Consider the following 43,049-nt stretch of genomic DNA (forward strand, 5'->3'; position numbering starts at 1 on the left):
TCAGGGGCGGCGGCTGGCCCTGCCCGGCACGATCCTGGGCGTGGGGCTGGGCGGCTTCGTCGACGGCATCATGCTCCACCAGATCCTGCAGTGGCATCACATGCTCTCCAGCACCGACACCGACAACATCGGCGTGCGGTACTACCCGGTCGACACCATTCCCGGGCTGCGGATGAACACGCTGTGGGACGGGTTCTTCCATGCCTTGACCTGGCTGTGCGTGCTGGCCGGGCTCGCGCTGCTGTACTCGCGGGTCACCACCTCGCGCGGCCGGGTGTGGCGGTCGCGGGCGCTGTGGGGGTGGGCGCTGGTCGGCTGGGGGGCGTTCAACCTGGTCGAAGGGGTCATCGACCACCACATCCTGGGCATCCACCATGTGCACGGCGGGCCGTACCAGCTGTGGTGGGATCTCGCGTTCCTGGTGCTGGGCGCGGTGCTGGTGGCCGCCGGATTGCTCATGCGGCGCGGCGCGCCCGCCGTCGATCTGTGCCGCGAGGCCGCGGCCCGCTGATGCACGAGCACCATCACGCCGGGTCGTCCGCCTGGCTGCCGCTCGCGGTGCTCGCCCTGGTGGCGAGTGCCTATCTGCTGGCGGTGAGCCGTCAGGACCGGCCGTGGAACCGGTGGCGTACGGCGAGTTTCACCACCGGGCTGGTCCTGCTGGCCGTCGCGCTGACCGGGCCGGTCGCCACGCTGGCCGCCGCCGACTTCCGCGGGCACATGCTGCAACATCTGCTGATCGGCATGCTCGCCCCGCTGGCGCTCGTGCTGGGCGCGCCGGTCACCCTGCTCCTGCGTACGCTGCCGCCCGCCCAGGGACGCCGCGTCGGCGCGCTCCTCCGGAGCAGGGCCGTGCATCTGCTGGCCAACCCGTGGACCGCCCTGGCGCTCAGCGTCGGCGGCATGGTCGTGCTGTACTGCACGCCGCTCTACCGGGCCGCCTCCGGGAGCGCGCTCGCCCACCACGTGGTGCACGCGCATTTCCTGCTGTCCGGGTACCTGTTCGCCTGGGTGATCGCCGGCCCCGACCCGGCGCCGCGCCGCCCGTCCGTGCCGCTGCGCCTGGCGGTGATGGCGGTGGCGGTCGCCGTACACGCCACGCTGTCCCAGCTCATGTACGCCGGGCTGTTCGTCGACGTGCCGGTCCCCGGCGACCAGCTGCGTGGCGCGGCCGAGCTGATGTACTACGGCGGCGACATCGCCGAACTGCTGCTGGCCTTCGCCCTCGTCAGCGCGTGGCGGCCGGTCCGCCCGGCGATCCGGGCACACTGAGGGGCAGCAGCTCCGGGCGCTTGGCCGTACGGCCGTCGCCCGAGGAGCGGCCGCGCAGGCGGCGGCCGAGCCAGGGTCCCAGGAAGGTGGCCGCCCAGCGCACTTCGACGGCCGCCGCGCCCAACCCGGTGGGGGTGCGGACGGGCGGCAGGGGGTGGGTCCAGGAGTCGTCGCTGCCGGGCAGCTGGAGCGCGTGCGCGATGGCCGCCGCGATCCGGGCGTGGCCGAGCGGACTGGCGTGGAGCCGGTCGCTGCTCCACAGGCGGGGATCGGTGACCACGTCGTGGACGGAGGTCTCCGCGACGGCCACCCCGTGCCGGGCGGCGGCGGCCCGGATGCGGTCGTTGAGCGCGGTGACGCGGGCGCTGATCGGCCGGGCCAGCGGGGTGATCCTCGCCACGTCGGGAAAGGTGACGGTGGCCACCCGGGCGCCCTGGGCGGTGAGCGCGGCGAACATCGCCTCCAGATGGCCGGCCACCTCGTCGGCGTCGAACCGGCGGCGCAGCATGTCGTTGACCCCGGAGACGACCGTGGCCAGATCGGGGCGCAGAGCCAGGGCCGGTTCGAGCTGTCCCGCGTGGATCTGGGCGGAGGTCTGCCCCCGTACGGCCAGGTTGGCGTACTGGAGGGCGGGACTGGTCACGGCGAGCTGCTCGGCGAGCCGGTCGGCCCACCCGCGCAGGCCGGTGGCGTCGTCGCCGTCGCCGAGTCCTTCGGTCTGGCTGTCGCCCAAGGCGACGTAGCGCAGGTACTCACCGCCCGGCATGTGCCGTCCTCTCCGCAGTTCGGCCTGCCATTTTAGGGATCGATCAACGCCCGGGCCACGGGCGGGGCACCTCACGGGGCGCACCGACGAATATTTTTGTCTTGACATGTTCAGTTGTCGGTGGCTACGGTGAAGCCATGTTCGACGTGGAAGTCATCGAGAGAGCCGAGGCCGCGGAGGTGGCACTCGCACCGATCCGGGCGCGGCTGCTGGCCCTGCTGGCCGAGCCGCACTCGGCGACCAGCCTGGCGGCCGTCCTCGGCCTCCCCAGGCAGAAGGTCAACTACCACCTCAAGACCCTCGAGTCGCACGGCCTGGCCGAACTGGTCGGGGAGCGCCGCAAGGGCAACGTCACCGAGCGGGTGCTGCGGGCCACCGCCGCCTCGTTCGTGATCTCACCGGCGGCGCTGGCCGGCGTGCAGCCCGACCCGGAGCGCGCGCCCGACCGGCTCTCCGCCCGCTGGCTGCTGGCCGTTGCCGCGCGGCTGGTCAAGGAGGTCGGCCAGCTCGTCACCGCCGCCCGCGCCGGCAGGCCGGTCGCCACGTTCGCGCTCGACGGCACGGTGCGGTTCACCTCGGCCTCCGACCGGGCCGCCTTCGTGGCGGAGCTGACCGGCGCGGTCGGCGCGCTGGTGCGCCGCTACCACGACGAGAACGCCCCCGGCGGACGCGACCACCGCGTCGTCGTCGCCATCCATCCGAGCATCAAGCAGCCCGAGCACCCCGAGAACACTGAAACCAAGGAGTCCTGAAATGTCGCACGAATTTGAGCTGATCCACGACGTCGAGCTCGAGGCCACCCCCGACCAGGTCTGGGAGGCCATCGCCACCGGACCGGGCATCGACTCCTGGTTCATGGGCCGCAACGAGATCGAGCCCCGCGAGGGCGGCGCCACCCACATGACGATGCCCGGCTTCTCCGGCGGGTCCACGATCACCGCGTGGGAGCCCGGCCGCCGCTTCGCCCACCGCGCCGAACCGGCCGAGGACGGCTCCTTCATGGCCTTCGAGTACCTCATCGAGGGCCGCGGCGGCTCCGCGGCCACGCTGCGCATGGTCCACAGCGGCGTCCTGGCCGGTGACTGGGAGGCCCAGTACGACGCGCTCCGCAAGGGCAACCCCCTCTACCTGCGCTCCCTGGCCCAGTACCTCAAGCACTTCCCCGGCCGTACGGGCGTGCCGGTGACCGTGTTCGGCTCGCCGCAGCCCGACCAGGACACGGCCTGGACGGCGGTCACCCGCGCCGCCGGGCTGTCCAAGGACGTCCGCGAGGGCGACGAGGCGCACTTCACGGCCGGGGGCGAGCGGATCGACGGCGTGGTCGACACGGTGCTGGCGCCGACCTTCCTGGGCGTGCGCACCGAGGACGCGCTGCTGCGCTTCGTCGGCGGCGGCGGGATGATCCTTACCGGCCACCACCTCTTCGGCGACGTGGACGCGGAGACCGCCGAGCGCGTCTGGGGCGAGTGGCTCGCCGCGGCGCTGGCCGGGGACGGAGCGGACCGGTGAGGCATAACCCCTGGGCCGGCCGGCATCGTCACGCTCAGGGGTAGGCGGCGAGGAAGAGGAACGCCGCGCAGATGGACAGGTGCACGGTGGCCTGCAGGACGGTGGCGCGGCCGGGCATGACGGTCAGGACGCCGACGCCCGCGGTGAGCGCGAGCAGCACGATCTGGGTGGGGCCGAGGCCGAGCAGCAGCGGCCCTTCGAGCCAGATGGAGGCGATCGCGATGGCCGGGATGGTCAGGCCGATGCTGGCCATGGCCGAGCCGAGCGCCAGGTTGAGGCTGATCTGCACCCGGTCGCGGCGGGCGTTGCGGACCGCGGCCAGGGTCTCCGGCAGCAGGATCAGCAGGGCGATGGCGACGCCGACCACGGCCTGCGGCAGCCCGGCGCCGGTGACGACCGACTCGATGGTGCCGGACTCGACCTTGGCCAGCCCGACCACGGCGACCAGCGCGGCGACGAGCAGCAGCAGGCTGGACAGCGCGGCGCGCGGCGTGGGGGCGTCGGCGTGCTCGTCCGCGGACGCCTCCAGGTCGTCGGCCGTCGGCTCGTTGTCGGGGGCGTGCCTGCCCGTACGGGCGACGGGCAGGAAGTAGTCGCGGTGCCGCACGTTCTGCACCACCACGAACAGCGCGTAGAGCACCAGCGAGGCGACGGCGGCGAACACCAGCTGAGGGCCGGTGAGTTCGGGACCGGCCGCGCCGGTGGTGAAGGTGGGCAGGACCAGGCTCAGCGCCGCGAGGGTGATGACGGTGGCCAGGGCCGCGCCCGTGCCCTCGGGGTTGAACACGGCCACCCGCCGGCGCAGCGCCGTGACCAGCAGCGACAGCCCGGCGATGCCGTTACAGGTGATCATGACGGCGGCGAACACGGTGTCGCGCGCCAGCGACGCGGTGCCCGGGCCGCCCGACAGCATCAAGGTGATGATCAGGGCGACCTCGATGATCGTCACGGCGACGGCGAGGATCAGCGAGCCGAACGGCTCCCCGACCCGGTGCGCGACCACCTCCGCGTGGTGCACCGCGGCGAGCACGGAACCGGCCAGCAGCGCCACCACGACGATCTCGACCGGAGCGGGCAGCTCGCGCCCCCACACCGCGACCAGGGCCGCCAGGGCGAGCAGCGGCACGGCGATGGTGGAACGATGCGGCAACGGACCAGGCGAGGCGACTGGTGGCGGCGTCAAGGCGGGCCTTTCGGGTGCGGTGGACGACGCCCGGATTATCTCGTCACCCGGAGGCGCGGACGGGTGGCCTGACCGGCAAGGACTGATCGTCAAATGGCAATCACTTGTCTCGCCCCGCCGGGACGGCGGCGTGCTCGGCGCGGGCCGCGTACCGCTCCGCCCAGCGGATCAGGTCGGCTTTGAGCCGTACCTCGACGCGGGAGAACTCGATGACGGTGACCTCGACTCCCCACCGGCGGGTGCGTGCGCTGATCCTGGCCGACAGGCCGTCCAGGTCGTCCTCGGCCGGGCGGGTCAGCTCCGCCAGGTCGCGGGTGGCGACGTAGGCGCGGACCTCGGCCTCCGCCACGGCCAGGGTGGCCGCGCCCGTGGAGGCCGGATTGTCCGCGTACGCGATGGGGTCGGTCACCGAGGCCAGGCCGGTGCCGTTGACGGTCACCGCGACCTCGTCCCGGGTGACGGCGTCGAGCCAGAGCAGGTCGAGACGGGTGGCGCCCAGCGGGACCCGTACGTCGCGGTCGGCGCCCGGCAGCACGGCGGCCAGACCGGGGCCCTTCACGGCGACGGGACGCCCGAACCGGAACACCACCAGGCGCTGCCCCAGCGGCACGACCCGTACGGCGCCGGCCGCGAGCACGGCCAGGACCAGCCCGGCGACCAGGCCCCAGACCAGGGGAGTGCCGGTGGCTGCCGGCAGGACGTATCCGAACATCGTCATCTCCCTTCTCGGTCTGCTCCCAGTTTCGGCGAAACGGACAAAGGAAACCATTGGGTCCAGCACCCATCTGCGCGGGGCTGCGACATGCACATGGTCACAGTGGGTAGGGGTTTGTGACCGTCGCCGATCTGTCGGACTTGGGGGAAATATCCGGAAATATCGCCTGGTCATAACCCCCGGCGCGGCCCGTCGCGCGATCCTGGAGATTACGCCCGCGAGGACACCTGCGAGGACGGCATGTCTCACCATCTCGATTCACCCCTCGCCCGCCAGGACCCCCGCCTGGACATCACCGACCTGTACGTCTTCCGCGGCGAACGGGGCACGGTCTTCGTCACCGGCCACAGCCACTCGTTCGCCGGCCAGGACATCCCCCGGGGCCTGCACCCGGACGGACGGTACGAGATCAAGATCGATGGTGACGGCGACGCCGTCGAGGACCTGACCTACCGTTTCACCTTCGACGCCCACGACGAGCACGGCCACCAGGCCTTCCGGCTCCACCGCCTGACGGGCACGGAGGCCCGGGACGACTCGGCCGGTGGTGAGCTGATCGCCGAAGGCCGTACCGGGACGGTCTCCGAGGTGGACGGCGGCGGACGGGTGTGGGCCGGGGAGGCCGGGGACCCGTTCTGGATCGAGCCCCACGTCCTGCACGCCGTCGGCAGGGCCTTCCACACCGGGACCGCCATCGACCTGTCGGACTGGAACCCGGCCCAGGCGAAGAACCCGTTCGCCGGGCACACGATCTACGCCATCGTCCTGGAGATCGGCGACCGGGAACTGCTGCCGGTCGCCGGGCCCGGCCGCGAGGTCGGCGTGTGGGCGCTGACCAGCCTGGCCACCGACGACGGCGGCCTGCGCCCGGTCAACCGGGCCGGCCACCCGATGATCCACCCGCTCTTCACCCAGTTCGACGAGGACCTCGGCGACCGGCTCAACCTCAACGCGCCCGCCGAGGACCTGGCCCTCCACGGCAAGATCGTCGCCGACATGGTGGCGGGCGTCGTGGGCGCCTGCGGCACCGCCGAGGACGCTGGCTCGTACGCGCAGAGCGTCGTCAGCCGGATCTTCCCCAACGTCCTGCCCTACACCCTGGGCACCCACGCCGTGTACGGCTTCGCCGAGTGGAACGGCCGCTCACTGACCGACAACGCGCCGGACGTCATGTTCTCCTTCGCCGCCAACACACCCGTGACGATCGGCCTCACCAAGGAGTCGGTCACCTCGAAGCCCACCCACACCTTCCCGTACGTCCCGATGGTTCGCTGACCGCCGAAACGTCCGGCCATCCACGCCTCCCAGGCGGCCTGCTCCTCGCGGCCGGCGAAGTTCTGGTGGCCGAGCACGCCAAGCTCGAACGGGTGCGTCATCGGGTTCCCTGCACAAGGGGGATCTCAGGTGGCGGACTTCATGCTGGGGTGGACGGCGACGACGATCCGGTGGTCGCGGCCACGTTCCGCGGACTCGTCGTGGTACTTGGACACCAGCGCCGTGACCGTTCTCGTCAGCTCCTCGGCGAACGCGGCCCGGTCGGCCGCCGAGGCGAAGCGGATCTCGCCGTCGATCGCGAAGGTCGCCACTCGCTGGCGCGCCTTCGCGGCCCCGGAGATGAGCGCGCCCACGTCGCGGACCAGCCGGGCGGCCACCGCCAGCAGCCAGCTCGCCGACAGCTGGTCGGGGGAGCGGGCCGGGTCCGGCTCCAGTGAGCCCAGCGCGGTGGGGGAGATCACGTACGAGGCCGCGGTCGCCCGCATAATGCGCTCGTTGACGTTGCCCTTGCGCCGCTCCTCGACCATCTCCACCAGCCCGTGCGCCTCAAGCGTCTTCAGGTGGTAGTTGATCTTCTGCCGGGGCAGGCCGACCTTGGCGGCGAGCATGGTCGCGGAGCCGGGCTCGCTCAGCTCGGCCAGCAGCCGGGCCCGGATGGGAGCCAGCGAGACCTCGGCGGCGGCCGGGTCCTCGATCACGGCGATGTCCTGCATGACTGCAGGCTACATCCGACAAATAAATCTGTAGGTGGCTCGGTGGCCGGAAGCGTAGGCTGCCGTGGCACGACCCGACGCGCGCCGGAACCCGGCCTTCCGCGCGGCCGGGCGGCCGGTCGTGCACGTCGTCCGGCTGTACCACCCGGGCGGTGAGGACGCCGACCTGGTCCGTCGTACGCTGCTGGCCGAGGGGGCGCGGGTGGCCGCCCCCGGGAGCGAGGGCAGCGCCATCGCCGGGCCGCTCCTGCCGCCGGGAGCTCCGCGGCTGGACCCCGGCCTGCTGCTGTCCGGACGTCCGCAGCAGTTGGCCGAACGTGAATATGCGCTGTTCAAGCCGCGCTGGGGCGCGTTCTACCGCACCCGGCTCGACGAGCTCCTGCGGGGCTGGGACGTCGACACCCTCGTCGTGGCGGGCTGCAACTTCCCCAACTGCCCGCGGGCGACCCTGGTGGAGGCCAGCGAGCGGGACTACCGGCTGGTGCTGGCCGAGGACGCCACCTCCCGCCTGCACGACACCGGACGCGCGGAGATGGCGGGCATCGGCGTCAACCTGCTCTCCGTCAGCGCTGTCACGGGTGCGCTGGAGGGTCTTCCAGCGCTGCGGAACTGATGTACACCCAGGCTTCCAGGCCCGAGCGCAGAACCACCTGGACGCGGACGTAGTCATCCACCTCGTACTCGTCGGCGGCGGCCAGTTCGGCGGCGGAGACGCTGAACACGGTGCCCTCGACTCCGTCGCGGGGGTCGCCGGTGGGGCGGACGATCGGGTGCACGGCCATGCCGCTGACGGCGACCACGTCCGGGTCGGTGATCTCCACCATGGCCAGTTCGTGGCCGGGAAGGACGTCGGCCTGGCCGTCCAGCAGGCGGCCGAAGTTGGCCCGCTGCACGTTGGGGTCCCGCAGGGTGCCGTACGAGAAGAGCCGGAGAGGGTACGCCGCGTCGGTGTTCGCCATACTCCCATGATCCCGCACCTGGGTTGCGATGGATTCGGGCGGATTACCTGGCATATGCGATGGTTATGCGGTGTAATCCTTGGCTTGAGGTGTTGGTTGGTCAATGGGTGGGAAAGCAGGGGTAAGACCTCGAGGAGAGCCTGGTGGAGCCCACGACCATTCATGCCGGCCGGATGCGCCTGACGGGTGACGTGCGGGCCCCGGCCTCCCTGGCCGTGGCGGATCTGCGGGAGTTGCCGCAGCGGGAGACGGCGGTGAGCTTCGAATGCAGTACCTCCGGGTTGCGGAGGCATCGTTTCGCCGGGCCGCTGCTCATCGACGTCGTCCACGCGGCCCAGCCGTTGTTCGAGGCTGGCGAACGCAAGGACAGGCTCCGGTTCCTGGTCTCGGTCTTCGGCGCGGACGGTCACCATGCCGTGCTGTCCTGGGGAGAGATCGATCCGGAGTTCGGCAACACCCAGGTCCTGCTCGGGGTGTCCATGGACGGGCGGGCACTCGACGAGCAGGGTCCGCACCTGGTCGTGCCGGGCGACCGCTGCGGCGCCCGGAACATCAGCGGGATCGCCGAGATCCAGCTCGCGCGCCTCCGCGCGGCCAGGTTCCCGGGCTGACCTCAGAACGGCGCACGCCGCAGCCCGCTGCTCCATGAGTTCGCCGAGCTGGCGATGGCCCTACAGGGCGAGGTCTGAGGCGAACGGCTGCGGCAGATACCCGTGGCTCAGCAGGATCGGAACGGGCGCGGCCGTCTCCTTGGCCGCCACGGAGGCGGCGATCCGCCTCGCGAGGGGTGAGGGCGCCAGTTCGGCGACCTGGTCGGCCGTGCAGAAGCGCGTCTCGGTGATCTCGTTGTCGAGGAAGCGGATGCGGCCCAGTTCCTCGGGGCCGAGCGTGCCGCCGTCGAAGATGAAGGCGATCAGGGGACGCCGGTCCGGGGCGGCGGGCCGCTGGTCGATGCTGAGGAGCGGCCCGAGTTCGGCGTTCAATCCGAGTTCCTCGCCCACCTCGCGGCGGGCCGCCTGCAGTGCCGTCTCACCGCGATCCACTTCGATCATGCCGCCGGGGATGTCCCAGTCGTCCTTGTAGCTGGTGTGTACGAGCATCACGCGGCCGGATTCGTCGAAGAACAGCACTCCGGCGGCGGCGATGGTGGCCGGCAGTGCCGCGTACCAGGCCGGGAGGGTGTTCTCTTGATCGGTTCCCACGACAGGAAGGTACCCGAGGACCCCACCCCGGCAAAGGAAACGAATGGCGACGAAACCCCATAACCTGGGACTCTTGCGGCGGGTGCGTGACCGGTTCACGCTCCGCCGACCACCCACGGGGACAGATCGCATGCGGCACGACCACCATGACCATACGGACCGGCTCGTCGAGATCGCCTGCGACGAGTCCGGGTCGGAGGGGGAGAAGCTGATCGGCGGGAACACCGACGTGTTCGCGCACGCCAGCGTGTGCCTGCCCATGGAGTCGGCGGCGGCCTGCATCCAGGAGGCCCGCGAGAGAATCCGGTCCCCCGCCGAGGAGTACAAGGCCAACCATTTCCTCCGCGGGAAGCACCGCGCGGTCCTCACCTGGCTGCTCGCCCCCACCGGGCCGATCCACGGGAACGCCGGCGTCTTCCTGACCGACAAGACGTTCTTCGCCCTGAGCAAACTGACCGGCCTGCTCACCGACGACCCGGAGACCGCCCGCGACCTGGCCGTCACGCTCTACCACGAGGGCGAACCCGCCTTCGGCCGGGCCGGATGGGCCGGATTCCTGTGGTCGTTCAACGACCTCGTCCGAGCCAAGATCCCGGCCGGCCCCTTCTTCGACCTGGTCGAAACCCTCCGTACCGGCGCCGACGGCCCAGCCGCCGAGATCATGAAGTCGCTGCCGGCGGCCAGGCCGCGCATCACCGAATACCTCGACGGAGTTCACGAACCCCCGAGAACGCCGGTGCTGGACCCGCTGATCCCCGCCATCACCCAGGCGGTCCGCCACTGGGGCCGGGGCGGCAGGCTCGTCTCCATCGTCCACGACGAGCAGACCGCCCTGACCGAGGAGCGGATAGCCGAGCTCAGAACCCTGTTCGACCACCCGCCCCGCCCCTCGGGCACCCGCCTGATCGGCTTCCGCCTGGCCGACTCGCGTGACGACGCCCGCATCCAGGTCGCCGACTTCCTGGCGGGAATCGCCCGGAAGATCACCTCAGAGGTCCTGGCCGGCCGGGCCGACCGGGAACTGACCGAACTGATCCAGCCCTACATCGACGAATCCTCGATCTGGGGAAGCACCCGGACCCTCCCCATTCTGGGCCTGCCCGCCGGTGTCAGTCGCCGGCCGTCGGCCGGGCCGGGGTGAGGAAGGTGACGTGTTCGGCGCTTTCGATCATCTGCAGGGCGAAGTCGGCGGACGCCGCCCGTTCGCCCTGCTCCAGCGCGACGGGCGACGTGCGATCTGGCTCGGCTCTTGTCGGACCCTGCCTTTACGCTGGTGCCGACGCGAAGGGGGCGCGATGAGTTACGAGGCATTGGCGGGAATCGCCCTGGTGGCACTGGCCATGGTGCTCACTCCTGGACCCAACATGGTCTATCTGGTGTCACGGTCGATCACCCAGGGCCGCCGGGCCGGCCTCGTCTCACTCACCGGCGTGGTCGTGGGCTTCCTCGCGTACCTGACGGCCACCTGCCTGGGTCTCACCGCGGTGTTCGCCCTGGTCCCGGCCGCCTACACGGCGATCAAACTGGCCGGCGCCGGCTATCTGCTCTATCTCGCCTGGAAGACCCTGCGCCCAGGCGGCCTCTCGGTCTTCGAACCCGGCGACCTGCGCCCCGATTCGACGTCCCGGCTCTTCACCATGGGCTTGGTCACCAACCTGCTCAACCCGAAGGCGGCCGTGCTCTATCTTTCCCTGCTGCCCCAGTTCATCGAGCCGTCGGCAGGCCATGTGATGATGCAGAGCTTCATCCTGGGCACCGTGCAGATCACCGTGAGCATGGCCGTGAACCTGCTGATCGTCTTCACCGCGGGCGCGCTCGCCACCTTCCTCGGAGCCCGCCCATCCTGGCTCCGCGCGCAGCGCTACGTCACCGGCACCGTGCTCGGCGTCTTCGCGGTCAAACTGGCGACCGACCGTTCCCGCGCAGTCGTGGCCACCCCATGAGCCCGAGTTCGGGGTTCGCTTGCGCGAGATGAGACGTGCCCCGAACATCCGAAATGCCGTGCGTCTCGACCATGTGTACTGTCAGCCGTGATCGACCCGGGAGGTCTCGCGATGAAGCTGACGACGGAACAGGTGCTGTCCTGGCGAATGCGGCGGCAGTTTCTGGACCGTCCGCCCAGTGCCGAGACGACGACCATCATCAAACGACTCTGCGGCGTGCAAGCGCAGGTCGCCTCCAGCGCCCAGCACGCCGTCGCAGTCCGCCGGGGCACCCCCGACCCGACCGGCGTCGCCGACCGGCTCCACGACCGTACGATCGTGAAAACCTCCGCGATGCGCGGCACACTGCACCTCCTGACCACGGAGGACGCCCCGGCCTACCTGTCCCTCATGGCCGCTCCCCGCACCTGGGAACGAGGCTCCTGGCAACGCGTCTACGTCACCGTCGACCAACTCGCCGCGATCACCGACGCCGCCCGCGAGGTCCTCCCGGGCAACCTCCTCACCCGCGAGGAACTCACCGCCCAGATCATCGGCAAGACCGGCGACGAGCAGATCGCCGAACACCTGCGCTCCGGCTGGGGCACGGTCCTCAAGCCGTTGGCCTGGCAGGGCTACCTCGTCTACGGCCCCTCCGACGGCAACCGCGTCACCTTCACCAGCCCCGAGACCTACCTACCCGGCTGGACCGGCCTCCCGGCCCCCGAGGAAGCGGCCAGAACCGTCATCCCCACCTACCTGGGCGCCTTCGGCCCGGCCTCGATGGCGCTGTTCGACCAGTGGCTGACCCGGGGCATGTCGAAGAAGGCCCACCTGAAGTCCTGGTTCGCCGACCTGGAACAGTCCGGGACGCTCACCCACGTGGAAGTGGACGGCGAACCGGCGTACGCCCGGACGGAAGACCTGGACGACCTCGCCGCCGCCACCCCGACCACCGACGTCCGCCTGCTCCCCGCCTTCGACCAGTACGTCCTGGGCCCCGGAACCGCCAACACCCAGATCATCGCCGCCAACCGCCGCGCCGAGATCAGCAAAACCGCCGGCTGGATCTCCCCGGTGGTCCTCTCCGGCGGACGTGTCGCCGGCACCTGGACCACCGACAGCGGCACCCTCGACGTCGTCCTGTTCACGGAGGCCGGGCCGGTCTCCCGGCGGGCGATCGAGGAAGAGGCGGAACATCTGGGCGCCGTTCTCGGCACGAGCTTGCGCGTCGCCGTACAGACCGGATGACTCAGTGCCGGTGCCGGGGCGCGTAATGCCCGGACGCCGCGTGCGCGGGATGCCCCGCACCGACCTTCACCAGCCGCTCCGGCTCCGGCTCCGGCTCCGGCGCGGGTGCCTCCGAGGGCGCATCGAGGCTGGTCCGCAGCGGCGTCGGCCGCATGAACACGGCCGCCACAATGCCTACCACCGCGATGAGCGCCGAAATGAGGAAGATGTCACCGGTGGCATCCCCGTAGGCTTCGCGCACGATCGTCTGCATCGCCGCCGGCAGCGCGTTCAGGTTGAGCGTGCTGGACCCGCCCCCCGACGCGTGAACGCCGGTCGCGGCCAGGTGCTGGGTGATGAGGTCGGTGACCCGGTTCGCCAGCACCGCCCCCAGCACCGACACCCCGACGGTCCCCCCGAGCGACCGAAAGAACGCGATCGACGAACTGGCCGCCCCGATGTCGCGCAACGTCACCGTGTTCTGCACCGCCAGCACGAGATTCTGCATGGACATGCCCACCCCGGCCCCGACCAGCAGCATGAACCCGCTGACGAAGACCAGCGGCGTCTGATGGTCGATGGTCGCCAGCCCCGCGAACCCCGCGACCAGCACGATCGTCCCCGTCACGATGTACGGCTTGATGCGCCCCGTCCTGGTGATCAGCAGCCCTGACACGGTGGACGCCGCCATGACGCCGACCATCATGGGGATGGTGAGCAGGCCGGCCTCGGTCGGGGTGTAGCCGCGCCCGATCTGGAAGTACTGGCCGAGGAACACCGCCCCGCCGAACATGGCCATGCCGACGGCCAGACTGGCCACGATCGCCAGCGCCGTGGTGCGCTTCTTGACGATGGCCAGCGGCACCACCGGTTCGGCCGCCCGCGACTCCACCCACACCGCGAGCACGAGCACGACCACGGCCCCGCCGACCATGGCCGCCGTCTGCCACGACCCCCACGCGAACGACCCGCCCACGAACGACACCCAGATCAGCAGCACGCTGACTCCTGCGGCGATCAGCGCGGCGCCCAAATAATCGATCTTGACATTCTCCCGCCGTACGGTCCCGACGTGCAGGGTCTTCTGCAGCACGACCAGCGCGATGACGGCGAACGGCACCGCCACGAAGAAGCACCACCGCCAGCCCAGCCACGACGTGTCCACGATGAGCCCGCCCAGCAGCGGACCGGCGACCGTGGCCACGGCCATGACCCCGCCCAGGTAGCCGTTGTAGCGGCCCCGCTCCCGTGGCGGGATCATCGCCGCGATGACGACCTGCACCAGCGCCTGCAGGCCGCCGACCCCCAGGCCCTGGAAGGCGCGGGCCGCGATGAGCTGGCTGGTGTTCTGGGCGAAGCCGCTGACCAGCGACCCGACCAAGAAGACGACGATGGCGATCTGCACCAGCGCCTTCTTGTTGTACAGGTCGGCCAGCTTGCCCCAGATGGGCGTCGCCGCCGTCGCGGTGAGCAGGGTCGCGGTGACCACCCACGTGTACTGCCCCTGGGTGCCGTTGAGTGAGCCGATGATCCTCGGCAGGGCCGTGGACACGATGGTCGAGCTGATCAGGGCGATGAAGAGGACGAGCAGGAGGCCGCTGAGGGCTTCGAGTATCTGCCGGTGGCTCATCGGTCCGTCCGCGGACGGGGGGACTCTGGTCTTCCTGTGTGCGCTCATCCGGCGACGATCACCCTTCACGTAGTGCTGTGCGCGCACCAGTATTGGGCAATTCGTTCTCATTGGGCAAGTTTTCCCATTGGGAACATTGCGGACTTTGCCGTACGATACGGGCTGTGACCACACCGGTGGGTTTACGGGAACGCAAGAAGGAGGCGACCCGGCAGGCGCTGCACGAAGCGGCCCTCCGGCTCGCCATCGAGCGCGGGCTGGACGCGGTCACGATCGAGGTGATCGCCGACGCCGCCACCGTGTCCCGCCGGACCTTCTCCAACTACTTCTCCAGCAAGGAGGAGGCCCTGCTCTACGGCGAACGCCGACGCGTCCACCAACTCCTGGACGCGGTACGCTCCCGCCCCCGGGACGAAACCCCGTGGCTTGCCCTCACCCGCAGCGTCGAGGACCTCCCCCTACCGGCCTCCGACCGCGACCCCGCCTGGGCCGCCCCGGCCCGGCTCATCCGCAGCCACCCCTCCCTGCTGGCCCAACAGGTAGCCACCTACGCGGCGATGGAACGCGACCTGGAAAGCGAAATCGCCACCCGCCTCCCGGACTCCGCCACGTCCCCCATGCGAGCCCGCCTCCTGGCGGCCGCCTTCCTGGGCGCCATCCGCGTAGCCACCCACACCTGGTTCGACCAGCCCCCCGGAACCTCCCTGACAGCCCTAATCCACGAGGCCCTAGCCGAAACCGGCGCCCGCTTCGCCTGACCCCCGTTTCGGCTCAGTCTGACGGTGTTCGTCCGCGAAGCATGGGCCGAGACAGGCGCCCGCTTCGCCTGGCCTTCGCTTGGCTCAGTCTGACGGCGCTCGTCCGCGAAGCATGGGCCGAGAGGGGTGACCGCTTCGCCTGGCCTTCGCTTGGCTCAGTCTGACGGCGCTCATACGCGAAGCTTTGACCGAGACCGGAGAAGGGCTGACCTCCGTTCGGCTGGTGTCACGGTGCTCGTCCCCGAAGCGCCTGCTGAGGCGGGCGAACGTTTCGCCTGGCCTTCGCTCAGCTCAGCCGGATGTGTTTGATCCCCGTCCAGGCCCGGCGCGCGTACCCGCGCAGCGCGCTGTCGGTGTTCGGGGTGAGCGTCAGCCCCGCCGAAGCGGCGACATGCTCGGCGACCTGCGGAATCGTGAGACGGTCCGTCCACACGTGCTCGGCGAACTCGTCTCCGCGCAGCCGCTCCAGGCAGTGGTCAAGCTTGGCGACGGCGAAACTCTCGAAGCGCAGCGAACCCGCCTTCCCCGCCACGAACTGCATGGCCCGGCCGAACCCGCGCTCCCGCAACCGCCGCAGCACCGTCTCCCGCTCCGCCATCAACGCGAAGTGCCGCACATCATGCCCACCATCCCGAAGCCGCCCCACGATCTCCCGAAAGTAACCCGGCTCCACCACCGTCATCGGCGCGATAACCGGCCCCTCATGCCGGGCGAGCACCAACTCCAGCACCTCACGCACACCCTGCCGCCACGCCCGAAGATCCTGAAAGTCCCCCCGCAACGGTCGCGGCATCATCCGCTGCAGCCCGAAACCCGCATGCTCCGGATCACAGATGACACTCCCAGCCAACCTCCGCTGCAACTCATGCGCAGTCTGCGTCTTCCCCCCACCAAACGGCCCATTGATCCACAAAAGCACGCCCAAACCCTACGAGAACCCGGGCTCTCGTGCTCCGCTCAAGACAAGGACCTTCATTCCTGACGGCGACACGCCCCCGGTCCCACAGCATCTCCGAACCCTGCCAACTCGGCCGAGCCCTTGGCGCCGGTGCGGCGAGGGCTGTCATCTGCGTTAGCGGCGCCGGATAACGGCGCGAACCTGGCGTCTGGTCCATGTTGGTAGGTCCCTGGAACCTGTGCTGGGCTGGCCGAGCCCTTGGCGCCGGTGCGATGAGGGCTGTCATCTGTGTTAGCGGCGGCGGATGACGGCGCGAGCCCGGCGTCTGGTCCATGTTGGTAGGTCCCTGGAACTTTTGCCGGGCTGGCCGAGCCGCTCTTGGCGCCGGTGCGATGAGGGGTGTCATCTGCGTTAGCGGCGGCGGATAACGGCGCGGGCCCGGCGTCTGGTCCATGTTGGTAGGTCCCTGGAACTTTTGCCGGGCTGGCCGAGCCGCTCTTGGCCCGGTGCGGCGAGGGGCGTCACCTGCGTGAACGGCGCCGGATAACGGCGCGAACCTGGCAGGTCCACGCTGACAGCGCTTAAACCGATGGTGGCCAAGGGCCTTCTGCTGGGATGGCCTCGTTTTCGCCGGGCCAGGGTGGCATTGTGACGCCGACGGCTTCCAGTGGCGTACGGCCGGTGTTGCGGAACTGGAAGGACGTGCCGGTTGGGATGGTGAGGGCGAGGCCGGGGCGCAGGTCGGTTTCGCGTTCGGAGCCGTCGGGCTCGCGGCGCCACATTACGCCGAGGCCACTGAGGACGTACCAGATCTCTTCGACGGTGCGGTGGCGTACCGGGCGGGACACCTGTCCGGGGCCGAGTTCGAAGTGGGCCATGCTGCCGCCGCCGGTTTCGCAGAGCAGGCGGACGTGGGATCCGTCGGGGGCGACGGCGTCCGTTCTGACCGGGAGCAGTTTGTCGTCCATGGGCCGGGGCATCCACTCTCCTCCGTACCGATCAAAGGAACAGCATGGATGTTTTCCGGCCATATCGGTAGAGCGTTAGTGGTTCGATCGTTCGACGATGTTCTCGATCGCGGCGATCACGAGGTCGGCGTCCTTGACGGGGAGCTGCACGTGGTTGCTGGGCGCGGTCGCGAAGACGGTCACGCGCTCATTGCCCGCCGTCGCCTCGGCGGTGCTGGCGCGCATCATGGTCAGTTCCTGCTCGGTGGCACCGGAGTGCGTACCGCTGGCCACGACGAAGGCGGCCGGAACCCGCAGGGCGGCGTAGTCGAGCTCACCGTTGAAGGCGTCCATCTCGATGACGACCTCGGCGCTCTGGGCGGGCGTCATCCTGGCGGAGAGCCCGAAGACGGACATTAAGCGCATGAGCCACCCCAGCCGGCGGAACTGATTGCGCACACCCTCCTTGCCCGCGTCGTCGAACATGGAGACCGGGTAGGCGCCGTCGACGAGGACGAGCCCGCGGACCCGCTCCGGCTGCTCGCCGGCGTAACGCACCGCGAGCGTCGCCCCGTGCGACCAGCCGACCAGAACCGGCCGATCGAGACCGGCCGCGTCGATCACCCGCCCGACGTCATCGGCGGCGCTCTGGACGGAGTAGTCCGCGGAGGTGCCCGACTTGCCGCGCGCCCGCGCGTCGAACGTGACCGTGCGGTACCTCCCGCCCAGCCGCTGGAGGAGACGCTTCCAGTGCCGCTGGGTGGCGAAGCCGCCGTTCAGGAAGAGCAGCGCGGGCTCGGGCCCGGGAGTGTCGACGCCATGGAGGGTGGTGTCGCCTGCGGGGACGGTGAATTCTCGGGACATGGGAGGACCCTTTCGTCATGGACTGATCAGTGGCGAAAACCGCGGGCATCGCGTTCCGCGTGCCATTCGGCCAGCAGCACGGGCATCCGCGCGGCGAGGAACTCGTAGAACGCGGCTCCCTCTTCGAGCATCGACCGCCGCTCGGAGGAGCCGTCTTTCAGCAGTTCGAGCGCGGTACGCGCGAGCGCGGCCTGTTCCAGGTAGGTCGCACCCGCGAACCCTGTAGGGTCAAGCGCCCGCCGGTCAAGCGAGACGTAATCCACCCGCTGCCCCGCCGACCGCGACCGGCGCACCACGTTGTGCCCGGCCAGGAGCGCGACCGCCCCCGTGATCGCGCTGCGGCTCGCGAGCAGCGCCTCGCTCAGTTCCGCGATCGTCTGCGCCGGGGGCTGGCAGATCAGCAGGTACCCAAGCAGCCGACCGGCCACGGGCGGAAAACCGTACTCCCGTGCGTAGAAGTCGGCGACACGATCCGCGAACTCGAGCTCTTCAGATGACTGCATACCCCAATATAACCACAAAAACTGAGATGACACAAATAAGTGTCATCTCAACCAAGACCGCCAATCTGGCGTAGCTGCGAACGCGCCCGCAGTTCGGAGTCGAGGTCGGGTCAGGTGATGAGGAGCCGTGGCCACCGCCACCGCGCTGATGGTGCGCAACAGCGGAGTCGAGGCCGGGTCAGGTGATGAGGGCCCTTGCGGTGAGCGCCCAGCTCTCCTCGCGAACGCCTACTGATCCGCTGAGCTCAACCGCCGCAGCACCTCCGGTCGCGCCCCCGCGAAACCCACCGGCTCCAGCAGGAGGAACGACGACCCCACCTGACCGATGTGGATGCACTCACGCTCTTCCATCAGATCGATCGGCCGCTTCTCCAGATCCGCCGCACTCCGCCCCAGCCGCCCGGCGATGTCGGCGACGCCAAGCGGCTCCCCCACCGGCTGAATCGCCGTCAGGAAGATGCTCTGCGAAAGCTCCGGCACGTCTCGCAGCAGCTCACGGTAGTGGCGCAGGACCTCGGACCCCATGCCCGGCAGTATGCCGCCCCACACCGACATTCGATCTTGCGTGCGTCCCTGCCGCAGAACAGCCGTACTCGCGATCAGCAGGGATCCGTGTAGTAGCCGTGGCCACGCGAACAGCGGGGATCCCAGTGAGCGCCGTAGTGCAACAGCGACGTGGCCAGATCGGGATGCGCGGAGGCCCAGACATCGTCGAAGAAGAACCACTGCTGGTAGCCGAAGAAGGAGTCGATATGGATCGACATCTGGGCCACGTGTTCACCCTGCCGGATGAGGGTGCGCTCCGGATCACGGCCATGGGCGGGCTCGAACGCCTCCACCCGGCGAAGGGCGGTCTCGTGCGCCTGCGCATGAGCGCCGAAGGTCTCGGACGCCTCCTCCCCGAAGATCGGCCACCGGTTGCAGCGCTCCAGCGCGGGCCTGAGCTCACCCTCTCCGGGAGCCACCAGCGCGCGCAGGACGAGCAGTTCGCCAGGCCACTCGCTGAGCGAATCGCCGGACGCCCGCAGCGCCGCCGCGAGCCGCGGCAGCCGGACACCCGGAAACGAGTACGGCGGGCACCAGCCGATGCTGTCGCCGCTCGCGTAGAAGGTCAGCACGACCGCATAGGTGACTCCCTCGCCGCCCGGCGGCGCGGAGGTGAGCGCGGCGGGCGGCTGCGGAGGGACGAACACACCACCGGCGGGGGAGCCGTCGAAGGGTAACTCCCAGCCCTCGTGCAGGAGGTAGGCCCAGCGGTCGGGCTCGGCGGCCACGAGAGCGTCGTCCACGAAGAAGTAGGCCAGGTCCACCTCGTCGTCATCGGTGAGCACGCGCACGCTGTGCTCGTCGACCCGCAGTTCCTGCTCGACGTACAGATGCTTCTCCAGCAGTTCGCGCAGTTCCGGCATGCTCTCGGGAGCGGGCAGCCCGCTCTCGAAGATCGTGTGCAGACCGTAGACGTTCGTCCCGAATTCGCGCTCGACCCACGCGTAGGCGTCATCCGCTCCCGCGTCGTCCCACACCCTGCGGAACCAGTCGAGCACCGTGGCATCGGGAAAATGCCGCACCAGTTTGCTGAGCGGCCCCTCGTAGAAGCTGCGGTAGATGAAGAAGACCATGGCGGCCACCATTGCAGACGCCGCCGACAAAACATTCGGGTCACGACGGGGGCCTGGTCCCCTCCGTGGGGAGAGGGCCAGGCTGGAACGCCGGGGTTCAGCGGAACTGCACGAAAACGGGGTTGGAGTAGAACCAGAGGTCGCCCCAGGGGCTCTCCTGGCCGTCGGCGAGGGGCTCGGCCTCGTCGGTGCTGGTGCCGCGGACGCGGGCGTACATGTCGGTTTCGACGTTGCGCAGGGTGTGGCGGATGACGTATTCCTGGCCCTGCTTGCGCCAGTCGCGGGGGCCGAAGCGGGCCTCGACCTTGGTGGTGGGGTTGGTGTCGGCGTCGAGGTCGGCGTTCGGGCCGGTGATCTGGCCGACGATCAGGTCGACGCGGCGGACCTGCGGGCGGTCGCCGTTGGCGTTGGCGCCCTGCGGCGGGCGGAACCTGATCTCGATCTCGACGTCGCCGCGGTTGCGGCGGCTGAGGGTGATGGTCTCGCCCATGGCGGCCTCGCGGCCCTGGCTGCTCGCGGTCAGGTCCAGGCTGGTGATCAGGTCGCCGGTGGTGACCCAGATGCGGCCGTTGCGCAGGCCGTCCATGATGTCGGCGTAGTCCTGGCGGGCGTGCACGTAGGTCTTGCTGTACTCGCCCGGCCAGAAGTCGGAGCCGCCGCGCGTCCAGTGCACGTGCGAGTCGGAGGTGGCGGTGATCCACCAGCGCCGGCCCTCGCCCAGCAGCGAGTCCCAGAGGCCGCCCACGCGCGCGGTCATCTGGTCGAAGCCGCCGTACGTCGGGTGGTTGCCGTACCCGCCGCGGGCGCCGCCGGCGAGCGGGCCGGCCTGGTGACCGGGTGCGCCCTCGAAACCGACGTAGATCTCCGGGGCGACGTTGTGGCCGTTGCGGAACTCACGGGGGGTGTCCTGGCCGTACACGCCGAGGCCGGTGGCCGAACGGGAGGTGTGGTGGGCGATGACGAGAGGCTTGTGCGGCATGGACTTGGCCGCCGACAGGAACTCGATCATCTTGGCCTCGGTGTTGCGGCCGGGATCGGCGGGGAAGGGGTCGTTCTTGGCGAACCGGCTCTCCAGCTCGAACAACTGCTGCGCCTCACCGCTGTGGTGCGGGATCATCAGCGTGTGGTGGTCCAGGGCGGGAGCGTCGAACTCCATGCCCCAGAACTGGAGCACCTCGGGCACCAGGACGCGGGAGCGCAGCAGGTCGGGGTAGGCCTGCTCCAGGTTGACCTTCGAGTGCGTCGGGCCGCCGTGGTCGGTGCACATCGCCCAGGTGAGGCCGAAGTGCTTGGCCATGATCGCGTTGGTGACGATCGGGTAGACCGCGTCGGCGCCCTTGTGGAACGTCGGCGGGTTGGCCGAGGTGTCGAACTCGCCGCTGTACTCCGAGTGCACGTGGTGGTCGCCGGCGCGCCAGATCCGGTTGCGGGAGTCGCCGGGCTTGACCTTGTCGTCGTGGTCGTTGTCGTGGGCCGCCGCGGGGCCGACGGCCACGAGCGGGCTGGCCGCTACCAGCGTCGCGCCGACGCCGGCATATCTGACGAGCTGACGACGCGAGATCGCCGCGCCCTCGGCCTCTTCGTTGTGCTTCTTCTTCATGGTGACGCCTTTCGCGCGCTGTCCATGGGGGGTGCCAACCGGCGAGTCTCGGAGGGCACGCTGAACGCGACATGAACGAGGATCGGGACGACTGAGAACCACGTCGGAACTTCTACTTTCCGTAGAGCTTCGCGGGGGTGGGCCCGTCAGCTGCGCGAACGCGGATCGCGTACCCTCTTGGTCGGCGGAGGCGGAACCGGAGAGGGTGCACGATGCGGCTCGGCAACCTGGAGCGCTCGATCATGGAGGCGCTGTGGCGGCATCCCGGCGGGCTGTTCGCCCAGCAGCTCGCCGACTCCCTCCCGTCCAAGCCCGCGCTGACCACCGTCCTGACCGTGCTGGTACGGCTCACGCACAAGGACCTCGTCTCCCGCCGCCGGGAGGGACGCGCCCACCTCTACCGGGCCACCACCGACAGGGACGCCTTCGTGGCCGAGACCATGCGCGCCGCGCTGGACCAGGCCGGCGACGTGGAGGCGGCGGTCATGCGGTTCGTCGGCACGGTCCCGCCCGAGGTGACCGCCGCGCTCCGGGCGGCCCTGCGGGCGCACGAACAGGACCGGGACAAGCGGTGACACCGTGGCTGATCGCCGCCGGCGCCGCCCCGCTGCCGATCCTGTTCGGCGGGAGGCTCGCCGCCGTACTGGCGGGGGCGCGGTGGACACGTGAGCATCCGCGCGCCGCGCTGGCGTTGTGGCAGGCCGCCGCCCTCGCGGGCGGGCTGGGCGTGGTCGGGGCCGGTCTGGTGGCGGCCGTGGCGCCGCTGGCCGCCGCCTTCCCGCACAGCCTGCACACGCTCGCGCGGCATCTCCTCACCGGCCGCGGCCTCGCCGGCATGAGCGCCGCGCACATCGCGGTCTTCGTCTGCTCCGTGGCCCTGGTGCCGTGGCTGGTGGCGAACACGGTGACGGCTCGCCTGAAGGCCGCCGCCGAGCAGCGCCGCCAGCGGCTGCTCCTCGACGTGCTCGCCGACCACTCCGAGGAGCACGACGCGTACGTCCTGCCGGTCACGCGGCCCGTCGCGTACTGCGTGCCGGGGACGGCGGCGCGGGTCGTGCTCAGCCGTGGCACGCTGGACCTGCTCGATCACGGGCAGCTCCAGGCGGTCCTGGCGCACGAGCGCGCCCACCTGCGTGGACGTCACGACCTGCTGCTTCTGCCGTTCATCGCGCTGGCCAGGGCCTTTCCCTGGCTGCCCGCGGCGCGGCGGGCGCGGGAGGCGGTTCCCGTCCTGCTGGAACTGCTCGCCGACGATCAGGCCAGGCGCGCGCACGGCAGCCTGGAGCTGGCCCACGCCATCGTGCGTTTGAGCGCGGTTCGCGAGCCCGTGCCCGGGGTGATGGAGCTGGCCGGTCGTGCGGCGGCCGAACGGGTGGAACGCCTGCTGAGCGGCGTCCGGCCGAGGTCGCGCTGGGTCTCCCCGGCCGTCTACCTGGTCGGATGCGCGCTGCTCAGCGGGCCGGTGGCGATCCTGGTGGCGCCGCTGCTGTGCCCGTAGGCGTCAGGAGCCGAGGTAGCGCAGGACGGCCAGGACGCGGCGGCTGTAACCCGTCGTCTGGGACAGCGCGAGTTTGTCGAACAGGGCGTTGACGTGTTTCTCGACGGCGCTCTGCGAGACGTACAGGGCTTGCGCGATCGAGGCGTTCGTCAGGCCTTGTGCCATCAGTTCCAGTACCTCGCGTTCGCGGGCGGTAAGCTTGGCGAGGGGGTCGGCGTGGCTGGTACGGGCGAGCAGTTGCCGTACCACCTCGGGGTCGAAGGCCACGCCGCCGGAGCCCACCCGTTCCAGCGCGTCCAGGAAGTCGCCCACCTGCGCCACGCGGTCCTTGAGCAGGTAGCCGATGCCCTCCACGTTCGTGCTCATCAGCTCGGTCGCGTACGTCTTCGCCACATACTGCGACAGGATCAGCACCTTGACATGCGGGCGGTGCCGCCGGAGCTCCAGGGCCACGCGCAGGCCCTCGTCGGTGTGGGTGGGCGGCATGCGCACGTCCACCACCACCACGTCGGGCTCGTGCTCCGCCACCGCGGCGACCAGCGCGTCGGCGTCGCCCACCGCCGCGGGCACCTCGTGGCCCTCCTCGACCAGCAGCCGGACCAGGCCCTCGCGCAGCAGGGTGGAGTCCTCGGCCAGGATCACCCGCATGGCAGCTCCGCGACGATCGTGGTCGGCCCGCCGGGCGGGCTCGTCACCGTGAAACGGCCGTCCAGCGCGGCCACCCGCCGGGCCAGCCCCGACAGCCCGCCGCCGGTCGCGCTAGCCCCGCCCACCCCGTCGTCCCGTACTCGCACGACAACCATGGTGTCCTGTTCGCGGACCTCTACCGTCACCGAGGCGGCCTGGGCGTGCTTGGCCGCGTTGGTCACCGCTTCGCTCACCACGAAGTACGCCGCGGTCTCCACCGTGTCCGGAGGGCGTACGGACAGGTCGTAGGTGACCTTGACCGGGACGCCGGAACGTTCGGCGACGCCCGCCAGCGCCTCGCCCAGACCGAGGGAGTCCAGGCCCGACGGGTACACCCGCCAGGCGACCTCCCGCAGTTCGGCCAGTGCCAGCTGCGCCTGCTCGTGCGCCTGCGCGAGCAGCTCGGGGCGTCCCCGGCGGGCGCGGCCGACCAGCATGGACAGCGCGACCAGGCGCTGCTGCAGCCCGTCGTGCAGGTCCCGCTCGATCCTGCGGCGTTCGGAGTCGACCGCCGCCAGCACGCCCGCGCGGCTCTCGGCCAGCTCGGTGATACGCCGCCGAAGCGCCTCCGTGGGGTCCGGGGCCAGCATCCGTACGGCCAGGCGCCGCTCCAGCGCGTCCACCCCCATCAGTCCCGTCAGATCCAGAAACAGCAGAACCAGACCCGCCAGGCCGATGTACGCGATCAGGGGCGCGCTCGGCTCCATGCCGTCGAAGGGGAGCCCTCTGCTCCACGACCAGGTGAGGCCCACGGCGGTGGAGACGCCGGCCCAGAGCAGGGTGAGCACCAGGCCGCCGAGCACGCCGAGCGGCACCCGCGCCGCCAGATAGCGCAACTCCTGCCCGTCGGAGCGGTCCGCGTCGAGCCGGAGCATGGCGGGGTCCAGCCGCAGACGGCGCGCCTCCAGTACGGCTACGCGCCGGACCGCCGCCTGCACGGCCCGGCGACCGGCGAACGGGAGCGCCAGCGGGATGAGGACGGAACCGAGCAGGGCGGTGACCGTGCCCAGGGACACCGAACCCAGCAGGCGAAGCCCCTCAGCGGCGAGCCGCATGCCGCCCCTTGCGCCGTTCGCCCAGCCGTACGCCCACGAACACCAGTACGGCCAGCGCCACCAGGGCGATCACCACTTTGCTGCCGACGCCGACGTAGGTCTCCACCAGCGACCAGTTCTCGCCCAGCACGAACCCCGCCATCACGAAGATGGTGTTCCAGATGGCGCTGCCGGCGGTGGTCAGCAGGGTGAAGATGCCCAGCGGCATCCGCTGCACTCCGGCGGGGACGGAGATCAGGCTGCGGAAGATGGGGATCATCCGGCCGAAGAACACCGTCTTGCGGCCGTGCCTGTGAAACCACTCCTCTGTCTTGGTCACGTCGGAGACTTTGATCAGCGGGATCCTGGCGGCCAGGGCCAGCATGCGCTCGCGGCCGAGCAGGGCGCCGACCCAGTACAACGCCAGCGCGCCCGCGACGGAACCGGCGGTCGTCCACACCAGGACGGACAACAGGTCCATCTCGCCCCGGGAGGCGGTGAAACCGGACAGCGGCAAGATCACTTCACTGGGGAGGGGCGGGAAGAGGTTCTCTAACGCGATCGCCAGCCCCGCGCCTGGCTCCCCGAGGTTCTCCATCAGTGCGATCAGCCAATCTGTCATGCCCCAGAGGCTACGAACGATCCGGACACGGCGTGAATGAGGCGTACGGCCGGTCTGGGGGTGAGGAAAACCGCAGGTATGCGTCCAGCCTGGTCACGGGGGCACGTGGATGGTGCCGGGCACGCCTGGCTTGTACGGCGTGCCCGGCCGTGAGCGGTCAGAGTCGTTCGAGGATTCGCTGGAGTTGCAGGATCTGGGCCTGTTGTGACGATGCGACGGACATCGCGAATCGTTTGACGTCGGGGTTGCGGCCCTTGGCCTGTTCGGTCTCGGCCATCTGGATGGCGCCCTTGTGGTGGGCGATCATCATCTCGGTGAACTGCTTGTCGAAGTCGGTGCCTTTGGCTTCGCGTAGGGCGCGCATCTTTTCGTCGGACATCATGCCGGGCATGCCGGGCATGCGTTCCATGTCGCCGGTGGGCAGGGGTTTGCCCCAGTCCTTGAGCCAGTCGCGCAGGGTCTCGATCTCGGCCTCCTGGGTTTCCTCGATCTCGTCGGCCAATTCCTTGATCTCGGGATCGGTGGCCCGGGACTGGGCCAGTTGCGCCATTTCGACGGCCTGCTGATGGTGGGGGATCATCATCTGGACGAACAAGACGTCGGCGTCGTTGATGGAGGCGGTCGCCGGGGAGCTGGGTGTGGGCGTCGGGCTCCACGTGTTGTTCGCGGGCGTGGGGACGTATCCGGACGATGCCGTATCGCCACCGCCGACGCAGGCGGTGAGCAGGACGAGCGCTCCGGCCGCCGCGGTCGTCGCGGATGTGAGGCGCAGGGCGATCGAGGATTGTGCGTGCATTTGCGGCGTGACTCCTGTTAACGGTAGCTCTGTGACCAGTGCTAATTCCGGTTCTAGGAACGTTCCATTCCCCGGGCAAGATCAGAAATTCGCGTGGGAGCGCCGCGCTCCCGAAGCCGCCATCGGAATGGTCAGGGGACGCCGCCCACCGCGTCGAGTACGGCCTTCGCCGCGTCGGTGCCCCGATCCAGCTGGCCCCGATCCAGGCGGGTGAAGCTGTTGACGATGTCGACCGGCCACCACCAGGAAGCTTCGGCGAGCAGTCCGTCGCGCCAGGCCAGCACCGTCGCGTAGGTGACCACGTCTCCGTTGTCCGTACTGGTGGGCTCGGTCACCGTCATCGCCGCGCCGTTCCAGCCGTGGTGACTGATCATCCAGCTGGAGCTGGAGTAACACTGCACATACGCCCGCATTGTCGCCTTCGTCAGCTTCTCGGCTTCTTCGGGTGAGGTCAGCCAGATCCGGACGCTGAGAGGGGCGGCGATCTCCGCTGCCCCCAGCCGGGTGGAATAGCCGGGAGCATCCTGCGGCGGCGCCAGTTCGTCCTTGTCCTTGGCGGGGCAATGCCCGATGCCGACGTTCAGCGGTGGCGGCCCGCTACCGGGGTAGGGAGGTTCGGCCCGATGGCCGTCCAATCGTGCGGCGATTTCCGCCGCCGAATTCACCGGTGTCTCGGGGGCAAGCAGCGGGGGCACCGACGCATGCCACTGGCAACTCGCCGCGAGCAGGACGACCGCCATCACCGGCACCCACTTCATACGACCAAAATCGTAACGGATGCCACGCTGTCGCCCTTAGCGAAATCCAACGGACAAAGCCACTCCCAGGAACACCCACGCCACCCTGATGACCGGCCTGCGGCGTCCTCGGATGTCATGCATTGCCCTGGCGGTCGGTTTGGCTAGTAGACGTAGCTGATGCCGAAGATCAGGAGGGCGAGGCTGCCCAGGGCGTTGACGACGAGGGTGACGCCCAGGCGGATCTTCCAGGCGACGATGGCCGGCACGATGGGGATGGCCGTGGCGATCATCCAGACCATGAACGCGTTGTCCTGGCAGTCGCCGGTGCATTCCTGGGCGGGAGTGGACACCAGGACGCTGACGCCGTACACGAAGGTGAGGACGAGGGCGGAGACGATGGCGAGGGCGGCGTCGGCCACGTACATGACGGGGGGTCGCTTCTGCGCGGGCTCGCTGGTGAGCGGGGGACGGCGGGAGAACCACACCATGGAGCGGGCCCCTCTTCGGTGGGACGGGACGGATACATGGTGAGCATTCACCTAGCTGGGTGATTTCGCCCGGCATTACGAATTTTCGTGTGTCTCTCTCGCACATCTGCTCACGGGAATGAACTGTCACCGGGGGAGTAGGTCCGCGGCCGTGACCGGTCGATCACCATGGGGTGACGTTGTCAGCGACTGGGGGCACATGATGTCGACGCCGAAGCAGGATCCGCCGCCGGGGCCGCAGCGGTCCGGCCTGGGAGTCCGGGTCGAAGCGGAACCTCTGGCGAAGAAACGAAAAACCAAGTCCTCATCCCGGACGACTCGCCATAAATCACCATCCAAGCCCAGGAAAGCCCAGAAGTTCACCGGTCGCGGGGATGCCGACGACCCCATCGAGGTCTTCCCGGACTCTTCTCCGAGACGCTCCGCACTCGAAGACGACCCGATCGAGGACTTCCCGTCCTCTCCGCCACGACGCTCGCCCCTGGAAGACGACCCGATCGAGGATTTCCCGTCTTCGCCACCACGCCGGCGGATGACCCTCGCGAAATCAAAAGCCCAAGAACGCCACCGGACACCCCTGACAACCAGCCTCCGACTCGCTCCCTCGCTGACAACAGGCTCCCTGTTCAGAACAGCGCCCCGGCCGGCGAGTTCAGATTCCCGTCCAGAACGGGGGACCGGCACGGCGTCGGGCGGCATCCTCATCCCGGACTCGCAGCCGGTGCGACGCAGCGGAGCGTCCGGCTCGGGCGACGTCCTCGTTCCGGATTCCCAGCCGGTACGGCGAAGTGGAACGTCAGGCCGGAGTCTGGGTCCTGGCTCAGGCGACATCCTTGTCCCCGACTCCCAGCCGGCGCGGCGGAGCGAAACGTCAAGCCGATTCCCCCGACCGAGCGACATCCTCATCCCGGACTCTCAGCCCATACGGGGGATCGGGAAGGTGGACCCGCGCATGGTCCGTGGGTCGAGTGACATCTTCGTTCCGGACTCCCCGCCGGTGCGGCGGAGTGGCGCGGCCAGCCGGGGTGTGATTCCTGACTCGGGTGACATCCTTGTCCCCGATTCCCCGCCGGTACGGGGCAGCGGCACGGGTGACATCGTCATTCCGGAGTCTCAGCCTGAGCGGGGGAGGGGAACGCTGAGCCGGGGTTTCGTCCGGGAGCCGGATGAGGACATGGCCGATAACTTCTTCGTGCCGGACTCTCAGCCGGATCGTCCGGTCAGGGAGTCGCGGCCCGAAGTCATCGTCATCGAGGACTCCGATTCGGATGATGGCGTTCTCGAGACGGGAATCCAGGCACCCGCGACGACGACTTCTTCGCGGGTTCTCATCAACGTGGACCCCGATCTGGATGACAGGCCGGTCTTCGGGGAGCCTGCTCGTACCAGCGTGATCGAGCTTGAGCCGCCGCCGGTCATCACGCGCGAGTTTGGAACGCTCCGCCAGCGTATGCCCTTCCGGGACTTCAAAGATCTTCTGGCCTTCACCCGCGACAACGAAGAGCTCACCGCGCGGTTGTTACGCGCGCTCAGCCCTCCGGCGTCCGCCGACGAACCGGTGGCGCGTTTCTGGCTGGCCGAGGTCCGCAAGGTGGTCCCCGGCGAGCCGACCGCCCTCGCGGCGCACCTGAACCAGCCCGCGACCGCATGGCGGGTGATCTCCAAAGCGCTCAACCTCAAGGACGCGGACGCGATCGGCGTCCTCGCCGAACTCCACTGGACGAGAAATCGCGACGGCCGCGTCCTGGACGTGGAGTACAACAAACTGCGGGCGATGCTGCAGCTCGCGAAGGTACGGGACGCCTTCGACGAGAGGTTCGACCTCCTGCGGGCCCTGGAATGGCTGCCCGCCCCGGACCAGGTGTCCACCCAGCTGGCGCCGATGACCAAAGACGGCTACCCCCGCTACATGCAGGCACGCAAAGCGGCCGTGACCAGGCTGGAAAGCCGCATGAAGTCCAGGAGGGAGCAGTTGCTCGCCGACCAGACGCGGGAGGAATGGCTGAAGAGCCTGGCCACGGCTCCCGGACTGAAGGAGGAACGCGCGCTCGACCGCGTCGCCGACGTGATCACCTCGTTCAACGGCAGCCGGGTCTGCGTCGCGCTCATGCACAGCGACCGTGAGATCGGCGTCTTCGCCAACCACCCCGACGGCGACATGGGGAAGGATCTGGAAGCCCTGCTGCGCGCGTCCCGCGCGGTCGGCCAGGACGCCGAGAACCAGGTACGCGCCCTGGTGGCCCGGATCCAGGCCCGTGACCGTACGAGCAAGCAGAAGAAGCAGAAGCAGCAGCTCGCCCGTTCCGTCCAGCGCGCCGACATCAGGGTCCGCAAAGCCATCGCCCACCTGCGGACGCTGGAGGAACGGCATGGGCGCATCCGCGTGGTCGCGTACAACAGCCCGCTGCCGACCAGTGCGTCGGGCAGGCCCATGGAGGTGCACGCGGAGATGCAGGCGCTGGCCGTCGCCCTCGCCCATCCGACGGGCGCCAAACTGGGTGTCGGCCGGCTCTGCTGCTTCAAGTGCTGGCTCGTCCTGACCGACGTCTACCCCGGCGTCTTCCGGCGTACCCTCGCCACCCACATGAACGCCTACCCGTGGCCGACCCCGAGCTTCCTCCGCGACCGCGGGGCCCTGCGGCGCCTCTTCGGCGAAGATCCCCCGCCCGACGTACGGGACGCGCTGGACTCGGACAGGATTGGATGGGGTGCCCTGGCCAGCGCCTTCTTCGGCGCGACGGCGGTGAACGACGCCGACGGCACCGGCTACGCGTCGAGCCAGGAGTCCCCTTCCCCGCTGCCGGTGGCCCCGACGTGGGTGGACACCGACGACGAGGAAGCCGAGCCGCCCGTCGAGGAGGCCCCGCCGCCCGCGGAGACCCTCGACGCGTTCGACGCCTACCTGGACGCCGACGACGCCGACGACGCCGACGAACGGCCCGCCCCCGAGGAAGACCGCGGCGAGCCACGACCGACGGACGCGCCCACCCTCACACCCTTCACCAAGGTCAAACGCCCCTCCAGCCCGCACCCGCCCACGACCACGACCACGACCACCAACCCGATCCATACGGGCATTCCGCGGACGCCCTCCACAATCGCCCCGCGAACCCCGCCCAAGCCGAAGTCGCCGGGAGTGTCCCCGCGACTCCCGGATTCCAGCCCGGACACCCACACCCCGCCCGGCCGCGGCAGCAAGTCCCAACCCCGGAGACGACCGAAGAAGAAGACCTGATGGATGCCCTCAGCGATGCCTGTGATCGTCGGCAGGCACCGCTGAGGGCGGTCAGTGCCCCGTCGCGTACGGACGGGAGCAGATCAGGCGGCGGCGAGCTTGGCGCGGAGCGGCGCGAGGGCGGTGCTCCAGGCCACGACCTGGTCCAGCATGGCGTCGAGCGCCTGGTGCTGGAACTCGTTGGGCTTGAACACGCTGAAGTTCTCGAAGTCGTTGAAGAGCGACAACGCCACCTGGTTGCGTACGTCGGCCATCTGGAGTTCGCCGGCGATCAGGCGCAGGTGCTCGACGGCCCGCGCGCCACCGACCCCGCCGTAGCTCACGAATCCGACCGCCTTGTTGTTCCACTCGCCGTACAGGAAGTCGATGGCGTTCTTCAGCGCGCCCGACGTCGAGTGGTTGTACTCGGGCGTCACCATGACGAACCCGTCGAACGAGGCGATCTTGTTGGCCCACTCCAGCGTGTGCGGCTGGCTGTACTGGCCCATCGACGGCGGGTACACCTCGTCGAGGTGCGGCAGCTTGTAGTCGAGCAGGTCCACCAGCTCGAACTCCGCGTCGGTCCGCTGCGAGGCGACCTGGTACGCCCAGCGGGCGACGGCCTCCCCGTTACGCCCGGGACGGGTGCTGCCGAGGATAATCCCGATCTTGGTCATCGAAGGGCTCCACTTTCGTGCGACAGATAATTGCTTCGTCAAGCAAGCAACATAGTAGGTGGTTTCTTCGTCAAGCAAGTAGGGTGGGGGTATGACCGCAGCGCAGCCGTTGCCGCCCCTGACGCCAGACGAGGAAGCGCTGGCCCGCGCGCTCCCTCGCGTGATCTACGCGCTGCCCCGCATGCTGGACGCCGACCTGATGCGCGAGCAGCAGTTGCCGCTCATCGAGTACATGACGCTGATGCACCTGTCCGAGGCGCCGGGCCGGCTGCTGCGCATGGGCGAACTCGCGATCGCCTGCGAGCTCTCCCTGAGCGGGATGACCCGGATCGTCACCCGGCTGGAGGGCCAGGGCCTGGTCAGGCGGATCCGGTGTGACGAGGATGCCCGCGGCCTGAACGCCGTGCTCACCGACGCCGGCTTCGCCCGCTTGCGGCAGGCCTGGCCGAGCCACCTGGCCAGCGTGCGCCGGCACTTCTTCGACCACCTCGGGGACATCGACGTCGCCCAGCTCGGCCGTGCGCTCGGGTGCGTCGCGGTCGCCGAGGGCCGGTGCCCGGGGCACGAATAGCGTTCAGCCGATCTGGCGGGGGGAGCGGATCAGCAGGGTGGCGACGACCTCGTCGGGGCCGGCCGTGCCGTACACGTGGGGGACGTCGGCCTGCCAGGCGATGTGCTCGCCCGGTCCCGCCAGTAGCGGGGCGTCGGCCGGTCCGGCGCGCAGGACGCCCTGGTAGACCGTCACGTGTTCGGTGACGCCCGGGGCGTGGGGCGGTGACTGCTGGACGACGCCGGGCCGTACCCGCATGCGGAGCAGTTCGAATGTAGCGCCGGGTTCTTCGAAGACTTCCAGGAGGGTGGCCGTCACGGCGGCGCCGCGCACGTCGGCGGCGGCCGCGGGTTCGGCGCCGGGCTCCAGGACGAGCGCGGTCAGCGGCACCCCGAGCGCGCCCGCCACCGCGTAGAGCGTCTCCAGCGTGGGGTTGCGGGTGCCGAGTTCCAGGCCGGACAGTGTGGCCTTGCCGATCCCCGCGCTGCGGGCGAGCGCCGACAGCGAGATTCCGCGCGACTCCCGCAGCCGCCGCAGTCGGCTTCCGACACCCGTCTCACTCCCGTCCACCCGGCCATGGTGGCATTCCGTGGCCGGGCTTGTCCTGGCGTGTCCTGTTGGCTTATCGTGCGTTCCGTATACGGAACGATTTGTGGGGAGGTGCGCGTGCGGCTTCAGGCCATCGTGGCGGGACTGGTGAGCGCGATCGTCGGCTACGCCAGCTCGTTCACCGTCGTACTCGCGGGACTGCGCGCCGTCGGGGCCAGCCCCGGCCAGGCAGCGTCCGGGCTGCTCGCCCTCTGCCTCGGGATCGCGGTGTCAGCGGTCTACCTCGGGCTCCGGCACCGCATGCCGATCAGCATCGCCTGGTCCACGCCGGGCGCCGCCCTGCTCGCCGCGACCGGACCCGTGCCCGGCGGCTTCCCCGCCGCGGTCGGCGCGTTCCTCGTGTGCGCCGCCCTCATCCTGCTGGCCGGTCTGTCCCCGTGGCCGGCCCGCGCCATCGCCGCGATCCCGCGGCCGATCGCGGGCGCGATGCTGGCGGGCGTCATCCTCAGCCTCTGCACCGCCCCGGTCCGCGCCGTCGTCGACATCCCCCTGCTGGCCGTCCCCGTCGTCCTCACCTGGGCGATCCTGGTACGGTACCGCCGCCAGTGGGCGGTCCCGGGCGCCCTCGTGGCGGCGATCATCGGCATCGTGGCGCACGGACCGGCGAACGGCCTCTCCGGCGCGGCCCTCCGCCCGGCATTCGAGCTGACCGCCCCCACGCTCAACCTCTCCGTGGTGGTCAGCATCGCCGTCCCCCTCTTCCTGGTCACCATGGCCGCGCAGAACGTCCCCGGCATGGCCGTCATGGCCACGTACGGGTACACCCCGCCCCTGCGCCCGGTCCTCGTCACGACCGGCCTGGCCAGCGCGGCGGCGGCCCCGTTCGGCGGGCACGCCCTCAACCTGGCCGCCATCACCGCCGCCCTGACCGCGGGCCCCGACACGCACCCCGACCCGGACCGCCGGTGGATCGCCACCGTGGCCCTCGGCGCCGGCCAGCTGGCCCTCGGTCTCGGCGCGGGCCTGGCCATGGCCCTGGTCCTGCTGTCCCCGCCGGTGCTGGTCATCGCGGTCGCCGGCCTGGCGCTGCTGCCGGCCCTCGGCTCGTCCCTGGCCGCCGCGGTGACCGAACCCGAGGGGCGCGAGGCCGCGGTCGTGACTTTCGTGGTCACCGCGTCGGGCATGACGATCCTGAGCATCGGCGCGGCCTTCTGGGGCCTGGTCGCCGGCGCCCTGACCGCCCTCCTGCTGCACCGGCGCACCCCGTCGCAGGCCGTACCGGCCGAAGATCCCGGCCGGGAACTGACGTCCGCGGCCACGCGGGAAGGGCCCTGATCGCTCACTCGACGGCCGTGTTGAGTTCGTTTCGGCTGCGGCGCAGGAAGGCGCGCTCGACCTCGTTCTCCGTCCTGGCCAGGGCCGATTCGTAGGCGGCGCGTGCCTCGTCGTCCCGGCCGAGGCGGCGGAGCAGGTCGGCGCGCACAGCGTGGAACACGTGGTACCGGTCGAGGTCGAGGTCGTCGACGAGGGAGAGGGCCTCCGCCGGGCCGTGGACCTCGGCGACCGCGACCGCGCGGTTGAGCGCCGCCACCGGCGAGGGGGCCACCGTCAGCAGCTGGTCGTAGAGCTGGAGCACCTGGTTCCAGTCGGTGCCGCCCGTGTCGGTGTGCACCGCGTTGATCGCCGCCTGGATCTGGTACGGCCCCGGCCTGCCCCGCCGCAGGCACTGCCGGACCAGCGCGTGCCCTTCGGCGATCAGGTCGTGATCCCACCGGCCGCGGTCCTGGTCGGCCAGGCGTACGAGCACGCCCTCGCGGACCCGCGCGTTCCGTCTCGCCTCGATGAGCAGCATCAACGCCAGCAGGCCCACCGCCTCCGGCTCGTCCGGCATCAGCCCGGCCAGCACCCGCGCCAGCCGGATCGCCTCCGCGCCCAGGTCCTCCCGGGCCAGCCGGTCGCCGGAGGTCGCCAGGTAGCCCTCGTTGAAGATCAGGTAGATCACCGCCAGGACCGACCGCAGCCGATCGGGCAGATCCGCCTCCCGCGGCACCCGGTACGGAATGCCCGCATCGCGGATCTTGCCCTTCGCCCGGACCAGCCGCTGCGCCATCGTCGGCTCCGGCACCTGGAACGCGTGCGCGATCTCGGCGGTGGTGAGCCCGCCCAGCAGCCGCAGCGTCAGGGCCACCTGGGCGGCCGTGCCCAGCGCCGGATGGCAGCAGATGAAGATCAGGCGGAGGCGTTCGTCGCGCACAGCGCCCTCCTCCACGGGTTCGGTCTCGGCGTGCAGCAGCGCGGCCTGCGCGTGTTTGGCGTCCCCGGCGGCTTCCCTGCGCAGCCGGTCGACCGCCCGGTTCCGCGCGGTGACGATGATCCATCCGGCCGGGCTGGGCGGTGTGCCGGTTTCTGGCCAGAGCCGTACGGCCGTGGCGAAGGCGTCCTGGACGGCTTCCTCGGCGATGTCGAGATCGCCGAAGACGCGGGTCAGGACGGCCACCGCACGGCCGTACTCGGCCCTGAAGGTCTGTTCGATGGGGTGCATCAGCCCTCGTGGACGGGACGCACCTCGATCGGCAGCATGGTGGCCCGGCCGAGCTTGGCGGCCCATTCGAGTGCCGCGTCCAGATGCTCGGCTCGGATCACGGTGAATCCGCCGAGATGTTCCTTGCCCTCCACGTACGGACCGTCGGTGTAGAGCGGGTCGCCGTCCTTCGCGCGGACCACGGTGGCGGTGCTCGCCGGGTGCAGGCCCGCCGTGAAGACCCACGCCCCCGCGTCCCGCAGCTCCTGGTCCCACGCCCGCACATCACGCATGATCGCGCCCATGTCGATCTCGGCGGGCGGGTCGCCGTCGGGCTGGTAGACGCTGAGCAGGTACTGCTTCATGTCGAATCCTCCTCGTTCAGGTTCTCACCCCCTACACGAACGGGATCCTCCCGGATCGACACTCAGGCGATGCCGCCGTTGCTCATCAGCAACTGGCCGTTGATCCACTGGCCTTCCGGCGAGCAGAGGAAGTCGACGAGGTGCGCGGTGTCCTGCGGCGTGCCGAGGCGGCCGAGCGGCGTCGCCCGGAGCACCTGGTTCCGGATCTCGCCGGACATCCATCCGGTGTCGACCGGGCCGGGATTGATGACGTTGGCGGAGACGCCGAGGTGGGCGAGTTCGTGGGCGGCGGCCAGGGTGATCCGGTCCAGGGCGGCCTTGCTCGCGCCGTACGGGAGGTTGCCGACGGTGTGGTCGCTGGTCAGGCTGATGATCCGCCCGGTTCCTCTGGCGCCGGCGAAGCGCCGGCCGTACTCGCGGATCAGCAGCCAGGTGGCGCGGGCGTTGACGGCGAAGTGGCGGTCGAAGCTGTCGACGGTGGTGTCGAGAAGCCCGGAGTCGACCGATTCGCAGTGACACATCACCAGGGCGGTGACCCCGCCGAGGCGGCGCTCCACCTCATCGAAGATGAGCGCGGGAGTCGCCGGGTCGGCGAGGTCCGCTTCGACGGCGGCGGTGGCGGCACCCCTCTCCGCGAGGTCCTCGGTGATGGCGCCGGTCGCGCCGTGCTCGACTCCCCACGGCATGCGCAGGTCGTAGGGGGTCCAGTGGGTGAAGGCGAGGTTCCAGCCCGACGAGGCGAGCCGGCGGGCGACGCCGGCGCCGATGCCGACGGTGCGGCCGACGCCGGTCACCAGGGCCAGCGGGCGGGAGACGTTCTCACCAGGGGCAGTCACAGAAGCAGATCATTCGGGTTGCACGCCGTCGCGGGCAACCGTTTTGTTCACACACCGGGGATGAGCCGGGCCGCGCGCGGGTGGCGGGCGGTCATCGCGAGGGTGCGTACCGTGGTGCGGACGATCTGCTCCTTGATCAGCGCGGCGGGGCGGCCGGTGACGATGCGGTCGCGCGGGGAGTCGTCCTTGCCGACGAACTGGAGCAGCCCGTTGTGGCGGCCCAGGCTCATGCACTGGCTGAAATAGTGGAACTCCAGCGGCTGGGGCTCCAGGCCGGAGAGGTCCCGGTCCAGCACGAGTGGTTCCGCCACCTCGCCCAACGGCGGAAAGGTCACGGCCAGCGTCGCCTCGGCGAGGCCGTACACGGGGAGGAGTGCCTCCGGGGCGAGTCCGGTGGGCCGCATCGCCTGGGCGAAGGCACGCCACACCGCCGGGGAGATCGGCTCCGCGCCCACCATGATCATCCGTACCGCGGATAGATTGATTCGGGCGAGAGCGTCACTCGTGACACGGCGGGTCACCAGCGCGAGCGCGAAGTTCGCCGCCGGGAGCACTGTCGCCCGATGCCGCGCCGCCGCCTCCAGCCAGAGCGCCGGCCGCTTCGCGAACGACAGCGGCCCCAGCTTCACCTGCTTGATCCGCGCCGAGAGCGCCGCCAGGTGGGTGCCGATCAACCCCATGTCATGGAAGTACGGCATCCAGCTCGCCACCACGTCATCCGCCGTGACCCCGGTCGCGACCCGGATCTGCTCCAGATTGGCCAGCACAGCGGAATGCGTTAGTTCGACCCCTTTGGGCTCCCCGGTGCTCCCCGAGGAGAACTGCAGAAACGCCACCTCGCCCGATACGGGTAAGGACTCCGGAGCGGTCGCCTTAAGCAACATGTCCAGCGGGAGGACGCGCATGTCGTCCAGCAGCGGTGCCGTACCGGCATCCACGGCGACCGGAGGGCGGCCGAGGAACTCCCACACCGGCAGGATGCGGCGCGGGTCGGGGGCCAGCGGCACAGGCACCAGGCCGGCGGCGATGATGCCCCAGAACAGGGGCTGGAAGTCGTCGCTTCGGTCGGCGAGAAGGAGTACCGCGCTTCCGGGTTCCAGTCCGGTGTCGAGAAGCCCACCCGCGACTCGCAGCGACTCGTCCCGTAGCTCACGGTAGGTGACGGCCCGCTCGCTCCCGTCCCCGCGCACATGTACGATGACCTGCTCCGGCGCCTCCTCGGCCGCGCCCAGCAGCACATCCAGCAAGAAAGTTTCAGGCATCGCCGCCCACCCTTCCTCCGGCCACGCGGTCAACCTCCATCGAGATCACGGATTCATGCAAGAGGCTCCTCAAATGTCCTTCTTTCGTTAATCTCGTGATCAGAGGCCGTCTCACCCCCTTACGGCGTGACACGCCGTTCCATCGGGGTGACCGCGCTCAGACCTGACCTCCGACGCGCCGACGCCCTGGACTGGCCCATGACCGAACCGCACACCCCGCTGCTCATCCTCGGCGCCGGACAGCGCTGCGGCAGCACTCTCATTCAGCGCCTGCTGACCTCCCATCCGGGCGTCATGGTCTGGGGCGAGCACGGCGGCCAGCTCGGCAGAATCCTCGAAGCCGTCGACGGCATGCTGTCCTGGTCGGACGAACTGGGCGTGCAGGGCCGCGCCGAGTTCTCGCAGAGCTCCTACCAGGGCTGGATGGCCAACCTCACCCCCGACAACGAGCTGACCCTGCGCGCGCTCCGCCTCTTCGTCGACACTCTGTACGCCGAGCCGGCCGCCCGCCTGGACCGGCCGATCTGGGGACTCAAGGAGGTGTCCCTCACCCTCACCGACGCCCGGCGCCTCCACGTGATCTACCCCGATCTGGCCGTCATCCTGATCATCCGCAACCCCCGCGACGTACTGCGCAGCCTGGACGAATGGGAGCGCATCACCGAGGGCCGCTGGACCCGCGCCCTGACCGAGCAGGCGGTGGTGAGCTGGCAGCGCCTGGCGGCGGACTTCGTGGCACCGCCGGAGGCCGGGCCGCCGGTGCTCCGCCTGCGGTACGAGGACGTCGTCGCGGACCCCACCAACGCGGCCGACCTCATCGCCCGGCACACCGGCCTGGACGTGGCGGCCTTCGATCCAGGGGTGTTCGCCAAACGGGTACGCGCCGGCGGGGAATACGCCCGCCTGCCTCGCGACCTGCACATGTGGGACGCGCTGCCCGCCTCGATGCGTCAGCTGCTCGACCCGCCCGAAATCCAGTCACTCCTCGCCGCTTGCGGCTATCCGACCGCGTCTGTCCCAGACTGACACCTGCTGGGCGCTCTCGTCGTGGACGCCTCTCGCGTCCCAGCAGTCACGGGGCCGGGGCGACATGCCGTTCCCGAGAAGCGTCAGCGGGTTGCGCGATACGCCTTCACGTGCGCTGACCCACAGGCATCGCGCTGACGAGGTCCGTGAGCGTCGGCCCGAGGGGAGCGTCCAGCCGGATCAGGGCGACGTCGTCGCCGGCCGTCGGCTCCTGGTTGACGATGGCGATCGGGATGCCGAGCTCGGCGGCCCGCGCCACGAACCGGTACCCGGAGCGGACCGCGAGCGAGGAACCCAGGACGAGCAGCGCGCGAGCCCCGGCGACCTGGGCGAAACACAGATCGACCCGCGGGCGGGGCACGTTCTCCCCGAAGAACACCACATCCGGCTTGAGCAGACCGTCGCAGGCCAGGCAGTCCACGACCCGGAAGGCCGCGACGAGCTCGTCGGGCAGGACCGCGTCGCCATCGGGGTTGAACTGGTGGGCGGTGACGTCCCAGCGTGGGTTGGCCTCGCGCAGCCGCCGGTCGAGGTCGGCGCGAGGGCTCCGCTCCCGGCACCCCAGGCACACGACCCGATCCAGCCCGCCGTGCAACTCGGTCACCCGCCGGGCCCCGGCCGCCTGGTGCAGTCCGTCCACGTTCTGGGTGATGACCGCCTCGACCAGGCCATACCGCTCCAGGTCGGCCACCGCGCGGTGCCCCGCGTTGGGTACGGCCCTGCGCATCTGCCGCCACCCGACATGACTGCGCGCCCAGTACCGCCGCCGCGCCTCCGCACTCCCGGCGAACTTCTGATACGTCATCGGCTCAGCGCGACGCCCCCGCCCGGTCGGCCCCCGATAGTCGGGAATGCCGGACTCCGTGGACAGCCCCGCCCCGCTCAGCACGACCACACCACCTGCGGCCACCAGCTCCGCCAGCTCCCCGACCGAGCCCGGCCCCGCGCTTCTCACCCCTATATCGTGCCCCATGGCCGGAATAGGTCAGGCATAGCATGCAATTCCCGGCAATCACCCTCAATGATGCTCTGCGCCGCGGCCGCGCTCATCCTCTGCGCGCTGGCGCCGTCAATCGGCGTGCTCCTTCTCGCGATCATCGCGCTGGGGCTGACGACCGTCGCCGGGCAGATCCTCACTCCTGGATGGGGCGCCATCGCGATCGCCGGTATGACGCTGAGCTGCCTCGCCCTGGCCATCTGGGCGGCGGGACGCCGGAGCGCGCTCCTCGTTCCGGAACCGCGATAGCTGTCAGGGGTTCAGCCGCGTTGGATCAGCTGGTCGGCCAGGGTTGGGAGGTCCGGTGCGGTGATGTCGGGTTGTGGCGATGAGGGGAGGGGGAGCGGGGCGTTGCCGGGGCGGGTGATCAGGGCGGCGTGGTAGCCGGCGCTCTGGGCGCCCATGGTGTCCCAGACGTGGCAGGCGATCATGAAGCAGGAGGAGGGCGGGACGCCCAGGTCCTGGGCGACCATGTGGTAGGGCTGTGGGGCCGGCTTGTAGGCGCGTACCGTCTCGACAGTGAACTGCTGTTCGAAGAAAGGTGCGAGGCCGGCGTACTCCAGGGGGCTCGGGCCGCCGGGGTTGGCGGGGGAGTTGGTCAAAGTGACCAGGCGGAAGCCCGCGTCCTTGAGGAGGGTCAGGCCCGGCTTCACGTCCGGATGGGCGGGCATGGTCAGCATTGCGTGCCGGATCTCCTCGACGTCGGCGTCGGTGACCTCCACGCCGTGGATGTCGCCGACCATCGTGAGCGCGCCCTGACCGAGGGTGAAGAAACTCTCCCAGCGCCCGGCCAGGGTGAGCGTCATCGAGTACGTGATCAGCTGGCCGAACCACTCCCGCACGACCCGCCGGTCACCGAAGAGCTTCTCGAAGAGCGGGCCGATCGACTCCAGGTCGAGCAGGGTCTCGTTGACGTCGAAGACGAGCACCGAAGGCTCGCCGCGCATCCGCTGGTTCATCGTTGTCATCCCCCAGGCGTCCCTACCCCCCGCCAAGAACCCGACACTTCCGGCGTTAGCGGGCGAACGTTTCGACGGTGGTGGAATCATTACCGTCCTAGCCTGGGCGCATGGGACAGCAATCGACCGTTTCCGTGCTCAGAGGCGACGCCGACATCGCCGCGATCGGCGCGCTGGTCGCCGACCCGGCCCGGTGCCGGATCCTGCTCGCCCTCAACGACGGCCGCGCCCTGCCGGCCAGCCGGCTGGCAGCCGAGGCCGGGGTCAGCCCCGCCACCGCGAGCAGCCACCTGGGCAAGCTGACCGAGGGCGGGCTGCTCGCCGTACAGGCGCATGGACGGCATCGGTACTACCGGCTGGCGGGGCCCGAGGTCGCCCGGCTGATCGAGGCGTTGCAGCAGTTGGCGCCCGAAGTGCCGATTCGCTCGCTGCGGCAGAGCACCCGGGCGAAGGCGCTGCGCGAGGCCCGTACCTGTTACGACCATCTCGCGGGGCGGCTGGGTGTGGAGATCATGGCCACGATGATCGAGCAGGGCCATCTGACGGGCGGGGACGGCGCCTACGATCCGTCGCTCGCGCAGCAGGATCGGCCCAACGGGTACGGCCACGACGCCGGCTACGTGCTCACCGAAGCCGGGCAGGGCTTCCTCGCGGGCTTCGGCGTGCGTATTCCGCCGCGACGTACGGTCGTCCGCTACTGCGTGGACTGGAGCGAACAGCGCCACCACCTGGCCGGAGCCCTCGGCCGGGGCCTGCTCGACCGGCTCACCGAGACCGGGTGGATCCGCCGGGCCGAGGTCGCCCGCGTCGTCCACGTCACCGACCTCGGGTGCGAAGGGCTGCGCGACACCTTCGGCATCGTCCTCGCGCGTTAGTGCAACCCATGGGTTGCGCCCGAATCGCCGGATGTGCAACTCTGGAGTTGCATCCGAACACGGTGACGAAGGAGTACGCTCATGACCGACGATCGCATTGAACGCGAAACCCTGATCGAGGCCTCCCTGGAGCGGGTCTGGTCCCTGGTGACCCAGCCCGGGTTCTGGGTGGCCGACAAGGCGAGCCTGCCCGGGACCGTGGCCAGAGAAGGCGAGTCGATGGTGGCGAAGAACCCCGAGTACGGTGAGTTTCCCGTGCGCGTGGAGAAGGTCGACCCGCCGACGTACGTGGCCTACCGCTGGGCCAGCGCGTTCCCCGGCGAGGACCCGCGCGAGGACAACAGCACGCTCGTGGAGTTCACCCTGACCCCCGAAGGCGACAGGACGCGGCTCCGCGTCGTCGAGAGCGGCTTCGCGGCGCTGAACGGATCCGAGGACCTGCGCGGCCGAGCCCTGCGCGACAACACCAGCGGCTGGGGCCAGGAACTCGACGCGCTCAAGTCCCGCGCCGAGTAGCCGGCAGCGTGACAGAGGAACCGTGACAGAGGAACGTAGCGCCGACCTGGTGGACAGCGTCCTGGCCGCGCTGGCCGACCCGACGCGACGTCAGCTGCTCGACCTTCTCGCCGCGCACGGCGAGGCCACGGCGACGACGCTCGCCGAACGACTGCCGGTCTCACGCCAGGCGGTGGTCAAGCATCTGGCCGTCCTGGACGCCGCCGGGCTGGTCTCCGGTAGCCGGGTCGGCCGCGAGGTGCGGTACGCCGTACGGCCCGCGGCGCTGGACGCGACGGCGCGGTGGATGGCCGCGCTCGCGGCCGACTGGGACCGGCGGCTGGCGTACATCAAGCGTGTCGCCGAAGCGGTGGAGGATCCCCGCTGACCGCTCCACGATCAGGTCCGTGACCCGTGCGCGGGGGCCATTGGTCACGGACCGGAGCGGTTTCGCCACGCGTCGTCAATTCTTGGTTGCTGAAGGGACCATCACGTGACTGCTCCACGTCTCAGCGGCAGGCAGCGCTTAATCCTGCTTGTCCTGCTCGGTGCGGGTTTCATGCTCTCCGTCGATTTCTCGATCCTCAACGTCGCCCTGCCGGAGGTCGGCGCGGGCGTCGGCCTGGGCCCGGCCGGACTCCCGTGGATCGCCTCCGCGTACGCGCTGCCCGCCGCCGGCTTCACCCTCCTCTTCGGCCGGCTGGCCGACCTGTTCGGCCGCCGCCGGCTGTTCCTGTCCGGCATGGTGGTGCTCACCGGGGCGTCGCTGCTCGGCGGGTTCGCGGCGAGCGCCGAGATGCTCCTGACCGCGCGGGTGCTGCAGGGCTTCGCCACCGCGATGGCCATTCCGGCGGCGTTGTCCCTGCTCACCACCACGTTCGCGGAGGGCGCGCTGCGCGACCGCGTGCTCGGGCTCAACGGAGCGCTGCTCTCCGGCGGCTTCACCGTCGGCGCGCTGGCCGGGGGTACCCTCGTCAGCCTGCTGAGCTGGCGGGCCGCGTTCTTCATCAACGTCCCGGTCGCGGTGGCCATCCTGCTGCTCACGCCCTTCCTGATCCGCGAGAGCAGCTCGCCGGGACGGGTCAGGCTGGACCTGCCCGGAGCCGTGACCGTGACCGGCGGCCTGCTGGCCGTGATCTACGCGGTCATCGAGAGGCACCTGCTCGCGGCCGTGGCCGGCGTGCTGCTGCTGGCCGTGTTCTGGCTGGTCGAGCTGCGTTCACCAGCGCCGCTCGCCCCGGTGCGCATCCTCGGGCGGCCGTCGGTGAAATGGGGCAACTACGCGGGATTCGT

50 protein-coding genes (1 of these 50 running past the window's edge) are annotated in these 43,049 nt (G+C 70.2%); 22 read left to right on the top strand and 28 right to left on the bottom strand.

Annotated elements, in window-relative coordinates; translation table 11 throughout:
- Nucleotides 1-511 carry the 3' portion of a DUF2243 domain-containing protein gene (locus tag Aph01nite_RS20130; RefSeq protein ID WP_239161828.1) on the top strand. 20 nt of this gene lie to the left of the window's left edge, so only the last 511 of its 531 coding nucleotides appear in the window; its start codon lies beyond the left edge, outside the window; its stop codon occupies nucleotides 509-511.
- Nucleotides 511-1,272, top strand: a complete 762-nt coding sequence (locus tag Aph01nite_RS20135) for a cytochrome c oxidase assembly protein (protein WP_204042473.1) — start codon at nucleotides 511-513, stop codon at nucleotides 1,270-1,272. The genes Aph01nite_RS20130 and Aph01nite_RS20135 overlap by 1 nt, the downstream gene beginning before the upstream one ends.
- On the opposite strand, the gene Aph01nite_RS20140 is transcribed toward Aph01nite_RS20135, so the two are convergent.
- Complete coding sequence (locus tag Aph01nite_RS20140) at nucleotides 1,229-2,038, bottom strand: SGNH/GDSL hydrolase family protein (protein ID WP_204042474.1); 810 nt, start codon at nucleotides 2,036-2,038, stop codon at nucleotides 1,229-1,231. The two genes, Aph01nite_RS20135 and Aph01nite_RS20140, sit on opposite strands and share 44 nt — an antisense overlap.
- A gap of 137 nt (nucleotides 2,039-2,175) precedes the next feature.
- Here Aph01nite_RS20140 and Aph01nite_RS20145 point away from each other — a divergent pair, with 137 nt between their 5' ends.
- Together Aph01nite_RS20145 and Aph01nite_RS20150 are read left to right on the top strand one after the other, a co-directional pair.
- On the top strand, nucleotides 2,176-2,790 hold the full coding sequence (locus Aph01nite_RS20145; protein WP_204042475.1) for a winged helix-turn-helix domain-containing protein: 615 nt from the start codon (nucleotides 2,176-2,178) through the stop codon (nucleotides 2,788-2,790).
- A 1-nt stretch (nucleotide 2,791) separates the two neighbouring features.
- A complete protein-coding gene (locus tag Aph01nite_RS20150) occupies nucleotides 2,792-3,547 on the top strand; it encodes an SRPBCC family protein (protein ID WP_204042476.1) in 756 nt (251 codons plus the stop codon).
- A gap of 34 nt (nucleotides 3,548-3,581) precedes the next feature.
- Here Aph01nite_RS20150 and Aph01nite_RS20155 read toward each other — a convergent pair whose 3' ends face one another.
- Both Aph01nite_RS20155 and Aph01nite_RS20160 read right to left on the bottom strand, forming a co-directional pair.
- Nucleotides 3,582-4,697 (bottom strand): calcium:cation antiporter, encoded by a 1,116-nt coding sequence (locus tag Aph01nite_RS20155; RefSeq protein ID WP_204042477.1) that lies wholly within the window; start codon nucleotides 4,695-4,697, stop codon nucleotides 3,582-3,584.
- A 133-nt stretch (nucleotides 4,698-4,830) separates the two neighbouring features.
- Entirely contained in the window at nucleotides 4,831-5,442 is a 612-nt protein-coding gene (locus Aph01nite_RS20160; protein WP_204042478.1) for an SPFH domain-containing protein, read from the bottom strand.
- Between the two features lie 243 nt (nucleotides 5,443-5,685).
- Here Aph01nite_RS20160 and Aph01nite_RS20165 point away from each other — a divergent pair, with 243 nt between their 5' ends.
- On the top strand, nucleotides 5,686-6,720 hold the full coding sequence (locus Aph01nite_RS20165; RefSeq protein WP_204042479.1) for a DUF4331 family protein: 1,035 nt from the start codon (nucleotides 5,686-5,688) through the stop codon (nucleotides 6,718-6,720).
- Nucleotides 6,721-6,845: 125 nt separating this feature from the next.
- Here the strand turns inward: Aph01nite_RS20165 and Aph01nite_RS20170 are convergent, their stop codons facing one another.
- A complete protein-coding gene (locus Aph01nite_RS20170) occupies nucleotides 6,846-7,433 on the bottom strand; it encodes an ArsR/SmtB family transcription factor (RefSeq protein WP_204042480.1) in 588 nt (195 codons plus the stop codon).
- 64 nt (nucleotides 7,434-7,497) lie between these two features.
- Between Aph01nite_RS20170 and Aph01nite_RS20175 the strand changes: the two genes are divergently transcribed.
- Nucleotides 7,498-8,046, top strand: coding sequence for a cysteine hydrolase family protein (locus Aph01nite_RS20175; protein WP_204042481.1), 549 nt, complete (start codon nucleotides 7,498-7,500; stop codon nucleotides 8,044-8,046).
- Here the strand turns inward: Aph01nite_RS20175 and Aph01nite_RS20180 are convergent.
- On the bottom strand, nucleotides 8,006-8,392 hold the full coding sequence (locus Aph01nite_RS20180) for a gamma-glutamylcyclotransferase family protein (RefSeq protein ID WP_204042482.1): 387 nt from the start codon (nucleotides 8,390-8,392) through the stop codon (nucleotides 8,006-8,008). The two genes, Aph01nite_RS20175 and Aph01nite_RS20180, sit on opposite strands and share 41 nt — an antisense overlap.
- Nucleotides 8,393-8,535: 143 nt before the next feature.
- Between Aph01nite_RS20180 and Aph01nite_RS20185 the strand changes: the two genes are divergently transcribed.
- Nucleotides 8,536-9,003, top strand: coding sequence for a molybdopterin-dependent oxidoreductase (locus Aph01nite_RS20185; protein WP_239161829.1), 468 nt, complete (start codon nucleotides 8,536-8,538; stop codon nucleotides 9,001-9,003).
- Between the two features lie 60 nt (nucleotides 9,004-9,063).
- Here the strand turns inward: Aph01nite_RS20185 and Aph01nite_RS20190 are convergent, their stop codons facing one another.
- Nucleotides 9,064-9,594 carry an NUDIX domain-containing protein gene (locus Aph01nite_RS20190; protein WP_239161830.1) on the bottom strand — a complete coding sequence of 177 codons (531 nt, stop codon included), beginning with the start codon at nucleotides 9,592-9,594 and terminating at the stop codon, nucleotides 9,064-9,066.
- A gap of 130 nt (nucleotides 9,595-9,724) precedes the next feature.
- Here Aph01nite_RS20190 and Aph01nite_RS20195 point away from each other — a divergent pair, with 130 nt between their 5' ends.
- The 3 genes from Aph01nite_RS20195 to Aph01nite_RS20205 all read left to right on the top strand — a co-directional run bounded on the left by Aph01nite_RS20195 (nucleotide 9,725) and on the right by Aph01nite_RS20205 (nucleotide 12,767).
- On the top strand, nucleotides 9,725-10,735 hold the full coding sequence (locus Aph01nite_RS20195) for a DUF3800 domain-containing protein (RefSeq protein WP_204042484.1): 1,011 nt from the start codon (nucleotides 9,725-9,727) through the stop codon (nucleotides 10,733-10,735).
- Nucleotides 10,736-10,889: 154 nt separating this feature from the next.
- Nucleotides 10,890-11,537, top strand: a complete 648-nt coding sequence (locus Aph01nite_RS20200) for a LysE family translocator (protein ID WP_204042485.1) — start codon at nucleotides 10,890-10,892, stop codon at nucleotides 11,535-11,537.
- Nucleotides 11,538-11,648: 111 nt separating this feature from the next.
- Nucleotides 11,649-12,767 (top strand): winged helix DNA-binding domain-containing protein, encoded by a 1,119-nt coding sequence (locus tag Aph01nite_RS20205; protein WP_204042486.1) that lies wholly within the window; start codon nucleotides 11,649-11,651, stop codon nucleotides 12,765-12,767.
- Between the two features lies 1 nt (nucleotide 12,768).
- On the opposite strand, the gene Aph01nite_RS20210 is transcribed toward Aph01nite_RS20205, so the two are convergent.
- Nucleotides 12,769-14,424, bottom strand: coding sequence for an MDR family MFS transporter (locus Aph01nite_RS20210; protein ID WP_507762533.1), 1,656 nt, complete (start codon nucleotides 14,422-14,424; stop codon nucleotides 12,769-12,771).
- A 116-nt stretch (nucleotides 14,425-14,540) separates the two neighbouring features.
- Here Aph01nite_RS20210 and Aph01nite_RS20215 point away from each other — a divergent pair, with 116 nt between their 5' ends.
- The gene (locus Aph01nite_RS20215) at nucleotides 14,541-15,134 is read left to right on the top strand and encodes a TetR/AcrR family transcriptional regulator (protein WP_204042487.1); all 594 of its coding nucleotides are present in this window, start codon (nucleotides 14,541-14,543) and stop codon (nucleotides 15,132-15,134) included.
- A gap of 286 nt (nucleotides 15,135-15,420) precedes the next feature.
- On the opposite strand, the gene Aph01nite_RS20220 is transcribed toward Aph01nite_RS20215, so the two are convergent.
- From Aph01nite_RS20220 to Aph01nite_RS20250, 7 genes are all read right to left on the bottom strand, one after another.
- Complete coding sequence (locus tag Aph01nite_RS20220; protein WP_204042488.1) at nucleotides 15,421-16,053, bottom strand: AAA family ATPase; 633 nt, start codon at nucleotides 16,051-16,053, stop codon at nucleotides 15,421-15,423.
- 560 nt (nucleotides 16,054-16,613) lie between these two features.
- Nucleotides 16,614-17,012 carry a cupin domain-containing protein gene (locus Aph01nite_RS20225; protein ID WP_204042489.1) on the bottom strand — a complete coding sequence of 133 codons (399 nt, stop codon included), beginning with the start codon at nucleotides 17,010-17,012 and terminating at the stop codon, nucleotides 16,614-16,616.
- A 63-nt stretch (nucleotides 17,013-17,075) separates the two neighbouring features.
- A complete protein-coding gene (locus tag Aph01nite_RS20230; RefSeq protein WP_204042490.1) occupies nucleotides 17,076-17,843 on the bottom strand; it encodes an alpha/beta fold hydrolase in 768 nt (255 codons plus the stop codon).
- Between the two features lie 26 nt (nucleotides 17,844-17,869).
- Nucleotides 17,870-18,346 carry a GbsR/MarR family transcriptional regulator gene (locus tag Aph01nite_RS20235; protein WP_204042491.1) on the bottom strand — a complete coding sequence of 159 codons (477 nt, stop codon included), beginning with the start codon at nucleotides 18,344-18,346 and terminating at the stop codon, nucleotides 17,870-17,872.
- Nucleotides 18,347-18,574: 228 nt separating this feature from the next.
- Nucleotides 18,575-18,871 carry a hypothetical protein gene (locus Aph01nite_RS20240; protein WP_204042492.1) on the bottom strand — a complete coding sequence of 99 codons (297 nt, stop codon included), beginning with the start codon at nucleotides 18,869-18,871 and terminating at the stop codon, nucleotides 18,575-18,577.
- A gap of 74 nt (nucleotides 18,872-18,945) precedes the next feature.
- Entirely contained in the window at nucleotides 18,946-19,965 is a 1,020-nt protein-coding gene (locus Aph01nite_RS20245; protein WP_204042493.1) for a hypothetical protein, read from the bottom strand.
- Nucleotides 19,966-20,062: 97 nt separating this feature from the next.
- On the bottom strand, nucleotides 20,063-21,565 hold the full coding sequence (locus Aph01nite_RS20250; RefSeq protein ID WP_204042494.1) for a CehA/McbA family metallohydrolase domain-containing protein: 1,503 nt from the start codon (nucleotides 21,563-21,565) through the stop codon (nucleotides 20,063-20,065).
- Between the two features lie 212 nt (nucleotides 21,566-21,777).
- Here Aph01nite_RS20250 and Aph01nite_RS20255 point away from each other — a divergent pair, with 212 nt between their 5' ends.
- Nucleotides 21,778-22,140 carry a BlaI/MecI/CopY family transcriptional regulator gene (locus Aph01nite_RS20255; RefSeq protein WP_204042495.1) on the top strand — a complete coding sequence of 121 codons (363 nt, stop codon included), beginning with the start codon at nucleotides 21,778-21,780 and terminating at the stop codon, nucleotides 22,138-22,140.
- The gene (locus tag Aph01nite_RS20260) at nucleotides 22,137-23,063 is read left to right on the top strand and encodes a M56 family metallopeptidase (protein ID WP_204042496.1); all 927 of its coding nucleotides are present in this window, start codon (nucleotides 22,137-22,139) and stop codon (nucleotides 23,061-23,063) included. Before Aph01nite_RS20255 ends, Aph01nite_RS20260 begins: the two co-directional genes overlap by 4 nt.
- 3 nt (nucleotides 23,064-23,066) lie before the next feature.
- Here Aph01nite_RS20260 and Aph01nite_RS20265 read toward each other — a convergent pair whose 3' ends face one another.
- The 6 genes from Aph01nite_RS20265 to Aph01nite_RS20290 all read right to left on the bottom strand — a co-directional run bounded on the left by Aph01nite_RS20265 (nucleotide 23,067) and on the right by Aph01nite_RS20290 (nucleotide 27,430).
- The gene (locus tag Aph01nite_RS20265) at nucleotides 23,067-23,711 is read right to left on the bottom strand and encodes a response regulator transcription factor (RefSeq protein ID WP_204042497.1); all 645 of its coding nucleotides are present in this window, start codon (nucleotides 23,709-23,711) and stop codon (nucleotides 23,067-23,069) included.
- On the bottom strand, nucleotides 23,702-24,805 hold the full coding sequence (locus tag Aph01nite_RS20270; protein WP_204042498.1) for a sensor histidine kinase: 1,104 nt from the start codon (nucleotides 24,803-24,805) through the stop codon (nucleotides 23,702-23,704). Before Aph01nite_RS20270 ends, Aph01nite_RS20265 begins: the two co-directional genes overlap by 10 nt.
- Complete coding sequence (locus Aph01nite_RS20275; RefSeq protein ID WP_204042499.1) at nucleotides 24,789-25,406, bottom strand: DedA family protein; 618 nt, start codon at nucleotides 25,404-25,406, stop codon at nucleotides 24,789-24,791. Before Aph01nite_RS20275 ends, Aph01nite_RS20270 begins: the two co-directional genes overlap by 17 nt.
- Nucleotides 25,407-25,563: 157 nt before the next feature.
- The gene (locus tag Aph01nite_RS20280; RefSeq protein ID WP_204042500.1) at nucleotides 25,564-26,202 is read right to left on the bottom strand and encodes a DUF305 domain-containing protein; all 639 of its coding nucleotides are present in this window, start codon (nucleotides 26,200-26,202) and stop codon (nucleotides 25,564-25,566) included.
- Between the two features lie 131 nt (nucleotides 26,203-26,333).
- A complete protein-coding gene (locus tag Aph01nite_RS20285; protein ID WP_204042501.1) occupies nucleotides 26,334-26,960 on the bottom strand; it encodes a hypothetical protein in 627 nt (208 codons plus the stop codon).
- A gap of 143 nt (nucleotides 26,961-27,103) precedes the next feature.
- Nucleotides 27,104-27,430, bottom strand: a complete 327-nt coding sequence (locus Aph01nite_RS20290; protein ID WP_204042502.1) for a hypothetical protein — start codon at nucleotides 27,428-27,430, stop codon at nucleotides 27,104-27,106.
- A 1,174-nt stretch (nucleotides 27,431-28,604) separates the two neighbouring features.
- On the opposite strand from Aph01nite_RS20290, the gene Aph01nite_RS20295 reads away from it, so the two are divergent.
- Complete coding sequence (locus tag Aph01nite_RS20295; protein WP_204042503.1) at nucleotides 28,605-30,665, top strand: hypothetical protein; 2,061 nt, start codon at nucleotides 28,605-28,607, stop codon at nucleotides 30,663-30,665.
- A gap of 83 nt (nucleotides 30,666-30,748) precedes the next feature.
- On the opposite strand, the gene Aph01nite_RS20300 is transcribed toward Aph01nite_RS20295, so the two are convergent.
- Complete coding sequence (locus Aph01nite_RS20300) at nucleotides 30,749-31,321, bottom strand: NADPH-dependent FMN reductase (protein ID WP_204042504.1); 573 nt, start codon at nucleotides 31,319-31,321, stop codon at nucleotides 30,749-30,751.
- Between the two features lie 91 nt (nucleotides 31,322-31,412).
- Here Aph01nite_RS20300 and Aph01nite_RS20305 point away from each other — a divergent pair, with 91 nt between their 5' ends.
- A complete protein-coding gene (locus tag Aph01nite_RS20305) occupies nucleotides 31,413-31,892 on the top strand; it encodes a MarR family winged helix-turn-helix transcriptional regulator (protein WP_204042505.1) in 480 nt (159 codons plus the stop codon).
- Nucleotides 31,893-31,895: 3 nt separating this feature from the next.
- On the opposite strand, the gene Aph01nite_RS20310 is transcribed toward Aph01nite_RS20305, so the two are convergent.
- Nucleotides 31,896-32,441, bottom strand: a complete 546-nt coding sequence (locus Aph01nite_RS20310) for a helix-turn-helix domain-containing protein (protein ID WP_204042506.1) — start codon at nucleotides 32,439-32,441, stop codon at nucleotides 31,896-31,898.
- Nucleotides 32,442-32,537: 96 nt separating this feature from the next.
- On the opposite strand from Aph01nite_RS20310, the gene Aph01nite_RS20315 reads away from it, so the two are divergent.
- The gene (locus Aph01nite_RS20315) at nucleotides 32,538-33,755 is read left to right on the top strand and encodes a benzoate/H(+) symporter BenE family transporter (protein WP_239161831.1); all 1,218 of its coding nucleotides are present in this window, start codon (nucleotides 32,538-32,540) and stop codon (nucleotides 33,753-33,755) included.
- Nucleotides 33,756-33,759: 4 nt separating this feature from the next.
- Here Aph01nite_RS20315 and Aph01nite_RS20320 read toward each other — a convergent pair whose 3' ends face one another.
- The 4 genes from Aph01nite_RS20320 to Aph01nite_RS20335 form a co-directional block, all read right to left on the bottom strand.
- A complete protein-coding gene (locus Aph01nite_RS20320; protein ID WP_204042508.1) occupies nucleotides 33,760-34,962 on the bottom strand; it encodes an RNA polymerase sigma factor in 1,203 nt (400 codons plus the stop codon).
- Nucleotides 34,962-35,306 carry a YciI family protein gene (locus Aph01nite_RS20325; protein WP_204042509.1) on the bottom strand — a complete coding sequence of 115 codons (345 nt, stop codon included), beginning with the start codon at nucleotides 35,304-35,306 and terminating at the stop codon, nucleotides 34,962-34,964. The genes Aph01nite_RS20320 and Aph01nite_RS20325 overlap by 1 nt, the downstream gene beginning before the upstream one ends.
- 62 nt (nucleotides 35,307-35,368) lie before the next feature.
- Nucleotides 35,369-36,142, bottom strand: coding sequence for an SDR family oxidoreductase (locus Aph01nite_RS20330; RefSeq protein ID WP_204042510.1), 774 nt, complete (start codon nucleotides 36,140-36,142; stop codon nucleotides 35,369-35,371).
- 47 nt (nucleotides 36,143-36,189) lie between these two features.
- Nucleotides 36,190-37,404, bottom strand: coding sequence for an AMP-binding protein (locus Aph01nite_RS20335; protein WP_204042511.1), 1,215 nt, complete (start codon nucleotides 37,402-37,404; stop codon nucleotides 36,190-36,192).
- A 126-nt stretch (nucleotides 37,405-37,530) separates the two neighbouring features.
- Between Aph01nite_RS20335 and Aph01nite_RS20340 the strand changes: the two genes are divergently transcribed.
- Nucleotides 37,531-38,430 (top strand): sulfotransferase family protein, encoded by a 900-nt coding sequence (locus tag Aph01nite_RS20340; RefSeq protein WP_204042512.1) that lies wholly within the window; start codon nucleotides 37,531-37,533, stop codon nucleotides 38,428-38,430.
- A gap of 106 nt (nucleotides 38,431-38,536) precedes the next feature.
- Here Aph01nite_RS20340 and Aph01nite_RS20345 read toward each other — a convergent pair whose 3' ends face one another.
- On the bottom strand, nucleotides 38,537-39,385 hold the full coding sequence (locus tag Aph01nite_RS20345) for an NAD-dependent protein deacetylase (protein ID WP_239161832.1): 849 nt from the start codon (nucleotides 39,383-39,385) through the stop codon (nucleotides 38,537-38,539).
- A gap of 66 nt (nucleotides 39,386-39,451) precedes the next feature.
- On the opposite strand from Aph01nite_RS20345, the gene Aph01nite_RS20350 reads away from it, so the two are divergent.
- Entirely contained in the window at nucleotides 39,452-39,676 is a 225-nt protein-coding gene (locus Aph01nite_RS20350; protein ID WP_204042514.1) for a hypothetical protein, read from the top strand.
- Nucleotides 39,677-39,687: 11 nt separating this feature from the next.
- On the opposite strand, the gene Aph01nite_RS20355 is transcribed toward Aph01nite_RS20350, so the two are convergent.
- Nucleotides 39,688-40,386, bottom strand: coding sequence for a haloacid dehalogenase type II (locus tag Aph01nite_RS20355; RefSeq protein WP_204042515.1), 699 nt, complete (start codon nucleotides 40,384-40,386; stop codon nucleotides 39,688-39,690).
- 110 nt (nucleotides 40,387-40,496) lie between these two features.
- Between Aph01nite_RS20355 and Aph01nite_RS20360 the strand changes: the two genes are divergently transcribed.
- The 4 genes from Aph01nite_RS20360 to Aph01nite_RS20375 all read left to right on the top strand — a co-directional run.
- Nucleotides 40,497-41,261 carry an ArsR/SmtB family transcription factor gene (locus tag Aph01nite_RS20360; protein WP_204042516.1) on the top strand — a complete coding sequence of 255 codons (765 nt, stop codon included), beginning with the start codon at nucleotides 40,497-40,499 and terminating at the stop codon, nucleotides 41,259-41,261.
- A gap of 81 nt (nucleotides 41,262-41,342) precedes the next feature.
- Nucleotides 41,343-41,777, top strand: a complete 435-nt coding sequence (locus Aph01nite_RS20365; protein WP_204042517.1) for an SRPBCC domain-containing protein — start codon at nucleotides 41,343-41,345, stop codon at nucleotides 41,775-41,777.
- A gap of 22 nt (nucleotides 41,778-41,799) precedes the next feature.
- Nucleotides 41,800-42,144, top strand: coding sequence for an ArsR/SmtB family transcription factor (locus tag Aph01nite_RS20370; RefSeq protein WP_239161833.1), 345 nt, complete (start codon nucleotides 41,800-41,802; stop codon nucleotides 42,142-42,144).
- A gap of 105 nt (nucleotides 42,145-42,249) precedes the next feature.
- A partial coding sequence (locus Aph01nite_RS20375; RefSeq protein WP_239161834.1) for an MFS transporter occupies nucleotides 42,250-43,049 on the top strand: 800 nt, incomplete at its 3' end.

It is taken from the genome of Acrocarpospora phusangensis (assembly GCF_016862995.1).
In the GTDB taxonomy this organism is placed as follows: domain Bacteria; phylum Actinomycetota; class Actinomycetes; order Streptosporangiales; family Streptosporangiaceae; genus Acrocarpospora; species Acrocarpospora phusangensis.

Excerpts from the sequence above, each read along its gene's own strand:
- Aph01nite_RS20135 (WP_204042473.1), top strand. The coding sequence starts at position 511 with ATGCACGAGCACCATCACGCCGGGTCGTCCGCCTGGCTGCCGCTCGCG.
- Aph01nite_RS20140 (WP_204042474.1), bottom strand. The coding sequence starts at position 2,038 with ATGCCGGGCGGTGAGTACCTGCGCTACGTCGCCTTGGGCGACAGCCAG.
- Aph01nite_RS20145 (WP_204042475.1), top strand. The coding sequence starts at position 2,176 with ATGTTCGACGTGGAAGTCATCGAGAGAGCCGAGGCCGCGGAGGTGGCA.
- Aph01nite_RS20150 (WP_204042476.1), top strand. The coding sequence starts at position 2,792 with ATGTCGCACGAATTTGAGCTGATCCACGACGTCGAGCTCGAGGCCACC.
- Aph01nite_RS20160 (WP_204042478.1), bottom strand. The coding sequence starts at position 5,442 with ATGTTCGGATACGTCCTGCCGGCAGCCACCGGCACTCCCCTGGTCTGG.
- Aph01nite_RS20165 (WP_204042479.1), top strand. The coding sequence starts at position 5,686 with ATGTCTCACCATCTCGATTCACCCCTCGCCCGCCAGGACCCCCGCCTG.
- Aph01nite_RS20170 (WP_204042480.1), bottom strand. The coding sequence starts at position 7,433 with ATGCAGGACATCGCCGTGATCGAGGACCCGGCCGCCGCCGAGGTCTCG.
- Aph01nite_RS20180 (WP_204042482.1), bottom strand. The coding sequence starts at position 8,392 with ATGGCGAACACCGACGCGGCGTACCCTCTCCGGCTCTTCTCGTACGGC.
- Aph01nite_RS20195 (WP_204042484.1), top strand. The coding sequence starts at position 9,725 with ATGCGGCACGACCACCATGACCATACGGACCGGCTCGTCGAGATCGCC.
- Aph01nite_RS20200 (WP_204042485.1), top strand. The coding sequence starts at position 10,890 with ATGAGTTACGAGGCATTGGCGGGAATCGCCCTGGTGGCACTGGCCATG.
- Aph01nite_RS20205 (WP_204042486.1), top strand. The coding sequence starts at position 11,649 with ATGAAGCTGACGACGGAACAGGTGCTGTCCTGGCGAATGCGGCGGCAG.
- Aph01nite_RS20210 (WP_507762533.1), bottom strand. The coding sequence starts at position 14,424 with ATGAGCGCACACAGGAAGACCAGAGTCCCCCCGTCCGCGGACGGACCG.
- Aph01nite_RS20225 (WP_204042489.1), bottom strand. The coding sequence starts at position 17,012 with ATGCCCCGGCCCATGGACGACAAACTGCTCCCGGTCAGAACGGACGCC.
- Aph01nite_RS20230 (WP_204042490.1), bottom strand. The coding sequence starts at position 17,843 with ATGTCCCGAGAATTCACCGTCCCCGCAGGCGACACCACCCTCCATGGC.
- Aph01nite_RS20235 (WP_204042491.1), bottom strand. The coding sequence starts at position 18,346 with ATGCAGTCATCTGAAGAGCTCGAGTTCGCGGATCGTGTCGCCGACTTC.
- Aph01nite_RS20240 (WP_204042492.1), bottom strand. The coding sequence starts at position 18,871 with ATGGGGTCCGAGGTCCTGCGCCACTACCGTGAGCTGCTGCGAGACGTG.
- Aph01nite_RS20245 (WP_204042493.1), bottom strand. The coding sequence starts at position 19,965 with ATGGTCTTCTTCATCTACCGCAGCTTCTACGAGGGGCCGCTCAGCAAA.
- Aph01nite_RS20250 (WP_204042494.1), bottom strand. The coding sequence starts at position 21,565 with ATGAAGAAGAAGCACAACGAAGAGGCCGAGGGCGCGGCGATCTCGCGT.
- Aph01nite_RS20255 (WP_204042495.1), top strand. The coding sequence starts at position 21,778 with ATGCGGCTCGGCAACCTGGAGCGCTCGATCATGGAGGCGCTGTGGCGG.
- Aph01nite_RS20265 (WP_204042497.1), bottom strand. The coding sequence starts at position 23,711 with ATGCGGGTGATCCTGGCCGAGGACTCCACCCTGCTGCGCGAGGGCCTG.
- Aph01nite_RS20270 (WP_204042498.1), bottom strand. The coding sequence starts at position 24,805 with ATGCGGCTCGCCGCTGAGGGGCTTCGCCTGCTGGGTTCGGTGTCCCTG.
- Aph01nite_RS20275 (WP_204042499.1), bottom strand. The coding sequence starts at position 25,406 with ATGACAGATTGGCTGATCGCACTGATGGAGAACCTCGGGGAGCCAGGC.
- Aph01nite_RS20280 (WP_204042500.1), bottom strand. The coding sequence starts at position 26,202 with ATGCACGCACAATCCTCGATCGCCCTGCGCCTCACATCCGCGACGACC.
- Aph01nite_RS20285 (WP_204042501.1), bottom strand. The coding sequence starts at position 26,960 with ATGAAGTGGGTGCCGGTGATGGCGGTCGTCCTGCTCGCGGCGAGTTGC.
- Aph01nite_RS20290 (WP_204042502.1), bottom strand. The coding sequence starts at position 27,430 with ATGGTGTGGTTCTCCCGCCGTCCCCCGCTCACCAGCGAGCCCGCGCAG.
- Aph01nite_RS20295 (WP_204042503.1), top strand. The coding sequence starts at position 28,605 with ATGGCCGATAACTTCTTCGTGCCGGACTCTCAGCCGGATCGTCCGGTC.
- Aph01nite_RS20300 (WP_204042504.1), bottom strand. The coding sequence starts at position 31,321 with ATGACCAAGATCGGGATTATCCTCGGCAGCACCCGTCCCGGGCGTAAC.
- Aph01nite_RS20305 (WP_204042505.1), top strand. The coding sequence starts at position 31,413 with ATGACCGCAGCGCAGCCGTTGCCGCCCCTGACGCCAGACGAGGAAGCG.
- Aph01nite_RS20320 (WP_204042508.1), bottom strand. The coding sequence starts at position 34,962 with ATGCACCCCATCGAACAGACCTTCAGGGCCGAGTACGGCCGTGCGGTG.
- Aph01nite_RS20325 (WP_204042509.1), bottom strand. The coding sequence starts at position 35,306 with ATGAAGCAGTACCTGCTCAGCGTCTACCAGCCCGACGGCGACCCGCCC.
- Aph01nite_RS20335 (WP_204042511.1), bottom strand. The coding sequence starts at position 37,404 with ATGCCTGAAACTTTCTTGCTGGATGTGCTGCTGGGCGCGGCCGAGGAG.
- Aph01nite_RS20350 (WP_204042514.1), top strand. The coding sequence starts at position 39,452 with ATGATGCTCTGCGCCGCGGCCGCGCTCATCCTCTGCGCGCTGGCGCCG.
- Aph01nite_RS20355 (WP_204042515.1), bottom strand. The coding sequence starts at position 40,386 with ATGAACCAGCGGATGCGCGGCGAGCCTTCGGTGCTCGTCTTCGACGTC.
- Aph01nite_RS20360 (WP_204042516.1), top strand. The coding sequence starts at position 40,497 with ATGGGACAGCAATCGACCGTTTCCGTGCTCAGAGGCGACGCCGACATC.
- Aph01nite_RS20365 (WP_204042517.1), top strand. The coding sequence starts at position 41,343 with ATGACCGACGATCGCATTGAACGCGAAACCCTGATCGAGGCCTCCCTG.